Source organism: Streptomyces sp. NPDC046887 (genome assembly GCF_040644755.1).
GTDB classification, from domain to species: domain Bacteria; phylum Actinomycetota; class Actinomycetes; order Streptomycetales; family Streptomycetaceae; genus Streptomyces; species Streptomyces lichenis.
In genome coordinates, this window is sequence record NZ_JBEYXH010000038.1 from 1 (window position 1) to 56,108 (window position 56,108).

Sequence of the window (56,108 nt, forward strand, 5' to 3'; positions counted from 1 at the left end):
TGGAGCAGCTGCGCGGCTTCGCCCAGGACTCCGGCGAGGGCCGGTGGACGGTCGAGGCCGCCATCGGGGGAGGGCCCCCCAAAGGTCGGGGCTGAGGTTAGGGGTGTTGAGGTGGGTGCAGGCGTGGGGCGCCGATGGGCAGGCCCGGTCCAAGCTCAGGGGCGGTGTCGCCGGGGCGGTGTGGCGGAGGCGGGGCGGCGAGTGTGGGGCAGGCACATGCGGAAGCCTGCGCGCGCACCGGCAGGCGGGCGGGGCCTGGGTTGCTTTGGTGGGGCAGGGCGGGGTGGGCTAGCCGGGGTGGCGGCTTACGCCGTGGAGGGCTAGGGCGACGGCGGAGTCGGCGATGGCGGCGGGGACCTCCGCAGCGCCCAGTTCGACGCGGCGGGCGGCGGCGTCCACGATGCCCTGGAGGAGCATCGCGGCGAGGCGGGGCTGTTCGTGGCCCAGTTCGGCCAGGGCTTCGACGATCATCGCGACCAGCCCGCCGTGGGCGGCGCGGATCTTCTCGCGGGCGCCCGCGTCCAGTTCGCTCGCGGAGATGGCGACGACGGCCCGGTGGCGGCGGTCGCCGACCAGTTCGAGCTGGCGGCGGATGTACGCCTCGATCTTGCCCTCGGGGCCGGCGGAGCGTTCCATCGCGGCCTCGACCTCGGCGGCCCATACGGGGAAGTCGACGGCGCACAGCTCCTCGACCACGGCGGCGCGCGAGCGGAAGTACTCGTAGACGGACGACCGGGCGAGGCCGGTGCGCTCGGCGAGGGCGGGGAAGGTCAGCGCCTCCGTCCCGCCTTCGGACAGCAGGGAACGCGCGGCGTCCAGCAGGGCGCCGCGCTGCATGGTCCGGTGCTCGGCCACGGAGGCCGCTCGAATCCTTGGCACCCCACCACTCTACGGCGGGCCCTTCGCCGTCAGCGTCCTACGTCGGCCAGCTTCGCCCGCAGCTGGAGGACGGATTTGGTGTGGATCTGGCTGACGCGGCTCTCGGTGACCCCGAGGACATTGCCGATCTCGGCGAGGGTGAGGCCCTCGTAGTAGTAGAGCGTGACCACGGTCTTCTCCCGCTCCGGGAGGGTGTTGATGGCACGGGCGAGCAGCCTGCGCAGTTCGCGGTCCTCGGCGACCTCGACCGGGTTGTCGGCGGCGGTGTCCTCCAGGGTGTCCATCAGGCTGAGCCGGTCGCCGCCCTCGCCGCCGACGTGCAGCAGCTCTTCCAGGGCGACCACGTTCGCCAGGGAGAGCTGGCTGAAAACGGCGTGCAGGTCCTCCAGTGCGATGCCCATCTCGGTGGCGACCTCGGTTTCCGAGGGGGTGCGCCGCAGACGGGCTTCCAGGGTCGCGTAGGCGCGTTCGACGGCGCGTGCCTTCTGCCGTACGGATCGCGGGATCCAGTCCAGGGCGCGCAGTTCGTCGATCATCGCGCCGCGGATACGGGTGATGGCGTAGGTCTCGAACTTGATGGCCCGTTCGATGTCGAACTTCTCGATCGCGTCGATGAGCCCGAAGACCCCGGACGAGACGAAGTCGGCCTGCTCGACGTTGGACGGCAGTCCGACGCTGACCCGGCCGGCCACGTATTTCACCAGCGGGGAGTAGTGCAGGATCAGCTGCTCCCGGAGCCGCTCGTCACCCGTGTCCTTGTACGACCGCCACAGCTGGTCGAGCGAGGTGGGGGGTGGGGGTGGAGGGGCGGGCGGGGAGGGGGGAGCGGGCGGATGCACGGCGCGCCGGGAGGAGGTGCCCCGGGCAGCGGGGGGCACTGCCGCGCGGTCTGACCCGGAGGTGTGCTGGGGCATGCGTCGCTGTGAGCCGTTCTGCTGGAGCGGGTGGGCGGAGCCGGTGTGCGGGGAGGGAGGATTTCGCGGGGGTGGGGGTGGTCGGCCTCGGGGGCCGACCTTGTGAGCGTAGCGTGACTGCGGGATCGCTTTGCGCGAAGGACGTCGGCTCGGTGGCCCGGGCGGGTATGGCGTCGGCCGCATCTTCGAATGGGGCCCCGCGGGTGGTCCGCGCGGGGACCACCCGGCCAGGGGCCTCCGGGGCGGGTACGGAGGTCATCACGGGCAGCCTGTCACCCGAATGCCCCTGGTCAAGCACCGCCTCGCCGGGTGTCGGCGTGGCGCGCGGGGCGTGCGGTGAGCCGCCAGCGGTCGTCGTGCCGTTCGACGAACCCGAGGGAGTGAAGCTCGTACAGCCGGGCGAGTGCGGCGTCAACCGGCGTACCCAGGGCGTGCGCGAGGTCTCGGGCGGTGGTGTCGGTGGCTCTGCCGGGCATGGCTTCCAGCAGCTGGGCGCACTCCGGGTCGAGGAGGTCCCGGGGCAGCACCGGTCCGCGCCGGTCGGGGGCGAGGTCGTCGCCGATGGTGCCCACGAGTTCGATGACGTCCGGGGCGTCGGTGACCAGTACGGCGCCGCCGCGCAGCAGTTGGTGGACGCCTCCCGAGTAGGCGCTGGTGACCGGTCCGGGGACACCCATGGTGTGGCGGCCCATGCGCTGTGCGGCGCGGGCGGTGACCAGTGAGCCGCTGCGGTGGGCGGCCTCGATCACCACGGTGCCTCGGGTGAGGGCGGCGATGACCCGGTTGCGCAGGACGAAGCGGCTGCGGGTGGGGTGTGCGCCGGGTGGCAGTTCGCCGATGACCAGGCCTTGGCGGACGATGCGGCCGAGCAGTTCGGCGTGGCCGCGGGGGTAGGCGACGTCGGTGCCGCAGGCGAGTACGGCGATGGTCGCACCGCCGGCGGCGAGGGCGCCGCGGTGGGCGGCGCCGTCGATGCCGTAGGCGGCTCCGGAGACGACGACCCAGCCGTGTTCGGCGAGCCCGGCCGCGAGGGTGGTGGCGGTGTGGGCTCCGTAGGGGGTGCAGCTGCGTGCTCCGACCAGGGCGACGGAGCGCAGCGCCCAGCGGCGCAGGTCCGGTCCGCCGCGGACCCAGAGGCCGATGGGGCGGGCGGGGCCGAGGTCGTCGAGCTGGCTGGGCCATTCGGGGTCTCCGGGGATGACGAACCGCCCGCCGTGGGACGCCACGGTGGCGAGGTCGTGCGCGGGGTCGGCCCGGGCGGCCAGGGCGCGCAGTGCTCTGGTCCGTTGGTCGCCGGCTCCGGGGAGGGTGTCGTGGCGGTACGCGGGGCTGGTGAGCCGTCGCAGGAGTTCCACCGGCCCGAGGTCGGCGAGCCACTGCCCGGCTCGTTCGTCGCCGGGTTCGAGGACCCGGGTGAGGGCGGCGCGGGCCCGGCGCTCGTGCCGGCGGGGGTCGTGGGTGGCGGCGTCGGGGCTTTCGCTCCCCGCTCCCCCGCTCGCCGCTCCCCCGGTCGGCAGGCCGGTCATCGGAACTCTCCGGTCGCCGGGACGCCCCGGGGGACGCCGGTACGTAGCTCCAGGGCCTGGTTCACCTCGGCGGGGCCGGGGCGGTCGCGGCCGGCGAGATCGGCGAGGGTCCAGGCGACACGGAGGATCCGGTCCAGTCCGCGGGCGGTGAGCAGACCCCGTTCGAGGTCGCGTTCGGCGCCGGCGAGGGCGCCGGGGGCGGGCTGCCAGCGGGTGCGCAGCTCATGGCCGGGGACCTCGGCGTTGAGCTGCCAGGGGGTGCCGGTGAGGCGGGCGGCCGCTCGCTCGCGGGCTTCCTGGACGCGGGCGGCGACGACGGTGGTGGGTTCTCCGCGGCCGCCCTGGCCGAGCAGGTCGGCACGGTCGACGGGCTCTACGGTCACCCGGAGGTCGACCCGGTCGAGCAGGGGGCCGGACAGCCGGGCCTGGTAGCGGCGGACCAGGGTGGCCGGGCATTCGCAGGCGGCGCCGACCAGGGTGTGCCGGCCGCAGGGGCACGGGTTGGCGGCGAGCACCATCAGAAACCGGGCGGGCAGCCGGACCACGCCGGCGCTGCGGGCGACGACGACATGGCCGGACTCCAGCGGCTGGCGCAGCGCGTCCAGGGCCTTTCCGGAAAATTCGGGCGCTTCGTCGAGGAAGAGCACGCCGCGGTGGGCGAGGGAGACGGCGCCGGGCCTGGGGGTGCCGTTCCCGCCGCCGACCAGGGACTGCATGGTGGCCGAGTGGTGCGGGGCGCAGTAGGGCGGGCGGCGTACCAGGGGTTCGCCGGGCGGCAGGATGCCGGCGACGGAGTGGACGGCGGTGACCTCCAGGGCTTCGGCCCGGGTGAGGGGCGGCAGGACGGCGGGGAGCCGTTCAGCGAGCATGGTCTTGCCGGCGCCGGGTGGGCCGGTCAGCAGGAGGTGGTGGCCGCCGGCGGCGGCGGTCTCCAGGGCGCGCCTGGCGGTGTGCTGCCCGGCCACGTCGGCGAGGTCGGGGCCTTCGCCCGGCGCGGGGGCGATCCCGGTGCCGATGCCCGCGCCGGGGACGAGCAGCCCGGCGAGCATGGCGTCGGGCCGGCCTGGTTGGTCGGGTTCCTCGTCGGGCACGGGTTCGTCGGCGAGCACGGCGATGAGCTGGCGCAGGGTGCGGACGCCGAGGACGGAGACGCCGGGGACGAGCGCGGCCTCTCCGGCGGTCTGCTCGGGCACGACGACGTGCTGGTAGCCGGCTTCGGCGGCGGCGAGTACGGCGGGGAGGATTCCGCGTACGGGTCGGACGCGGCCGTCGAGGCCGAGCTCGCCGATGAGGACGAGGTCGGCGATGGCGCGGGGGTCGACACGTTCGGCGGCACCGAGCACCGCGGCGGCGACGGCGAGGTCGAAGCCGGAGCCGCTCTTGGGTACGGAGGCGGGGCTGAGGCCGACGGTCAGCTTCTTCTGCGGCCACTCCGCGCCGGAGTTGACCACGGCGGCGCGGACTCGGTCGCGGCTCTCCACCAGGCTCTTGTCGGGCAGTCCGACCAGGGTGAACGCGGGGACACCTGGTTCCAGGTCGGCCTGGACCTCGACGACCACGCCTTCGACGCCGACCAGGGCGACGGAGCAGGCTCGGGCGAAGCCCATGTCAGATCACCCCGCGGACATGGTCGACGACGGGGGTGCCGCGGCGGGGCAGCAGGACGCCGATGGCGTCGATGCGGACGCCGCCGGGCGGTGGGCCGCCGTGCCGGTCGAGCCAGCAGGCCGCGAGCCGTCGCAGCCGGTCCGCCTTGGTGGCCGTGAGGGCGGCGAGCGGGTGTTCGTACCGTGCGCTTCTGCGGGTCTTGACCTCGCAGACGACGAGGGTGTCGCCGTCCCGGGCCACGATGTCGATCTCGCCGGTCCGTCCGCACCGCCAGTTGCGGGCGAGCGTGGTCATGCCCGACTCGGTGAGTCGGCGGACGGCCAGCTCTTCGCCGTACCGTCCCAGTGCCCCCGTCGTGTTCATTGCGGCACCACCTCCGCCACCGACTGTGACGGGTCGGTGGCGGATTGTTGGATCTTGGCGGATGACGGTGGACAACCGGCGGAATGTGGATCACCGCGCCACTCGGAGGGGCGATTCCGGGGGCGCGGTGTTGACGGCCGGGGGGCACGGCAGGTGGGCGTGGCGGTGGCTCGCCGCCCGGGGGCGTGAGGTGCGGGATCAGCCGCCCGGCAGTTCGAGGTCGCTCTTGTTGAGCTCCTCGATGTTCACGTCCTTGAAGGTCAGTACGCGCACCTGCTTGACGAACCGGGCCGGCCGGTACATGTCCCAGACCCAGGCGTCCGCCATGGACACCTCGAAGAAGACCTCGCCCTGCACCGAGTGCACCTGCATCTCGTAGTCGTTGGTGAGGTAGAAGCGGCGCTCGGTCTCGATCACGTACTTGAACAGACCGACGACGTCTCGGTACTCCCGGTAGAGCTTCAGCTCCATCTCGGTCTCGTACTTTTCGAGGTCCTCGGCGCTCATGGCATGTTCCCCTTCAGCCGTGCGTGCCCCCATTGTGCGCCAGTGCCCCGGGCCCCTAGACGTTTTCCGGGGGCAGGACCACCGGTTGCTCGGGGGGTCCCTCGTCGAGCAGCGCGCGCAGCAGCCCGGCGAGTCGTGTCGGGTACACCGTCTCACGCGTCGAGGACAGTTCGGCGGAGGTCCACCATCTCAGCCCCGCGACACTGCGGGTCTCCAGCTCGGTGAGGTCGCCGAGCGCCACCTCGGTGCGGTCGGTGCGGGCCAGGTAGTACCACTCGTCCTGGTCCCAGCGACGGCCGGCGAACGGGAAGGAGCAGACCCTGCGCCACACCACCGGGCCCAGCCGCACCCCGGCGAGGCCGGTCTCCTCGGCCAGCTCCCGTACGGCGGCCTGCTCCCGGGTCTCGTCGCCCTCCACTCCCCCACCGGGGGTGAACCACCAGGTCGTGGCCGGGTCGTCCGGCTCATGGCCGTGCAGCAGCAGGACCCGGTCGTCGGGGTCGAGCAGCACGACCCGGGCCACCTGGCGCAGGGCGGCGGGCTCGGACGGCTCGGACGGCTCGGACTCCGACGTCGATTCGGGCCTCGGCGCCTCAGGCATCGGCGGGGGCCTTTCCGCGCGCCGGGCGTTTCCGGTCGGCGCCCCGCCCACCGCCGGAGAGGGCGCGTGCCAGTGACGGTCCCGCGGCACCGGCCAGGACGAGCACCGCGCCGACGGCCACCGCGGCCACCACCGGCTTCACCGGTCCCGGCTCGGAGATCCCGCCAGGCAGGGCGGCGAACTCCTGCGGGCGCTCCACCATGGAGCCGAGCGGCCAGGCCACGGCGTCCACCCGGGCGGTCACCGCGGACCGGGGCACCGAGCCGTGGCTGGCGTCCTGGAGGTGGACCCGCGAGTCCTGGGAGCCGTTGCGCTCGTCGCCGAGGAGGAAGAGCCTCCCCTCGGGGACGGCGGCGGAGAACTCGGTCAGCGAGGCCGCCTCACCCGCCCGCAGATACGGTTCGTCGACCGGCTTGCCGTTGATGGTGAGCCGGCCGTCGGCGCCGCAGCAGGCCACCGTGTCGCCGCCCACTCCGACGACCCGCTTGACCATCGGCAGGTCGCCCCAGTTCGGGTCGTTGAAGACGACCACGTCGCCGCGGCGGACATCGGTGCCGTCGATGCGCTGGGCCAGCACCCGGTCCCCGGCGGCGACGGTCGGCGACATGGAATCGGTGGGGACGGTGTACGGCCGGTACAGGACCGCGCCCCAGGCGAAGCCGCCGAGGAAGAGCACGCAGCCGAGGGCCACGACCAGCCCCGACAGGGCGCTCGCGAGACGGCCGGGACCGCGATCCGTCCGTACGGTCTTTCCGCTCATCCGGAGCTCCCCTGCCTCACGACACCGACACCCTCCGCCCTCGGTGGGACGGACAGCCGCCGAGCCGGGCCGGTCACCCGCGGGCAACCGCGCGGCCGGCGCCGGACGGCGGACGATCTGGGACGGCACCCTACCCGCGTACCCCTACCGAGCGGTACGCCATGGGCCCGCCGACTGCCCCGAAGCCCCGCCCGTCCACACACGCCCCGGGGCCCGCCCACGCACGGTGGACGGGCCCCGGGGGAGCGAGCAGGGACGTCAGTGCTCGGCGGTGCGGCGGGTGCGGCGGCGCCAGAGGACGAGCGGGATGGCGCCGGCCAGTCCGAGGGCGCCGGGGGCGGCGGCGGTGGCCGCCGCGGCGAGGCCCTGCTGCTCGAAGGTGCCGGGCACCGGGAGGGTCGCCCAGCGGGTGACCGGCCAGGCGACGACGATGGCGCGGCCGACGACCTTGTCGTTGGCGACCGTGCCGTTGCCCGGGAGCTCCTGGTGGTAGCGGGAGTCCAGCGAGTTCTGCCGGTTGTCGCCCATCACCCAGATCCGGCCCTCGGGCACCTTGATCGGCCCGAACGGCTGGTCGTCGCAGGGGGTGGAGCCGGGGTAGATGTACGACTCCTCGTTCAGCGGCTTGCCGTTGACGATCACCTTGCCGCCCCGCTTGCAGCTGACCGTGTCGCCGCCGACCGCGATGACCCGCTTGATCAGGTCCTGCTCCTTGGCGGACGGCATCAGGCCGATGGCGCTGAGGACCGTCTGCAGGGCGTTGGGCTCGGGCACGGACTGGCTCTCCAGCCAGCCGCCCGGGTCGTTGAAGACGACGACCTCGCCGCGCTCGGGCTCGGAGCCGAACCAGGGGGTGAGTTTGTCGACCAGCACCCGGTCGCCGCGCTGCAGGGTGTTCATCATCGAGTCCGAGGGGATCGAGAACGCCTGCACCAGGAAGGTCTTGATCAGCAGCGCCAGGACCAGCGCGATACCGATGAGCAGCGGCAGCTCCTTCCAGAAGGAGCGCTGCCGCTTCTTGCCGCCGCTGCGGCCCTCGTCGCCGGACTCGCCGTCCTCCTCCGGCGTACCGCCGTGTCCGGAGCCGCCGCCGGCGGCGTGGCCGCCGTCAGCGGGCGGGACCTCCGGAGGGAGGCCGCCCACCGGACGCCCCGGGCGTCCCGGGTGTCCGGAGTCGACCGGCCCGGTGCCGGACGAGCCGGGCCCGGACGGCCCGGAACCGGGCGGGAAGGACCCTCCGGACCGCTGCGGCCGCTCCTCGGGCTCGTCGTGTCCGGAACGTGCGCCTACCGCCAAGTCCCCCACATCCACTCCTCAATCCGTGCAACCGCCCACCCCGTAGCAGGGGCAGGCCCACCACTCCCATAACGAGCGGGAGTTCCGCAGGGGTCGGGAGTCCGGTCAATCCGTTCACATTCAGCGGGGACACACTATGCGACGCGCCGGGCGCCGCCGCCGTCCCGGTCGGCGGGGCCGGCACCGTGGCGAAGGTGTCCGGTTCCTCCAGTCTGCGCCAGTGGGAGAACGGCCACGCGATGACCACGGCCCGGCCGACCACGTCGTCCTCCGAGACGGTCCCCTGGAACGGCTCGTCCAGGTGGAACCGCGAGTCCGCGGAGGCGGACCGGTGGTCGCCGAGCACGAAGATCCGCCCGGCCGGCACCTTGACCTCGAACGGGATGGTCGAGGGGGCGTCCCCGGCGTTGATGTACGGCTCGGCGAGCGGCTTGCCGTTGACCGTGACCCGCCCGTCCTTGCCGCAGCAGGCGACGGTGTCGCCGCCGACCGCGACCACCCGCTTGATCAGGTCCTGCTCGTCGTCCGAGGGCAGCAGCCCGATCAGGCCGAGGCCGTCCTTGATCTTGGCGATGACCACCGGGTCGTTCTCGGCCGGGGTCCGCTCCTGGGCGAGCCAGCCGCCGGGGTCGCGGAAGACCACCACGTCCCCGCGCTCCGGCCGGGAGCCGAACCAGGGGGTGAGCTTGTCCACCAGCACCCGGTCGTCGATCCGGATGGTCTGCTCCATGGAGCCGGAGGGGATGACGAAGGCCTGCACCAGGAAGGTCTTCAGCACGAAGGCGATCACCAGCGCCGCGGTGATCAGCAGCGGGATCTCCTTGACCGCCGAGCGCCGGCGGCGCCGCTTCACCTTCCGGGCGAGCTTGCGGCGTTCGGCCCGTCCCGGCATCGGCCGTCCGCCGCCGGCCTGCTGGGAGCCGTCGGTGGGGCGGGAGCCGGTGGGCAGCCGGTTGTCGGCCCGGTGGCTGCCCGGCCTGCCTCGGCCGCGGCTACCCATGTCCCCCTCCCGCCGGCGCGGACGGTACGCCGCTGAAGGCGTCCGTGGGCCGCAGGGCGGACCAGCGGCCCAGCGGCCAGCCGATCCAGTCCGCGCGCCCGATGACCTTCTCCACCCGTACGGTGCCGCCGCCGGGGTCGCCGAGGTGGTCGCGGGAGTCCCGGGACTGGCTGCGGTGGTCGCCCATCACCCAGAGGGAGCCCTCGGGTACCACGATGTCGAACGGCACCCGGGACGGGTCGTCCCCGGGGAAGAGGTAGTCCTCCGGTACGGGCACGCCGTTCACCTTCAGCCGTCCCCCCGGGTCGCAGCAGGTCACCCGGTCGCCGCCGGTGCCCACCACCCGCTTGACGAAGTGGGTGTCGGGCGGTTCGGCAAGGCCGAGGGCGGCCGCGGTCCCGTGCAGCAGACCGGTGACCGGGTTCTCCGGCGGGGGCTCGCGGAGGAAGGAGCCGGTGCCGTCGAAGACGACGACGTCCCCGCGGCGGGGCGCCGTACCGCCGCCGTACGCCAGCTTGTCGACCAGCACCCGGTCGCCGACCTGGAGCGTCGGCCGCATCGAGCCGCTGGGGATCTGGAACGGCTGGACGAGGAAGTGGCTCACCCCCAGCAGTACGGCGGCGAAGGCCGCGGCGATCAGCAGGGGCCGGCGCCATCCGCGGAGGACCGCCCCCCGCCCGTCGGCCGTCCCGCCCTCCTCGTCACCCTCGGCATCGCCTGCCTCGGCGGGTGCGGACGGCCCGGAACACGCCGAGCGCGACCGCTCCTCCCTGCCGGAGGGGCGATCGCGCTCGGGGTGCTGTGCTTCGGTGTCCATCGGGGCCAGATGCTATCCGGCCCCGCCGTAACGCCGCCGTGAGGACCGCGCGGCGCGCGGCCGTCCCGGGCCGGAGTACGGAACCGAGCCGGTGGCTCAGTTGTCGCGCTTCTCCTTGATCTTCGCGGCCTTGCCGCGCAGCTCACGGAGGTAGTACAGCTTGGCGCGGCGGACGTCACCGCGGGTCACGAGCTCGATCTTCTCGAAGATCGGGCTGTGCACCGGGAAGGTGCGCTCGACGCCGACGGAGAAGGAGACCTTGCGGACCGTGAAGGTCTCGCGGACGCCCGCGCCCTGGCGGCGGATGACGACACCCTTGAACTGCTGGATACGGGAGCGGTTGCCCTCGATCACGCGGACGTGCACGTTGACGGTGTCACCGGGGCGGAACGCGGGGACGTCCGAGCGCAGCGACGCGGCGTCGACGGAGTCGAGCAGGTGGGACATGTGTGTCTGCTTCCTCGCTGATGCCACAGGTCATCAGCGGTACATCGTGATCGCACGGCGATCATCGTCAGGGGAGTTGTCCGCGTCGGACGGGCGTCGTGTCCCCCTGTGGCAGGGGCGCACGCCGGACGCACAACAGCCGCCTATTCTTCCACGGCCTTCGGCCTGCGCCAAAATCGGCCGCCCGGTTCCGGGGACCAGCCCAGGATGGAGAGCGTCTCGCGGTCCTTCTTGTCGAACGCGGACGCCTCGCAGCGCTCCAGCAGCTCGGGGCGGTGGGCGGCGGTACGGGCCAGGGCCTCGTCGCGCCGCCAGCGGGCGATCTTGCCGTGGTGGCCGCTGAGCAGCACCTCGGGGATACCGCGGCCGCGCCACCGCGGCGGCTTGGTGTAGACGGGGCCTTCGAGCAGGTTGGCCATGGCGCCGGGGGCGAAGGAGTCGTCGCGGTGGGACTCGGCGTTGCCGAGCACCCCGGGCAGCAGCCGGGCCACGGCCTCGGTGACGACCAGTACGGCGGCCTCGCCGCCGGCGAGGACGTAGTCGCCGATGGACACCTCGTAGACCGGGATCCGGGTGGCGTACTCCTCGGTGACCCGGCGGTCGATGCCCTCGTAGCGGGCCGGGGTGAAGACCAGCCAGGCCCGGGTGGACAGCTCCACGGCCAGTTCCTGGGTGAAGGGTCGGCCGCTGGGCGTGGGCACGACCAGGGCGGGGCCGTGGGCGCCGGCCTCGTAGCCGTCCGCCAGCACGTCGTCCAGGGCGTCCCCCCAGGGCTCGGTCTTCATGACCATGCCGGGGCCGCCGCCGTAGGGGGTGTCGTCGACCGTGTTGTGCCGGTCGTAGGTCCACTGCCGCAGGTCGTGCACCCGGACGTCGAGGCTGCCGCGGGCGCGGGCCTTGCCGACGAGCGAGACGTTCAGCGGTTCCAGGTACTCGGGGAAGATCGTGACGACGTCGAGCCTCATCGGGTCCCGTCCTCGGCACCCTCGCCGCCGTCGTCCCCGCGGGCGGTGGCGATCTCGGCGCGGTCGTCGATCAGTCCGGGCGGTGGGGTGATCACGGCCCGCTGCCCGTCCAGGTCGATCTCGCTGACGATCTCCTCCACGAACGGGATCATCACCTCGGTGCCGTCCGGCCGTTCGACCACGAACAGGTCCTGGGAGGGCAGATGGGAGATCTCGGTGATCCGGCCGATCGCGGTGCCGTCGGCGAGCACCACGTCCAGGTCGATCAGCTGGTGGTCGTAGAACTCCTCGTCGTCCTCGGGACGTTCGTCGGGGTCGACGTCGGCGATCAGCAGGGTGTTGCGCAGCGCCTCGGCGCCGGTGCGGTCGCTGACCCCGGCGAAGCGCAGCAGCAGCCGGCCGCTGTGCACCCGGCCGGTCTCGATGGTGAGCGGGCCGGTGGCGGCCGGGTCGGTGGCGAGTACGGCCCCGGGGGCGAGCCGCAGCTCCGGCTCGTCGGTCCGCACCTCGACGGTGACCTCGCCCTTGATCCCGTGGGCGCGGCCGATCCGCGCGACTACGAGCTGCACTCCTGTTGCCTTTCCTTCGTTTCCCGAGGTTTCCTGTGCGCCGTTTCCCGAGTGTCCCGGGAAACGGCTGCGGGCCGGGGCGGGCCGTAGCCCTCCCCGGCCCGCGCCGGTGTTCAACTGCTCAGCGGACGTGGTCCACGTCGACCAGGTCGACCCGGATCCCGCGGCCGCCGATGGCACCCACGACGGTCCGCAGGGCGCGAGCGGTGCGGCCGTTGCGGCCGATCACCTTGCCGAGGTCGTCGGGGTGGACCCGGACCTCCAGCACACGCCCCCGGCGCAGGTTGCGGGAGGCCACCTGCACGTCGTCGGGGTTGTCGACGATGCCCTTCACGAGGTGCTCGAGAGCCTCCTCGAGCATGCTCAGGCCTCGGTCGACTCGGTGGACGCGGCGTCGGCCTCGTCCGCCTTCTTGTCGGCCTTCTTGGCCTTCGGGGTGATGGCCTCACCCTTGTTCTCGTCGCCCTCGATCGCCTTGGCGAAGGCCTCGAAGGACGCGCGCTTGTCCTCCTTGGTCGCCGGGGCGAGCAGCGGCTTCTCCGGGGCGGGCAGGCCCTTGGCCTTCTGCCAGTCACCGGTGAGCTTCAGGATGGCGAGGACCGGCTCGGTCGGCTGGGCGCCGACGGACAGCCAGTACTGGGCGCGCTCCGAGTCGACCTCGATGCGCGACGGGTTCTGCACCGGGTGGTACAGGCCGATCTCCTCGATGGCCCGGCCGTCACGGCGGGTACGGGAGTCGGCGACGACGATGCGGTAGTGAGGCGAACGGATCTTGCCCAGACGCTTCAGCTTGATCTTGACTGCCACGGGTGTGGTGTCTCCTGGTCTTGACGTGGGTGGGCACAACGAGATGCCACGTGGGGTTGCGGTACCCGAGTGCCCGACGGACGCGTCAGCCGGAGGAGAGAGGGGTCCTGTTCGACTGTCGAGTACAGCTGGCCATTGTGCCACACCACGCGAGGTCAGCTCGCCGCGCCCACCGCTTCCGGGATGCGGAAGGGCTTGCCGCAGCCGCCGCAGACGATGGGCGCCTGGGCGAGCACCGAGGGGACGACCCGGACGTTGCGTCCGCAGTCGCAGACGGCCTTGACCCGCACTCCCCCGCCGGAGGAGCCGTGCCGGGCGGCCGGCCCCCGGAAGGAGCGCTTGGTGTCGCCCGCGGTGGCGGCGGTGTGCGCCTTGAGGGCGCGCTGCAGCCGCTCCATGGTGGGGCGGTAGCGGCGTTTGGCCTCGGGGCTGAGCGTGACCAGCGAGAAACCGCTGCTGGCGTGCGGCTCCTCGGGGTGGTCCAGGCCCATCTCCTCGGCGATCGCCAGGAATCTGCGGTTGTGGTAGCGGCCGGCGCGGGAGGTGTCTCGGACCCCTCGGGCGGCGGCGATGCCGTGGACTGCCTCGTGCAGCAGCCGTTCGAAGGAGAGCTCGGACCCGCAGGCCGACGAGGACTCTCCGATCAGTGATTCGGGCGCGGCGAGGTCGGGCAGCTCGGGGTGGTGCCGCTGAATGTCGGCCCACGCCTGTGCCAGCTCGGCGGCGAGAACAGGTGGTGTCGTGCTCACGTCGTGTACAACGAGCCGGGCAGCCGCTGGGTTCCATTCCGGGGCATCCCAAATAATTTGCACGTACCAGTCAGTTGCCGTTGATGCGGTCTGACGATGCCGAGAGCGCGGAACTCCGCAGGAAGCCGCCCAGCCCGCCGCAAGACGGTACGTAGCGGAGCGGAACGATACGAGGACCGCCCGCGGGAGCGTGATAGCCGCCTGATGCCGCGGGGGGACCTGAGGGACCCTACCCGGGCGTTCCCGGCGGCCGGACGGCGCCCTCGGCCCCACCCACGGATTTCGGACATCCGCTCCGCTCCGTCCCGCCGGGCGCGCGCCCCGGGCGCGGGGAGGCGGCCGGGGAGCGCCCGGCGCCGCGGCGTCCGTGCCGACCTGCGGCGCGGTGCCGGCGTGGCGGGATTCACGGAGGCACCCCACTATGGGAGGTGGTTCGCGCCGGGTCCGGGGGCGCACGACCGGGGCACGAAGCAATGCCCACCGACCCCTGGACTTGGGGGCGGAAGCGCAGTTCCCTGGCATACGGGGAGTGCGGGCGCACGCACACGGGGGGACTGGCTGTCCGACCGCTGTCCGGTGAGGACAGGAGGGCAGTCGAGGCAGTAACGGACCTTCGGCGGATTGGGGCGCTTTCGATGACACCTATGCTCGTCCAGCACCACCCCCACCCGGCTTCGGCTCCCCCCGTGGCGGACGGCCCCGGCCGTGCCCGCGACTGGGCGGAGATCCAGGAGCGGATGCTCGTACCGCTGTACGAAGCGGTCTACCAGCACCTGGAGGTCGGCACCCGGACGCGGCTGCTGGGTCTCGGCTGCGGCTCAGGGCTGGCGCTGCTGATGGCGGCGGCGCGCGGTGCGCAGGTGACCGGCGTGGACACCGACCAGCCCCGGATGGACCTGGCGCGGGAGCGGCTGCTGCCGGACTCCGGCGGCGCCTCCCCGGCGACCGGTATCGAGGTGGGGGCCCACCGGCACGGCGGGACGCGGCTGCTGTACGGCCGGCCCGCGGAGGCCGGGGACGCCACCCGTCCGGCGTACAACCTCATCACGGCGTTCCAGCCGATCGGCGGCTGTGTGGTGGACGACGAGGAGGACGCCGACTCGCTGGCGGCGGCGCTGGCCGCGGCGGTGCCGATGGCGGAGCGGGGCAGCGCGGTGGTGCTGGCCGGCTGGGGTCCGCCGGAGCGGTGCGCGACCTCGGCGGTGCTGCGGGTGGCAGGCCGGCTGACCGAGCGGCTGCGCACGGCGAAGTCCTGGCAGCCGGCGCTGCGGGACGACCTGGAGGAGGTGGCCGGGCGGGCCGGGCTGCGGCCGGACGGTTCGGGCCGGGTGGCCTGCCCGTTCGGGTACGCGGACATGGACAGCGCGGTGCGCGGGCTGATGTCGACCGGGCTGTTCGACGCGGCGGTGGCCGCGGCCGACCAGGCGACGGTCGAGAAGGAGGTCATCGAGGCGCTGCACCCGCACGTCCGCCCGGACGGCACGGTGTGGATGGCCAATGTCTTCCGCTATCTGGTGGCCCGTACGCCGTAAGGCACGGAGCCGTACGGGAAGGGGCGCCCCACCGCCGGTGGGGCGCCCCTTCCACGTCGCAGGTCTCAGCCCATGAACTTCTTGAACTCGTCGGGGAGCTGGAAGTCCTTGGGAACCTCGCCGGCCGGCAGGCCGAAGGCGCCGCCCTGCTGGGCGGCCTCCTCGCGGCGGGCCTGGGCGGCGGCCTCGTCGGCCTTCCGCTTCATCGGGTTGCCGCTCTTGCGCTTGCCCTTGGCCTGCTTCTGCTGCTTCTTCTGCCGGCCGGGGCCGCCGCCCATGCCGGGGATGCCGGGCATCCCGGGCATGCCGCCGCCGGCGGCCATCTTGGACATCATCTTGCGGGCGTCGAAGAACCGCTCGACCAGGCTCTTGACCATGCTGACGTCGACGCCGGAGCCGCGGGCGATACGGGCCCGGCGGGAGCCGTTGATGATCGTCGGGTCCTGGCGCTCGCCGGGGGTCATCGACTTGATGATGGCGGCGGTGCGGTCCACGTCCCGCTCGTCGATGTTGTTGATCTGGTCCTTGATCTGGGCCATGCCCGGCAGCATCCCGAGGAGCTTGCTGATGCTGCCCATCTTGCGGACCTGCTCCATCTGGGCGAGGAAGTCGTCCAGGGTGAAGTCCTTGCCCTTACTGCTCGCCAGCTTGGAGGCCATCTTGGCGGCCTCTTCCTGGCTGAAGGTCTGCTCGGCCTTCTCGATCAGCGAGAGCACATCGCCCATGCCGAGGATGCGGGACGCCATGCGGTCCGGGTGGAACGCGTCGAACTCGTCCAGCTTCTCGCCGTTGGAGGCGAACATGATGTTCTTGCCGGTGACATGCGCGATGGAGAGCGCGGCACCGCCGCGGGCGTCGCCGTCGAGCTTGGAGAGCACCACACCGTCGAAGCCGACGCCGTCGCGGAAGGCCTCGGCGGTGTTGACCGCGTCCTGACCGATCATGGCGTCCACGACGAACAGCACCTCGTCGGGGCTGACCGCGTCGCGGATGTCGGCGGCCTGCCGCATCAGCTCCTGGTCGATGCCGAGGCGGCCGGCGGTGTCGACGATGACCACGTCGTGCTGCTTGGTCCTGGCGTACTCGATGGAGTCCTTGGCGACCTGGACCGGGTCGCCGACGCCGTTGCCGGGCTGGGGCGCGTAGACGCCGACGCCGGCGCGCTCGGCGACCACCGCGAGCTGGTTGACCGCGTTGGGGCGCTGGAGGTCGCAGGCGACCAGCAGCGGGGCGTGGCCCTGGCCCTTGAGCCAGAGGCCGAGCTTTCCGGCGAGGGTGGTCTTACCGGCGCCCTGGAGGCCGGCGAGCATGATCACGGTCGGCGGGTTCTTGGCGAACCGCAGCCGGCGGGTCTCGCCGCCGAGGATGCCGATGAGCTCCTCGTTGACGATCTTGATGAACTGTTGGCTGGGATTCAGGGCCTTGGAGACATCAGCCCCAAGGGCACGTTCCTTGACCTGCTTGATGAACCCGCGAACGACCGGAAGGGCGACGTCCGCTTCCAGCAGCGCGATGCGGATCTCCCGGGCCGCGCCGTCGATGTCGGCTTCGGAAAGGCGACCTTTGCCCCTGAGGGTCTTGAAGGTAGTCGCCAAGCGGTCGGAGAGAGTATCGAACACGGCGCTCGTCGGTCCTTGGGGTCGGGGGCAGAGAATCGCCCTCAAGAGTATCCGGCCCCGACACCTGACCACCCTCGCCTGTCGGAATCAACTGGCGAGGGCGTAACCCCGCGGAGGCGGGGACCACGCTTTGCCCATCTTCATGACGTGCTGAGCGGGTGGGCCACCCCCGCAGTCGCAGGGAGCACTCCGTGCTCAACGACCGGTGCGGCGCCCGGTCACGCCTCACCCCAGCGCCTTCTCCACCCCCCGGGCCACCTCCGCCGCCCGGTCGGGGTGCAGCGGGCCGCCGTCCTCCCCTGTCACGTAGACGGTGTCCACCGCGTTGGAGCCGAGCGTGGAGACATGGGCGCTGCGCACCCGTACCCCGGCCTCCTCCAGGGCGCGGCCGATGCGGTGCAGCAGGCCGGGGGCGTCCTGGGCGCGGACCTCGATGACGGTGGCGTGGCGGGAGGCGGCGGGGGCGACGGTGACCCGGGGCGGCGGGGCCTTGACGCCGCGGCGGCGCGGGTAGGCGGCCTCCCGTTCGGCGAGGCGGGCGCGGATGTCGAGGCTGCCGTCGAGGGCGCGGACCAGGTCGGCGCGGAGCCGGGCGGCCTCGGGCAGGGAGCCGTACTCGGCGGCGACCCGCCAGCTGAGCAGCAGCACCGCGCCGCCGGGGCCGGGGAGGTCGACGGCGCGCAGGTCGGCGGCGCGGACGGTGAGCCGGTGCAGGGCGAGCACCCCGGCGGTGGCGGGCAGCACGCCGGGCCGGTCGGGCAGGGCGAGGTGCAGCCGCACGCCGACGGGTTCGGTGCCGTCCTCGGCCGGCTCGGCTGCGTCGGTGCGCAGGGTGAGGACGGGTTCGCCGGTGCGCAGGGCTTCCACGGCGAGGCGTTCCTGTTCGGCGCTGGGGGCGGCCGGTTCGGGGGCGGCGGGGGGTTGTCCGGCGAGGACGGCGGCGACGCGTTCGACCAGGTCGGCGACGAGGGAGGCGCGCCAGGCGGACCAGGCGGCGGGGCCGGTGGCGAGGGCGTCGGCCTCGGTGAGGGCGTGCAGGAGTTCCAGGGTGGCGGTGGTGCGGACGGCGTCGGCGACGGTCCGTACGGTGGCGGGGTCGTCCAGGTCGCGGCGGGTGGCGGTCTCGACGAGCAGCAGGTGGTGGCGTACGAGGGTGGCGAGGGTGTCGGTGTCGGCGCGGTCGAAGCCGGTGCGGGCGGCGACGTCGCGGGTGATGGTCTCGCCGGAGAGGGCGTGGTCGCCGGGCCAGCCCTTGCCGAGGTCGTGCAGCAGGGCGGCGACCAGCAGCAGGTCGGGGCGGCTGACGCGGCGGGTGAGGGCGGCGGCGCGGACGGCGGTCTCGACCAGGTGGCGGTCGACGGTCCAGGTGTGGACGGGGTTGCGCTGGGGACGGCAGCGGACGCGTTCCCAGTCGGGCAGCAGCCGGGTGACCAGTCCTTCGGCTTCCAGGGCCTCCCAGACGGGGACGGCGGAGGGGCCGGCGCCGAGCAGGGTGATCAGGCTCTCGCGGGCTTCGGCGGGCCAGGGCACCGGGAGCGGTGGGGCGGTGGCGGCGAGGTGGCGTACGGCGTGCGGGGAGAGCGGCAGGTCGGCCTGGGCGGCCGCGGCGGCGGCCCGCAGCGGCAGCACCGGGTCGCGTTCGGGGCGGGCGGTGCGGGCGAGGACGGCCTCGCCGTCCATCTCGACCACGCCGTCGGCGAGTGGGGCGCGGGCGGCGGGCTGGGGGCGGCCGCCGATGAGGCGGCGCAGCCGGGGCCGGGCGGAGCGGGCCCGTAGCACCCGGTCGACCTCGCGCCAGGTGGTGTCCTGGGCGTACGCGATGGTGCGGGCGGCCTCGTAGACCTCGCGGAGCAGCGCGTCGGCGTCCAAGAGGCCGAGGGCGGCGGCGACCTCGTCCTGTTCCTGGAGGGCGAGCCGGTCGGTGGCGCGGCCGGTGGTGAGGTGGAGGGCGTCGCGGGTGTCGAGGAGGCGGCGGCGGGCGTCGGCGAGTCCGGCGCGGGGGGCGTCGGCGAGCCAGGAGGCGGCGACGGCGCGCAGCGCGGTGGCGTCGCGCAGTCCGCCGCGGGCCTCCTTGAGGTCGCCTTCGAGGAGGTACGGGAGTTCGCCGTGGCGTTCGGCGCGTTCGCGGCAGAGTTCGCCGAGGGCGGGCAGGCGCTTGGGGGCCTGGTTGCGCCAGTCGGCGAGGATCGTGGTGCGCAGCGCGGTGGTGAGGCCGAGGTCGCCGGCGAGGTGGCGGGCGTCGAGCAGCCCGAGGTGGACCTTGAGGTCGTCGGCGGCGGTGGTGCGGGCCTCGGCGGGGGTGCGTACGGAGTGGTCGAGGGCGAGGCCGAGGTCCCAGATCGGGTACCAGACGCGGTCGGCGACGGCGGCGATCTCCTCGGGGCGGGCGCTGCCGTCGTGGAGGAGGAGCAGGTCGAGGTCGCTGCGGGGGGAGAGTTCGGCGCGGCCGTAGCCGCCGACGGCGACCAGTGCGGTGCCGCGGGGCGGCCGAGCGGCGGTGAACAGGGCGGTGAGCCACTCGTCGGTGAGGCGGGCGAGGGCGGCGCGCCGGGGCGGCCCGGTCCGCGTCTCCTCGCGAAGGAGGCGCAGCCGGGCCGCGGGGTAGCCGCCGGGCTCCGATCCGCCCGATCCGCCCGATTCATCCGTGGGTTCGGTCGTGTCAGCGCTCGTCACCCGGCGTCTCCCTTGGTCGGCTGGTCTTTACAGGGCGTCGGGGCCGCGTTCGCCGGTGCGGACGCGCACGGCGGTGTCGACGGGGACGCTCCACACCTTGCCGTCTCCGATCTTGCCGGTGCGGGCGGCCTTGACGACGAGTTCGATGAGCTGTTCGGCGTCCTCGTCCTCGACCAGCACCTCGATGCGGATCTTGGGGACGAGGTCGACGGTGTACTCGGCGCCGCGGTAGACCTCGGTGTGGCCGCGCTGCCGTCCGTAGCCGCTGGCCTCGGTGACGGTCAGGCCCTGGACCCCGAAGGCCTGCAGGGCCTCCTTGATCTCGTCCAGGCGGTGCGGCTTGACGACCGCGGTGATGAGCTTCATGCGTCCACCTTCGTGTTCTTCGTCTCGGCCGCGGCGGGGCCGGCCGCGGTGTGGGCGGCCGCGGCGGCGGGCTGGGCCTTGCGGGAGCCGGTTCCGCCGCCGGCCCCGCTGAAGTCGTACGCGGTCTCGGCGTGCTCGACCTGGTCGATGCCGGAGACCTCGTCGTCCTCGGGGACCCGCATACCCATGGTCTTGTCGAGGGCGAAGGCGAGGACGGCGGAGACGATCAGCGAGTAGGCGAGGACGGCGAAGACGCCGGTGGCCTGCTTGCCGAGCTGGTCCAGGCCGCCGCCGTAGAAGAGGCCCTTGGCGTCGGACTGGACGCCGCCGGTGGCGAAGAAGCCGACGAGCAGGGAGCCGACGACGCCGCCGACCAGGTGGACGCCGACGACGTCGAGGGAGTCGTCGTAGCCGAACTTGTACTTCAGGCCGACGGCCAAGGCGCAGAGCAGTCCGGCGACGGCGCCGATGGCGATGGCGCCCAGCGGGGAGCAGGAGCCGCCGGCCGGGGTGATGGCGACGAGGCCGGCGACCGCGCCGGAGGCGGCGCCGAGGGTGGTGAAGGCGCCGTGGCGGATCTTCTCGTACGCGAGCCAGGCGACCATGGCGGCGGCGGTGGCGACCTGGGTGTTGAGGAACATCACCGCGCCGACGCCGTCGTCGTTGCCCAGCCAGGAGCCGGCGTTGAAGCCGAACCAGCCGAACCACAGCAGTCCGGCGCCGAGCATGACCAGCGGGAGGCTGTGCGGGCGCATCGGGTCCTTCTTGAAGCCGACGCGCTTGCCGATGACGAGGATCACGCCGAGCGCGGCGGCGCCCGCGTTGATGTGGACGGCGGTGCCGCCGGCGAAGTCGATGACGCCCATCTCGAACAGCCAGCCGCCGGCTCCCCACACCCAGTGGGCGACGGGGAAGTACACGATCGTCACCCACAGGGCGATGAACAGGGCCCAGGCGGTGAACTTGACGCGGTCGGCGAGGGCGCCGCTGATGAGCGCGGGGGTGAGGACGGCGAACATCAGCTGGAAGGCGGCGAAGACGTATACCGGGATGGTGTAGCCGTCCCAGAGTTCCGTGATGCCGATGCCGCTGAGGCCGACGTAGTCGCTCGACCATCCGATGACGCCGCCGCTGTCGGTGCCGAAGGCGATGCTGAAGCCGTAGAGCACCCAGAGGATCGTGACGATCCCGAGGCTGATGAAGCTCATCATCAGCATGTTGAGGGTGGACTTCACCCGGACCATGCCTCCGTAGAAGAAGGCGAGCGCCGGGGTCATCAGCATCACCAGGGCGGTGCAGATGAGCATGAACCCGGTGTTGGCGGCGGACAGCGTGGGCGTGTCCGCGGCAAGCGTCGTGATGCCTGGGGGCATCGGCGTCTCCTCGTCGTCGTGCGGCCGGTGCGGGGCGGGGCCGCGTTCCGGGCGGGGCCGGTCGGCGTACGGGGCCGGGCGGCGTTCCGGGGTGGCGCGGCCGGTGAGGGGTGGCCGGTTATGGGTCCCGAGATTGGCGCAGCGCGGTTTCGGTCGATGCCGCCGGGTGTTTCACGGCCGTGACAAGGGGGTCCGCCGTGTTACGCCGCCGTGAACCCCAGGGTCACGGGCAGGTAACGGAAGTATCCTCCGGTCGGCGTCACGGAGGGCGAGGACACGCGTACGGGAGAGAGCCGCGCACAGGGGGCTGCCCGCGCACGCGAACCGGCCGCGGCCGCTGCCCGGTGACCTGGCGGGGGAGCCGAGTCGGGCGGTAGGGGCGGCGGTCGCGGCCGGGGTCTGGGGGGTGTCGGGCCTCTCGCAGGCGGGGCGCCCTTCGCACGCGGGGCGGCACCGGTCTCAGACGGCTTCGGCGGTCTCCGGGAGCTGGGCGGTGAGCTTGTCGGTGAGGCGGACGACTTCGGGGACGTCGCCGAAGTCGCGGGCGGCGGTGTCCACGGTCTTGCGCAGCCGGTTGGTCACCCGCTCGGAGCGGACCCGGCGGGCGACGGTGAGCGCGGTCTCGGCGAGCGCGGTGGCCTGCTCGGGCTCGCGCTGGAGCAGGTGCACGGTGGCCATGCCGACCAGGTTGAGGGCGTAGGAGCGCTGGTGGTCGGCGTCCTGGGCGAACAGCTCCACGGCCTTGGCCATGACCGGTTCGGCGAGTGAGGCGTAGGTGGGGCTGCGGCCGGCCACATAGGCGAGGTCGCGGTAGGAGTGGGCGTTCTCGGCGTTGAGCTCGGCCTCGGAGAAGAAGCGGATCCAGTCGGGGTCCGGCTCGCCGTCGAGTCCGGCGTCGGAGTAGGTGTCCTCGGCCATCCGCACGGCCCGCTTGCACTTGCCGGGCTGGCCCATGTTGGCGTAGGCGCGGGCCTCCACCGCATACAGCATGGCCTGGGTGCGGGCGGTGGCGCTCTCCCGGCTGCCGTACTGGGCGAGGTGGATGAGCTCCAGGGCGTCCTCGGGGCGGCCGAGGTGGATCATCTGCCGGCTCATCGCGGACAGGATGTAGGAGCCGAGCGGCTTGTCCCCGGCTTCCTTGGCGGCGTGCAGGGCGAGCACGAAGTACTTCTGGGCGGTGGGCTGGAGGCCCACGTCGTAGCTCATCCAGCCGGCCAGCTGGGCCAGTTCGGCGGCGCAGGTGAACAGCCGCTTGGAGGTGGCGGCCGGGTGCGGCTCCTGGAGCAGGTCGGTGACCTCGTGCAGCTGGCCGACGACCGCCTTGCGGCGCAGTCCGCCGCCGCACTGGGCGTCCCACTGGCGGAACATCACGGTGGCCGACTCCAGCTGCTCCAGCTCAGGGTCGGAGAGCCGGGCGCGGCGCCGGGTGTCCGGTTCGGCGCGGGCCGGGTCGGCGGCGGGGGCGGGGACCAGCCACCGCTGCATGGGCTCGATCAGGGCGGGCCCGGCGGAGAGGGCGAGGGAGGTGCCGAGGAAGCCGCGGCGGGCGAGCATCAGGTCGCTGCGGGAGAACTCGCCGAGCAGGGCCACGGTCTGCGGCCCGGCCCAGGGCAGGTCGACCCCGGAGACGGACGGGGACTGGTGGGCGCTGCGCAGTCCCAGGTCCTCGATGGCGACGACGTTGCCGAAGCGCTCGGTGAACAGCTCGGAGAGGATCCGCGGGATGGGTTCGCGGGGCTGCTCCCCGTCGAGCCAGCGGCGCACCCGGGAGGTGTCGGTGCTGATGTGGTGGGCGCCGAGCTGGCGGGCCCGGCGGTTGACCTGCCGGGCGAGCTCGCCCTTGGACCAGCCGCTGCGTAGGAACCACGAGGTGAGGCGTTCGTTCGGCCGCTTCCCCGCGCCCGTGCCGTCCGCGCCGCTGCCGTCCACTCGGTAACGCCCCCATCCGCTGTGTCGCCGCCGCCCGCGTCCGTCGCGCGCGAACGTGTATCAGAATGCCGCCGCCGGGGGCCGCCTGTCCGGGAGTTGCACCCTTCGCACAGGAACCCGACGTGCCTCCGGCATACCCATGAGACCGGTCGTTACCCCGGGTTCGTACACCGAAAGTAATCCTACGATCACCCGTCCGGCGAGGGCCTTTCGGGAAACGCCACCATTCGCCACCCCTTCGAATGAACTCCCCCGCGCTCGGGCGCGATTCACTTGACACCTGGACGACCAGGCACAGGCGGCCGGTGGCGCGAGGGGGAGTGCGCCGCGGACCGCACCACCCCGGCCCTTCCCGGCGCCCCGCCGCGCCACCCCGGGCCGCGACGGAGCGTCACCGCACCGTTCCCGGTCGTAACCACCGGCGAGTTCCACCCGTTGGAGGGGGCATGGGCTTCACGATCGGCGCCACCCGCATCCTGTCCGGCTCACGGCGACGCACCGGCCGCACCACCGCCGAGTGCACCGCCGTCGCGGAGTACACCGGCCTGTGGGGCTGGGACGTCGTCCCCGGCGCCCGCGCCGCCGCCGGCCGCTGCTCCTGCGGCGACGGCTCCTGTACGGCGCCGGGCGCGCATCCGCTCTCCTTCGCGCCCGAGGTGCCGGCCGGGGCGACGCTGGACGACGCGGCCCGGGCCTGGGCCCGCTTTCCCGGGGCGTCGATGATGCTCCCGGTGGGGCGGGCCTTCGACGTGCTGGAGGTCGCCGAGGCGGCGGGCCGCCGGGCGCTGGTGCGGCTGGAGCGGATGGGCCTGCCGCTGGGCCCGGTCTGCGTCACGCCCACCGGCCGGGCCCGCTTCTTCGTCGCCCCCGGCGCCGCCGCGCAGCTCCCCCAGCTGCTGTACCGGATGGGCTGGGACGACGCCGACCTCGACCTGCTCTGCCTGGGCGCCGGTACGCACATCACGGCGCCGCCCTCGGACCTGGGCGGCCGCGGCCCGGTCCGCTGGCTGCGCGCCCCCGCCCCCGACACCTGCGCCCCGCCCCAGGCCCGCCTGCTGCTCGGCACCCTCGCCTACATCTGCCACCGCTCGGCCGCCCACGCCGCGTAGACCGGCGGGGGCGGCAGGAAACGAGGAGGGCGGCACCCGATCCCGGGTGCCGCCCTCATCACGTATCCGCGTACGTACCCCCGGTCCCCCGGGGTGGTCTCAGCCCTCGCCGATGAGCGCGTCCACGAACGCGCCCGGCTCGAAGGGGGCCAGGTCGTCGGGGCCCTCGCCGAGGCCGATGAGCTTGACCGGGACGCCCAGCTCGCGCTGGACGGCGACGACGATGCCGCCCTTGGCGGTGCCGTCCAGCTTGGTGAGGACGATGCCGGTGATGTTGACCACCTCGGCGAAGACCCGGGCCTGGATCAGCCCGTTCTGGCCGGTGGTGGCGTCCAGCACCAGCAGCACCTCGTCCAGCGGGCCGTGCTTCTCCACGACCCGCTTGACCTTGCCCAGCTCGTCCATCAGACCGGTCTTGGTGTGCAGCCGGCCGGCGGTGTCGATGAGGACGACGTCGGCGCCCTCGGCGATGCCCTCCTTGACCGCGTCGTACGCGATGGAGGCCGGGTCACCGCCCTCGGGGCCGCGCACGGTGCGGGCGCCGACCCGCTCGCCCCAGGTCTGGAGCTGGTCGGCGGCGGCGGCCCGGAAGGTGTCGGCGGCGCCCAGCACGACGGAGCGGCCGTCGGCGACCAGCACCCGGGCGAGCTTGCCGGTGGTGGTGGTCTTGCCGGTGCCGTTGACGCCCACCACCATCACCACGCCCGGGGTGTCGGTCCCGGACTCGGTGCGGACCTCGCGCGGGAGGTCGGGGCCGACCAGGGTGAGCAGCTCCTCGCGGAGCAGGGTGCGCAGCTCGGCGGGGGTGCGGGTGCCGAGCACCTTCACCCGCTCGCGCAGCCGCTCGACCAGTTCCTGGGTGGGGGCGACACCGACGTCCGCGGTGAGCAGGGTGTCCTCCACCTCCTCCCAGGTGTCCTCGTCGAGGTGCTCGCGGGAGAGCAGGGTGAGCAGCCCCTTGCCCAGGGTGTTCTGCGAGCGGGCGAGCCGGGCGCGCAGCCGTACCAGCCGGCCTGCGGTGGGCTCGGGGACCTCGATCTCGGGTGCGGGCGGCGCGGCGACGACCGGGTCCTCGACGGCCGGCGGGGCCTCGACGGCCTCCTCGGCCGTCGGCAGATCCACCTCCTCGATGGTCCGGCGCGGTTCCTCGCGCGGGGTCTCCGCCTCCTCGCCGACGCGGGGTTCGGTGGGCGGAGCGGTGATGGTCGGCGGTGCCGGCGGGGCCTCCGGCGGCGGCAGCCGCTTCTTGCGGCGGGTGCCGACGACGAGGCCGCTGATCGCGCCGATCGCGACCACGGCGATGACTACAGCAAGGATGAGGATTTCCATAACCCGTCCAGTATCGGCCACGGCGGCCGTGGCGGAAGGTCACCCGGCACCGGTGGCGGTGCGTTCCCGCGCGGCCGGACTCCGGTGCCCGGCAGAGGACCAAAGACCTGTTTGGGGCTCTATGCGAAAGAACGTACGATGCCGTGAATCCCCCGTTTCCCCGTTCGGAGCTGATCCATGCCCCACGCCTCCGAAGGCACCGCCGCGCCCTCCGCGCCCGCGGCCTCCGCCGCGACGAGCGCCGAGTCCGCGGTCGAGACCCGCGGTCTGGAACCCGTCCCCGACGCCGAGCGCACCGGCCGGGTACGTGAGCTGCTGCCCACCTGGGTGGCCGCCAACATCAGTGTGCTGCTGCTCACCATGGGCGCCGGCCTGGTGGTCTTCAACGGCCTGAACTTCTGGCAGGTCCTGGTGGTGGCGATCGCCGCACCGCTGCTCTCCTACGGGCTGGTCGGGCTGATCTCGATCGCCGGCAAGCGCGGCGGTTCGCCGGGCATGGCGCTGTCCCGGGCGGTGTTCGGGCAGCGCGGCAACCTCTTCCCCGGGACGCTGATCTGGGTGGCCCGCTGGGGCTGGGAGACCATCAACGCGGTGACCGGCGCGTACGCGGTGCTGACCGTGCTGGACCTGCTGTTCGGGGTGGAGTCGAGCACCGCCCTGATCGTGGTGGTGCTGCTGCTGTTCGTGGCGGCGACCTTCCTGGTCTCCGGCCTCGGGATCAACGCGCTACGGGTGTGCAGCACCTGGTCGACGTACCTCTTCGGGGCCTTCTCGGTGCTGGTGCTGGTCTATCTGGTGGCGAACACCGACTGGAGCGCGGTCTTCGCCAAGCCCGCCGGATCGACCGCGATGATGGTCGCCGGGATCGGCACCATCGCGGCCGGCGGCATCAGCTGGGTGCCCTCCGGCCCGGACTTCACCCGCTATCTGCCGCGTACCGCCTCGGGCCGCGCGGTGGTCGGGACGACGGTCGGCGGCGCGGGGATCGTGGTGCTGCCGATGGTGCTGATGGGCGCGGTGATGGCGGTCGGTACGCCGGACCTGGCGTCCGCGCAGGACCCGGTGTCGTTCATCGGGGCGCTGCTGCCGGCCTGGATCTCGGTGCCGTATCTGCTGATCGCGCTGATCGGCATGCTGCTGATCAACTCCATGTCGATGTACTCGGCCGGCTTCACCGCGCAGACCCTCGGCATCCGGGTCGGCCGGGCCTGGGCGGTCAGCGTCAACGCGGTGATCTCGCTGGTCTTCGGCTTCCTGCTGATGGTGGTGGCGACCAGCTTCATCGGCTCGTTCATCTCCTTCCTGACGCTGCTGGCGGTCGCCTTCTCGGCGTGGATCGGCGTCTTCGGCGTGGACATGCTCCGCCGGACCTCCTATGACGGGGCGGCGCTGATGGACACCGGGCGCACCAGCGCCTACTGGTACCGCGGCGGTTTCGCCTGGCCGGCGATGGCGGCCTGGGCGATCGCGCTGGTGGTGGGCCTGCTCTTCACCAAGGTGGACTGGTTCGCCGGGCCGCTCGCCGGTTCCTGGATCGGCGCCAACGGCCTGGGCTGGCTGGTGACGGCCGCGGTGGCCGCCGCGCTGTACGCGGTGCTGCCGGGCACCCGGCCCACCCCGGGCGCCCCGGTTCCGGCCGACGGCGAGCGGGAGCCCGAGCGCGTCTGAGCTTGAGAGGGACCACGCACGGCCGCCCCGGACCTCGTTCTGCCTGAGGTCCGGGGCGGCCGCCGTTTCGAGGAGTGGGCGCAGCGGGGTCGGTCAGCCCATCTCCTCCAACGCCTTGCCCTTGGTCTCCTTCACGAACTTGAGCACGAAGGGGATGGAGAGCACGGCGAAGACCGCGTAGATCACATAGGTACCGGAGAGGTTCCAGTCGGAGAGCGACGGGAAGCTCGCGGTGATGGCCCAGTTGGCGATCCACTGGGCGGAGGCGGCGACGCCGAGGGCGGCGGCGCGGATCTTGTTGGGGAACATCTCGCCGAGGAAGACCCAGACCACCACGCCCCAGGAGAGGGCGAAGAAGAGTACGAAGACATGGGCGGCGATCAGCGCGGTGACGCCCTGCGCCTGCGGCAGCTTGCCGTCGACCAGGTCGGCGGAGAAGGCCCAGGCCTCCAGGGCGAGGGCGAGCGCCATGCCGACGGAGCCGACGAGGGCGAGCGGCTTGCGGCCGACCCGGTCGACCAGGACCATCGCGATCACGGTGCCGATGATGTTGATGATCGACGTGGTGAACGAGTAGAAGAACGAGCCGGCCGGGTCGATGCCGACGGACTGCCACAGGGTCGCCGAGTAGTAGAAGGCGACGTTGATGCCGACCAGCTGCTGGAAGACGGAGAGGCCGATGCCGACCCAGACGATCGGCAGGAAGCCGAAGCGGCTGCCGAGCAGGTCCTTGAAGGAGGACTTGTGCTCGCGGTGCATCGCGGTCTCGATCTCGGCGACCCGGGCGTCCAGGTCGACGCCCTTGCTCTCGACCTCGGAGAGCACCTTGCGGGCCTTGTCCTTGCGGCCGACCGAGATGAGGAAGCGCGGGGACTCGGGGATGGCGAAGGACAGCAGTCCGTAGAGCAGGGCGGGGACGACCATCACGCCGAGCATCCACTGCCAGGCTTCCAGGCCGCCGATCTCGCCGCGCTGGTCGCCGCCGGCCATGTTGAGGATGGCCCAGTTGACCAGCTGGGAGACGGCGATGCCGATGACGATGGCGGCCTGCTGGAAGGAGCCGAGGCGGCCGCGGTAGGCGGCGGGCGCGACCTCGGCGATGTAGGCGGGGCCGATCACCGAGGCCATGCCGATGGCGAAGCCGCCGATGATCCGCCACATGGCCAGGTCCCACAGGGCGAACGGCAGGGCGGAGCCGACGGCGCTGATGGTGAACAGCACGGCGGCGATCCGCATACAGGCGATCCGGCCGATGCGGTCGGCGATGCGGCCCGCGGTGGCGGCACCGATGGCGCAGCCGATCAGGGCGATGGCGATGACCTGGGCGAGGGTGGCGGAGCCGATGTCGTACCGGTCGCGGATGGCCTCGACGGCGCCGTTGATGACGGAGCTGTCGTAGCCGAAGAGGAAGCCGCCCATCGCGGCCGAGGCCGTGATGAAGATGACGTGCCCGAGGTGGTCGGGGTGGGCCGTCCTGGCCCCCGACGACGGTGGCTGCGCGGTGCTGGTCACGTGAACTCCTGGAGCCCGGCGCCGTCGCCGGGCATGGGGGGCGAGCCCTTCCAGTGGGGCACAACATGCCGCTGCCCACCACTTGAAGGTAAACACAACGTTGCCGACCTTATGCCTTCAAGTTTCGAAGTCAATAGTCGGAAAGTCCCAAGAACGAGGGATACCGATCACGAGTCAACTTCAGAATGTGAAGGGATGGCGCATGCTCAGCGCAGGCGCTGGCTGATCACCTTGGAGACCCCGTCGCCCTGCATGGACACCCCGTACAGGGCGTCCGCGACCTCCATGGTCCGCTTCTGGTGGGTGATCACGATCAGCTGGGAGCTCTCCTGGAGTTCCCGCATGATCCGGATCAGCCGCTGGAGGTTGGTGTCGTCCAGCGCCGCCTCGACCTCGTCCATCACATAGAACGGACTGGGCCGGGCCTTGAAGATCGACACCAGCAGGGCGACCGCCGTCAGCGAGCGCTCCCCGCCGGACAGCAGCGACAGCCGCTTGACCTTCTTGCCCGGCGGGCGGGCCTCGACGTCCACGCCCGTGGCGAGCATGTCGTCGGGGTCGGTGAGCACCAGCCGCCCCTCGCCGCCCGGGAAGAGCCGCGAGAAGACGCCCTCGAACTCCCGGGCCGTGTCCCGGTACGCCTCCGTGAAGACCTGCTCGACCCGTTCGTCCACCTCCTTCACCACCTGAAGGAGATCGGCCCGCGTCTTCTTCAGGTCGGCGAGCTGCTCCGACAGGAACTGATGGCGCTCCTCCAGCGCGGCGAACTCCTCCAGCGCCAGCGGATTCACCTTCCCGAGCTGCTGGTACGCCCGTTCGGCCGACTTCAGCCGTTTCTCCTGTTCCGCCCGGTCGAAACGCCTGGGCTGGTTGCGCGGGTGCTCCGGGTCCTCCGGCAGCTCCTCGCCCTCGGCCGGCGGGGACGGCGGTACGGGCTGGTCGGGGCCGTACTCGGCGACCAGCACCGCCGGCTCCACGCCCAGCTCCTCCAGCGCCCGGCCCTCCAGCTGCTCGATCCGCAGCCGCTTCTCGGCGCCCAGCACCTCGCCGCGGTGCACCGAGTCGGTCAGCTTGTCCAGCTCGGCCTTGAGGTCCCGGCCGCGGGCCCGGGCGGCGGTCAGATCGGTCTCCCGGGCCGCCTTCGCCGCCTCGGCGGCCGTACGCTCCCGCTCGGCGCGGTCCACCGAGACCCGCACATGGTCCAGCAGCTGCCGGGCGCCGGCCGCCACCGCGGCGGCCACCTCGGCCTCGTGGCGCAGCCGGGCGCGGCGCCGCTCGGCCCGGGCGCGGGCCTCCCGTTCGGCCCTGGCGCCCCGGTCCAGCGCGTCGGCCCGTCCGGCCAGACCCTTGACCCGCTCCTCATGGGTACGGGTCTGGAGCCGGGCCTCCATCTCGGTCTGCCGGGCGTTGGCCCCGTCGGCGGCCAGCCGGTCGCGTACCGAGGTGTCGGGGTCGTCCTCGATGGGCGCCTCCTCGGCGACGAGCAGCCGTTCGGCCAGCTCCTCGGCCTCGGCGGTGGCCTGCTCCAGGGCGTCCTGGGCGCGGGCGGCGGCGGCTTCGCTCCGTTCGGCCTCCCCGGCGGCGCCGCGGGCCTGCCCGGCGAGCCGGCCGAGCGCGGCGGCGGTGCCGGAGCGCTCCCGGTCGGCGGCCCGGCGCCGCTCGCCCACCTCCTCGACCAGCGCGGCCGCCTGGGCCCGCCGCTCGGTGGCGGACCGCTGGGCGGCGGCCAGTTCTCCGCACCGTACGGCGAGGGTGTCGGCCTCGGCGGCGGCCTCGTCCACCGAGGCCTGGACCTCCAGCAGGCTGGGGGCGCCGGCCGAACCGCCGTGCGCGTGCCCGGCGGAGAGCAGGTCGCCGTCGGCGGTCACCGCGGTCAGCGCGGGCCGGGTGCGTACGAGTTCCTCGGCGCGCTCCAGGGTGGCGGCCACCACCACCCCGTCGAGCAGCCGGCGGACCGCGGGCAGCAGGGCCTCGGGGCCGGAGACCAGGTCGGCGGCGTAGGTCAGTCCGGGCTCGCGCCCACCGGCGCCGGCCGGGCCGGGGGCGCCGCCCAGCAGCAGGGCGGCCCGGCCGGCGTCCTGCTCGCGCAGCATCCGCAGGGCCTCCACGGCGGCGGAGGGCCCGTCGACGGCGACCGCGTCGGCGACCGCGCCCAGGGCGGCGGCCACCGGCACCTCGTACCCCGGTTCGACGCTCAGCAGCTCGGCGGCGGGCCCGAGCAGTCCGGGCAGCCGGTCGGCCGCGCCGAGCAGGGCGCCGGTGCCGTCCTTGCGGCGCAGCCCGAGGGCGAGCGCGTCCCGGCGGGCCAGGGCGGCGGCCCGGGAGCGTTCGGCTCCGGCCGCCTCCTCGCGGGCGGTACCGAGCGCGGTCTCGGCGGCGTCGAGGGCGGCCCGGGCCCGCTGGTACTCCTCGCCGAGCGCGTTCTCCCCGGCGTCCAGCCCGTCGACCTCGGCCTTCAGCTCCTCGTACTCCTCCTGGGCGGCGACCGCCCGCTCCCGCGCCTCGTCGCGGGCGGCGGCCAACCGGTCGATCTCGGACTGGGCCGCGGCGGCCCGCGAACGGGCGGCGCCCACCTGCCCGTTCAGCCGGGCCAGGCCTTCGCGGCGGTCGGCGATGGCGCGGGCGGCGTCCTTGAGGCGGCGCTCCTCGGCGGCGAGTTCGCGTTCCAGTTCGTGCCGGTGGGCGACGGTGTCCTCCAGCGCCGACCGGGCCGCCTCCAGGGCGGCCTCCAGCTCGGCCTCCTGCTCCCGGATCCGGGCCGCCTCCCGCTCCATGCTTTCAGGGTCCCTGAATCCCGGGCCTCGCCGCTCCTCGGGCGGCTGGTTGCGGGCGGCGCGCTCGCGGGCCTCGGCGAGCGAGACGGTGCCGCCGACCCGCTCGGCGAACCGGGACAGCTCGTGGAAGGTGGACTGGGCCCGGCCCAGCCTCGGCGCCAGCCGCCGTACCTCCTCCTCCAGCTCCGCCTCCCGGGCGAGGGCCGCGGTCAGCTCGGCCTCGGCCCTCTCCCGGCGCTCCTTCAGCGCGGCCTCGTCGGCCAGTTCCGCCGCCAGCGCCTCGGTGAGCCGGACCAGGTCGTGGGCGAGCAGCCGAAGCCGGGCGTCCCGCAGATCGGCCTGGATGACGGCGGCCCGGCGGGCGACGGCGGCCTGCCGGCCGAGCGGCTTGAGCTGGCGGCGCAGCTCCTCGGTGAGGTCCTGGACACGGGCCAGATTGGCCTGCATGGCGTCCAGTTTCCGCAGCGCCTTCTCCTTGCGCTTGCGGTGCTTGAGGACCCCGGCCGCCTCCTCGATGAAGGCCCGGCGGCCGGTGGGGTCGGCGTGCAGGACGGAGTCGAGCTGCCCCTGTCCGACGATGACGTGCATCTCGCGGCCGATACCGGAGTCGGAGAGCAGTTCCTGGATGTCCAGCAGCCGGCAGGTGTCGCCGTTGATCTGGTACTCGCTGCTGCCTCCGCGGAACATGATCCGGGTGATGGTCACCTCGGCGTAGTCGATGGGCAGCGCGCCGTCGGAGTTGTCGATGGTGAGGGCGACCTCGGCCCGGCCGAGCGGCGGGCGGCCGGTGGTGCCGGCGAAGATGACGTCTTCCATCTTGCCGCCGCGCAGCGACTTGGCGCCCTGCTCCCCCATCACCCAGGACAGCGCGTCCACCACATTGGACTTGCCCGAGCCGTTCGGCCCCACGACGCAGGTGATGCCCGGTTCGAACCGCAGGGTGGTGGCGGAGGCGAACGACTTGAAGCCGCGCAGGGTCAGGGCCTTGAGGTGCACGCCCCCGGACTCTACCCGCCGGTGTCCGTTTGACCGGTGAGGGCGCTGGGCAGATCAGTCCGTACAACGCGGGGTACGGAGGGTGAACGGGGGCGCAGAGCATCGGACGGCGGCCGAGAGGCCCCGTGCAGCAGCTGGAGGCGGGGGAAAGACAGAAGGGACGCCGAAGCGTCCCTTGCATATCTCGCGAGAGTGTTTCTCACCCTGCCCGCGGCCTGGGGGCCGGTGGGCCGAAGCCGTCGAGCGGGATCAGGTGAGCGCAGGCTCCGCTGTGGGTACGTCGATGTCCAGCCCGTCGAAGGGGGACTCGCTGTGAGCGGCGGCAGCGTTCAGCGCGTCGTTCTCGGACTGGATGCGGACGAGTTCCGATTCCAGGTCCTGGACGCGCTGCTGGAGCCGTCGCATCTCGGCGAGGAGTCGCGGGTCGGTGCCGCCGACGTAACCGAGAAGCGCCTTTGCCATGACTTTTGGTCCTCCACAATGAGTGACCGACCGTAACGGTGTGGGTCGTGGGTTCGTGTGGGAAACCCGCACCGGCGGTGCTCGCAGGTCCGTACATACCGTCGTGCTCTGCCTGCCGAACAGCCAAGGTGCGCGGGGCTTTCAGCGTCTCACCAAAAAGTTTGACGGTCAACACGATCACACCCCGCAACGGCGGGCGACCGGGGGGCTGCGGCCGCTTCAGTGGCGGCGGCGCCTCGCGCGCGGTGCCCGGGGGCGTCGGACGGTGCTTCGCCCATCCTTGACCGCGCAGCCTGCCATGACAAGCCGTGATCTGGCAACCAGCAGGTCACGGCGGCCCCCGGCATATGCCAGGCGCCCCCGGCGCACGCCCCTGCTCCCCCGCGCGGCCCCGGCCCTCAGCGGATGTCGAAGCCCTGATAGCCGCCACGGGGTGTGTCCCAGATCTCGGTGACGCCGTCGACCCGACCGGGCGTGTCGGTCGAGTTCAGCCAGGCCAGCAGACGGTGGCAATTCTCACGCGGGCCCTCGGCCACCACCTGCACCCGGCCGTCGTCGGTGTTCCGGGCGAAGCCGCTGAGGCCTCCGATCTCCAGCGCGTTCGCCCTGGTGAACCAGCGGAATCCCACTCCCTGTACCCGTCCGCGTACCCAGGCCGTCAACCGCGCTTCCTCGTTCATGGCAGCACGCTAACCGGTCCTCGCATGGCCCCGCCGCCCGCCGAATCCGTCACGATCCCCGTCCGCCCCACCGGTCATGGCGTACAGTCCCGACGCAATGGCCTCACCCGTTCGGGGGAGCGAGGAGCGGCCAGCCTGACGTCGACCAGGAGGGCTCAGCAGATGGGACGCCACCGCAAGAAGCGCGCCGTGGTGCCGGTGCGCACCGGACTCCTCGGTGCCTCCGCCGCGATGGCGGTCGGCGCGGTCGCCGTCGCCTCGGGCCTGCTGCCCGGCGGGGACATCGTCACCGTCGGCGGCCCCTCCGGGGACAGCGTCCAGGTGGAGGGCTCCTCCAGTCTCGACCCGCAGGGCGGCACGAGCGCCCGCGCCGAGGACCGCTCACAGCAGACCCCGGCCAGCCGCGGCGCCGACCGCTCGGCGCCTCCCACCCCCTCGGCCAAGGCCGCCTCCGCCACTCCGTCGAAGACTCCGTCGGCCTCCCCGTCCAAGACCCCCGCCAAGGCGGCCCCCTCCTCCAAGGCCCCCCAGCACGCGAAGCCCTCCGCGCCCGCCGCGAAGAAGGCCGCGGCGAAGAAGGCCCCCGAGAAGAAGGCCGCCCCGGAGCGGACCGCCACCCCCTCCCGCAGCCAGGCCCCGGCGCCGGAGAAGACCCGGGAGCGGGCCCCCGCGCGCCCGACCCAGGCAGCGCCGAGCACCTCCGACCCGGCGGGCGGCCGTGAGCAGGCCGCCGCGGCCGCCGTGCTGAAGCTGGTCAACGCCGAGCGCGCCAAGGCGGGCCTCAACCCGCTGACCGCCTCCGCCAAGCTGGACTCGCTGGCCGGGGCGCACAGCCGGGACATGGCCGCCCGCGGCTACTTCTCGCACACCGACCCCGACGGCCGCACCCCTTGGGACCGGGCCGCCGCGGCCGGTGTCTCCGGGCTGTCCGCCGAGAACATAGCCCGCGGCCAGGCGGACGCCGAGGCGGTCATGGCCTCCTGGATGACCAGCGAGGGCCACCGCGCCAACATCCTCAACCCCGACTACACGACCCTGGGCGTCGGAGTGCACTTCGGCTCCGGCGGCCCCTGGTGGACGCAGAACTTCGGCTTCTAGCCGCGGTACGCGACAGGGCGGCCCCGACCGGAACGTTCCGGTCGGGGCCGCCTTGTCTTCCGCGTCTTCCGTGGGGGCCTCAGACCACCGGCGGCCGGGGCGGGCGCTGGCAGCGGGGGCAGTAGTAGCTGGAGCGGTTCATCCAGGGGCGGCGGCGGATCGGGGTGGCGCAGCGGGCGCAGGGCAGGCCCTCGCGGCCGTAGGCGTCCAGCGACCGGTCGAAGTAGCCGGACTGGCCGTTGACGTTGACGTACAGGCTGTCGAAGCTGGTGCCGCCGACGTCCAGGGCGGCGGTCATCACCTCGCGGATGTGGCCGAGGAGCTCGGCGGAGCGCGGCCGGGTGAGGGTGGCGGTGGGGCGGTCGTAGTGCAGCCGGGAGCGCCAGAGCGCCTCGTCGGCGTAGATGTTGCCGACGCCGCTGATCAGGGTCTGGTCGAGCAGGGCGCGCTTGAGGGTGGTGCGGCGCAGCCGGAGCGCCCGGTGGTAGGCGTCGTCGTCGAAGGCGGGGTCGAGCGGGTCGCGGGCGATGTGCGCGATGGGTATCGGCAGCCCGTCGGGGGTGTTGTCGTGCAGCGACAGCCCGCCGAAGGTGCGCTGGTCGACGAAGCGCAGTTCGGTGCCGAGCGAGTCGGCGAAGCGGACCCGGACCCGCAGGTGCTTCTCGTCGGCGGCGGTGTCCGGCTGGACGAGGAGCTGGCCGCTCATCCCGAGGTGGCCGAGGACCGAGGCGTCGGTGTCGGCGAGTGGCAGCCAGAGGTACTTGCCCCGCCGCCTGGGCACCCCGAGGCGGTGGCCGGTGAGCCGGGCGGCGAAGTCGTCGCCGCCGGCCAGATGGCGGCGGACCGCGCGCGGGTGCAGCACCTCGACGGCGGCGACCACCCGGCCGCTGACCCAGCGTTCCAGTCCGCGCCGGACGACTTCGACCTCGGGCAGCTCGGGCAACGCGACTCCTCGGGCGGGAAACGAACGGGAAACCGGCGGAAACCGACGGGAACGGGCGGGAAACCCCGGGGCCACCTGGGAAACCCCCGGGGCCACCTGGGCAACCGCCCGGACCACCGGGGAAACACCCCGTGACGCATGGGAAACCCCGCCGCCCCGGAATGATTCCCGGTGCGGCGGGGTGGTGGCGGTGCTCAGCGGGTGGCCGAGTCCGCCGGGGTCGGGGAGCCCGGTGCCACGGAAGAGGTGTCGGCGGCCTCTTCCCGGGCAGTGGGCGCCTCGGCGGAAGCGGGAGCACCGTTCGCGGCGGGCGATTCCGGTGCCGGGGTGGCGCCGGTGCCGTCGGCCGCGGCCTTGGCCGCTGCCTCCCGCTCGTCCGCGGCGGCCTTGATGGACCGCCAGGCGGACTCCGCCGCCTGCTGCTCCGCTTCCTTCTTGCTGCGGCCGGTGCCGGTGCCGTACGAGACACCACCGACGCGGGCGGCAGCAGTGAAGGTCTTCTCGTGGTCCGGTCCGGTCTCGCTGACCAGGTACTCCGGAACCCCGAGGCCCTCGGCCGCGGTGAGTTCCTGAAGGCTGGTCTTCCAGTCCAGGCCGGCGCCGAGGTTGGAGGACTTCTCGATCAGCGGGTCGAAGAGCCGGTGCACCAGCTCGGACGCCGCGTCGAGGCCCTGGTCGAGGTAGACCGCGCCGATCACCGCTTCAAGGGTGTCGGCGAGGATGGACGCCTTGTCCCGGCCGCCGGTGCCTTCCTCGCCCCGGCCGAGCCGGATGAAGGCTCCCAGGTCGAGGCCGCGACCGACCTCCGCCAACGCACGGGAGTTGACCACCGCGGCCCGCAACTTGGCCAGCTGGCCTTCGGGCAGGTCGGGGTGGGTGTTGTACAGCGTGTCCGTGACCACCAGGCCGAGCACGGAGTCCCCGAGGAACTCCAGCCGCTCGTTGGTGGGCAGACCGCCGTTCTCGTACGCGTAGGAACGGTGGGTCAGCGCACGCACCAGAAGGGCGGACTCAAGGGTGTACCCGAGCCGCCCTTCCAGAAGCGTGTGGGACGAGGCCGTGTTCTCCGCCTGCTTCTTGGCGTCTTCCGCCGTCTTCTGGCCAGACACGGTGCCTCTCACCAGCCCGCTCAGACCGAGAGGACCTGGCGCTTGTTGTACGTGCCGCAGCTGGGGCACGCGATGTGCTGCAGCTTCGGCTCCTGGCAGCGCTCGCACGACACCAGGGTGGGGACCGCAGCCTTCCACTGCGACCGGCGGTGGCGCGTGTTGCTGCGCGACATCTTCCGCTTCGGAACAGCCACGGCTACTTCTCCTGCTTCTCGTCGACGCCAGGTTCGGCGCCGCTCATGTTGTCCTTCTCATCGGTTCCGAGTGAACCGGCGAGTCCCTGCAGTGCCGCCCAACGGATGTCGACGGCGTCATGGTGGTGGTCGGGGTCCTGGTTCAGGTCGAGCCCGCAGTCGGGGCACAACCCGGCGCAGTCCTCCCGGCACACCGGCTGCATGGGCAGTGCGAGCACCACCGCATCGCGCAGCACGGGTTCGAGGTCGAACATGCCGTCCTCAAGGGGGACGATGTCCTCGCCTTCCCCGTCCTCGTCGTCCGCGGGCTTGTGCCGTCCGCGGTCGTCGGTGTCGGGGTACGAGTACATCTCCTGGAAGTCCGCGGCGACCTCGCGGTGCAGCGGCTCCAGACACCTTACGCACTCGCCTGCGGCCGACGCACGGGCGGTGCCTGTGACAAGCACACCTTCCATGACCGACTCCAGGCGCAGCTCCAGCTCCACGGGCGATCCCTCGGGAACGGCGATGACGCCGTCCAGGCCGAGGTCGACCGGTGCCGGTACCGAGCGGTCGAGACGCTGCAGGGCACCGGGACGCCGGCCCAGCTCGTGTGTGTCGAACACGAGGGGGTTGCGGTGGTCGAGGCGCGTACTCAGGGCTCTTCCTGCTTTCGGTTTCGTCTGGGGGCCGCCCGCGGTCGCGCAGAGCGCCGACGCGGGCAGGCTGGATCGCGGACGTACTCGCGACCGAAGAGCCAGGATACCTCCCCGGCTCGCTCCGTCCCAATCGGGGCCGGAGGCTCAGCGCCCCTGCTCGTAGCGGCGCAGCTGCTCCAGGTCGATCATGCCGGTGTCAAAGAAGCTGGTCTCGTCCAGCGCGGCCGGCTGCGCCTGCTGCGGGTGCCCTTGCTGGGGGTGCCCCTGCTGCGGGACCGGCTGCTGCTGCTCGTAGCCGTAGGACTGCTGCTGCCCGTACGCCTGCTGCTGGTCGTAGCCCTGGTACGCGTAGGGGTCCTGCGGATAGCCGTAGGCGTCGGTGGCCTGGGGGTACGCGTAGGGGTCGGCCTGCGCGGGCACGGCGGGCGCCGCCGGCTGCGGGGGTACGGCGGGGGCGGGCGGGGCCTGCGCGGCGGCGGGGGCGGGGTCGGCGAGGGCGGCCAGCCCGGCCAGGTAGTCGGCGTCGCTGGTGTGCAGCGGGTTCCCGGCGGCGTCCTGGGCGGCCATATGCGCCCCCAGCTCGTCGCTGGCGATCCGCCCGTGCAGCTTCTGCCGTCCTCGGCCGACGGCCTCCAGGGTCTTGCTGAGCACCGCCTCGAAGGCGCCGAGCTTGGTGTCCACATAGGCGTCGGCGCGGCCGATCAGGGTGGCCGGGTCGGCGCTGTACTCGGGGGCGTCCGCGTCGCCGTAGCCCTGCTCGTCAAGGCCGGGGCCGCGGCCGAGCAGCTTCTCCCGGCCCCGGTCGACGGAGCCGATGGTCTTGGTGAGGACCACCTCGAAGTTGGCCAGCTTGGAGTCCACGTACTCGTCGGCCTCGGCGCGGATCTCCTCGGCCTCCTGGCGGGCCTCGGCGAGGATGCGGTCGGCCTCGGCCTGGGAGCTCTGGGCGACCTGGGTGCCGGAGATCAGCGAGCCGCGTTCGGCGTGCGCCTGCTCGATGATCCGCCCGGCCTCGGCGCGGGCCTGCTCGACCAGCTGGTCCCGGCCGCCGATCAGCTCCTGGGCCTGCGCCAGCGAGCCGGGCAGGGCGTCCCGCACTTCGTTGAGCAGGGCGAGCAGCTCGGCGCGGTTGACCACGCAGGAGGCCGACATGGGCATGGACCGGGCGCCCTGGACCGTCTCGACGATCTCGTCGAGCTTCTTGTGCACGTCCACCGTGTGCTCTTCCACTTCGTGCGGCCGGGATGGAGAGGTTCGAAGGACGACTGTACGGCCCGCCGGGCGGCCCCGGACAGCGGATGACGGGCCGTCAGGCCTTCCTGCGCTCCGCCAGCCGCTCGACCAGCGCCTCGTGCACGGCGGCCGGCAGCAGATGGGAGACGTCCCCGCCCCAGGCGGCGACCTCCTTGACGAGCGAGGAGGACAGGAAGCTGTAGGTGGGGTTGGTCGGCACGAACAGCGTCTCGACCCCGGACAGCCCGTTGTTCATCTGGGCCATCTGCAGCTCGTAGTCGAAGTCGCTGACCGCGCGCAGCCCCTTGACGATGGCCGGGATCTCCCGCTCCTTGCAGAAGTCGACCAGCAGCCCGTGGTGGGACTCCACCACCACGTTGCCGTACTCGCCGGTGACCCGGCGGATCAGCTCCATCCGCTCCTCGACGGTGAACAGGCCCTGCTTGGAAGCGTTGATCATCACCGCGACGTGCACCACGTCGTAGAGCCGGGCGGCCCGGGCGATGATGTCGAGGTGGCCGTTGGTGATGGGGTCGAACGACCCCGGGCAGACTGCGCGGCGCAACTGAAGTCCCTCGCTCTCGGATCCGGTCATCCTGCGCCCTCCTCGGGAAGGGATGCCTCGGACAAGGCAGCCTCGGGGAAGGCGGCGCGACCGTACCAGAGCGTGCCCTCGCCGTAACGCCGTGAGCGCAGCGGTACGAACCCCTCCGGCCAGCCGAACTCGCCGCCCCTGGTGCCGCGCTCCACGGTGACCAGCGCGTCCTCGGCCAGCCAGCCGCCTGCGGCCAGTGTGAGCAGGATCTCGCCGAGTTCGGCGTCCGGGACCGCGTACGGAGGGTCGAGGAAGACCACGTCATACGGCTCGGCCGGGGCCGCGCCGGCCACCACCTGCTCGGCCTTGCCGGTACGCACCTCGGCGCCGGGCAGCCCCAGCGTGCGGACGTTCTCCCTGAGCGTGCGGGCGGCCCGCTGGTCGGCCTCCACCAGCAGCGCGTGGGCGGCGCCCCGGGACAGCGCCTCCAGCCCGACCGCCCCCGACCCGGCGTACAGATCGGCGACCCGCGCCCCGTCCAGGGTGCCGAGGAACGCCACCCAGCTGGAGAACAGCCCCTCGCGGGCCCGGTCGGAGGTGGGGCGGGTGCCGTTGCCGGGCGGTACGGCGAGGCGGCGTCCGCCGGCCGTCCCGGCGATCACGCGGGTCATCTGCTGTTCTTCCGTCCACGTCGTTCGGCGTCTACCGGGCCGCGCACGGCCCCCGTCCCACGATACGGGCCCAGCGCCACGGCCCCACCGGGTCGGCCCTCGTCAGCCCTTGTCCAGGTACTCGGCGCGCTCCTTGTCCAGCAGGGCGTCCAGCGCGATCCGCAGCTCCGGCAGCCGCTCCAGCTCCGGATCGGCGGCGACCACCGCGGCGGCCTCCTCCCGGGCGGCGGCGATGACCTCCTCGTCCTCGATGACCGCGAGCACCCGCAGGCTGGAGCGGACCCCGGACTGGGCCTGCCCCAGCACATCGCCCTCCCGGCGCTGCTCCAGGTCGATCCGCGACAGCTCGAACCCGTCCAGGGTGCTCGCCACCGCCGACAGCCGCCCCCGCGCCGGACTCGCTTCCGGCGCATCCGTCACCAGCAGGCACAGTCCGGCCGCGGACCCACGGCCCACCCGCCCCCGCAACTGGTGCAGCTGCGAGACCCCGAACCGGTCCGCGTCCATGATCACCATGGCGGTGGCGTTGGGGACGTTCACCCCCACCTCGATCACCGTGGTGGCCACCAGCACGTCCGCCTCCCCCGCGGCGAACCGGCGCATCACCGCGTCCTTGTCATCGGGCGCCATCCGCCCGTGCAGCACCTCCACCCGCAACCCGGCCAGCGGCCCCTTGGCCAGCTGCTCGGCCACCTCCAGCACCGCCAGCGGCGGCCGCTTGTCCCCGTCCTCCCCCGCCGCAGCGCCCTTCTTCCCGTTCTTCTTCTCGTCCTCGTCGTCCCCGATCCGGGGGCAGACCACATACGCCTGGTGGCCGTTCTCCACCTCCTCCCGCACCCGCTCCCAGGCGCGGGCCAGGAAGTGCGGCTTGTCGGCGGCTGGCACCACATGGCTGGCGATCGGCGAACGCCCGGCCGGCAACTGGTCCAGCACCGAGGTCTCCAGATCACCGAAGACCGTCATGGCCACCGTCCGCGGGATCGGGGTGGCGGTCATCACCAGCAGATGCGGCGGCTGCTTGCCCTTGCCCCGCAGCGCGTCCCGCTGCTCCACCCCGAACCGATGCTGCTCGTCCACCACCACCAGCCCCAGGTCGTGGAACTTCACCTTGTCCTCGATGAGGGCGTGGGTGCCGATGACGATCCCCGCCTCCCCGGTCACCAGGTCCAGCAGCGCCTGCCGCCGCCCCGCGGCCCCCATCGACCCGGTCAGCAGCACCACCTTCGTACCCTGCTCGGCGCCCCCCAGCATTCCGCCCTGCGCGAGCTCCCCCATCATCTCCACCACCGAACGGTGGTGCTGCTGGGCCAGCACCTCGGTGGGCGCCAGCATCGCGGCCTGCCCCCCGGCGTCCACCACCGCGAGCATGGCCCGCAGCGCCACCATGGTCTTGCCCGAGCCGACCTCGCCCTGGAGCAGCCGGTGCATCGGGTGCTCCAGCGCCAGATCCCCGAAGATCTCCGCGGACACCTTGTTCTGCCCCTCGGTGAGGGTGAACGGCAGCGTAGCGTCGAAGGCGTCCAACAGGCCGCCCGTGGTGGCCACCCGGGGCACCGCGGCCAGCTGGGTGTCGGCGTGGCGCCGCCGGGCCAGCGCGACCTGGAGCACGAACGCCTCGTCCCACTTGAGCCGTTCCCGCGCGTCCAGGATGTCCGCCTTGGTGGTGGGCCGGTGGATCATGCGCAGCGCGTCCGGCAGCTCCGCCAGCCCCCGCCCCTCCCGCAAGGAGCCCGGCAGCGGATCCACCGCGTCCGACACCCGGGGCAGCACCGCGTCCACCGCGCGGGCGATCTTCCAGGACTCCAGCTTCACGGTGGCCGGGTAGATCGGGATGAGCGCCCCGGCCCAGGAGTCCACCGCCTGCTCCCCGTCCCCCTCCTCGCCCCGCAGCAGCTCATACGCCGGGTGCGCCAGCTGCGTACGCCGGTTGAACACCGACACCTTCCCGGCGAACATCGCCCGGGTGCCCGGCAGCAGCTCCTGGTGCGGCTTGTGCACGCCCTTGCCGAAGAACACCAGCTGCAACCGCCCGCTGCCGTCGGTGATCGTCACCTCCAGCCGCTGCCCGCGCCCCTTCGCCCCGTTGAAGGTGTGCACCCGGGCGTCGGCGACCCGAGCGACCACCGTCACATGCTCGTCCAGCGGCAGATCGGCCAGCGTGGTCAGCTCACCGCGCTCGGCGTACCTGCGCGGATAGTGGTGCAGCAGGTCGCCGACCGTGTGCAGCTCCAGCGCCTCGGCCATCACCTTCGCGGTGGCGGGCCCCAGCGACTTCTTCAGTGGTTCGTCGAGTCCGGACACGTCACCCATCGTCCACCACCCCACCGACAACCGCCGTCTACTCCACCCCGATCAGCAGCAGCGGAGCCTGCGACCCACCCGCGTACACCACCGTGTCCACCGCCAGCCGGGTCTCCCGGACATACGCCTGAAGCCCGTCCGCCAGCCCCTGCGGAGCGTCGTCCGCCACCACCAGAGTGACCAGCTCTCCCCCACCCGACAGCATCCGGTCCACCAACTCCCGCGCCGTCCCCTCCACCCCCTCCCCGATGACCGCCACATCCCCGTCGATCAACCCGAGCACATCGCCCGCCTGGCACACCCCCGCCGAGGTGAACGACTGCCGCTCCGCCAGCGCCAGTTCCCCGTACCGGGTGGCCCCGGCCGCCGCCGTCATGGCGACCACGTCCTCGTCGAACCGCCGCTCCGGCTCATGCACCGCGAGCGCGGCGATGCCCTGCACCGCCGACCGGGTCGGGATCAGCGCCACCCGCACCCCCTCCACCCGTACCTGCTCGGCGGCGGCAGCGGCCGTGTGCCGCAGCTCCACCGCGTTCGGCAGCAGCACCACCTCATGCGCGTGCGCCCGCCGAATGGCCTCCGCCAGCTCCGCACTGGCCGGCGACTCCCCCGCCTTGACCAGCACCGTCGTCGCCCCCGCCGCCTCGCAGAGCGCGGCCAGCCCCTCGCCCGGCAGCACCGCCACCACGGCCCGCTGCACCCGCTCCACCACCGGGGCCGCCCCCTCGAAGTGGGTGATCCGGATCCGGTACGGCCGCCCGGCCTCCACCCCGGCCTCCACCGCCGCGCCCGCGTCGTCCACATGCACATGGACGTTCCACAGCCCGTCCCCGCCGACCACCACCAGCGAGTCCCCGAGCCCGTCCAGCCGCTCACGCAGCCGGTCCACCGCGGCGTCCTCGGCCTCCAGCAGATAGATCACCTCGAACGCGGGCCCACCCGTCGCGCACTCCTCCACCACCGGCACCGGCCGGGCCGCCCGCACCGGCCGCGCCGGGGCCGCCCCCGACAGCGCCTCCACCAGCGCCCCCAGCACCGCGACCAGCCCTCGCCCACCGGCGTCCACCACCCCGGCCCGCTCCAGCGCGCCCAACTGCCCCGGCGTCGCCTCCAACGCCACCCGCGCCCCCTCGTACGCCCTCCGCGCCACCTCGGCCGCGTCCGCCCCACCCGCACCGTCACACGCCTCGGCCGCCGCCGAGGCCACCGTCAGGATCGTCCCCTCCACCGGATGCGCCACCGCCCGCCGCGCCTCCGAGGCGGCCTCCGCCAGCCCCCGGGCCAGCAGCTCACCGGAGCACTCCGCGCCCTCGGCGGCGGCCAGCACCCCGGCCATCCCCCGCAGCAGCTGCGCCAGGATGGTCCCGGAGTTGCCCCGCGCCCCGAGCAACGCCCCGTGCGCCATGGCCCGTACGGCCTCCCCGACCCCGACCCCGACCCCGACCCCGGCCCCCTCCAGCGCCTCCACCGCCTCCCGAGCGGACTCGGCGGTCAAGTACAGATTCGTCCCCGTGTCCCCGTCGGCCACCGGGTAGACGTTGATCGCGTCGATCTCCTCGCGCTCCCGCCCCAGCGCCTCCAACGCCAGTGAGCACCAGAGGCGGACCGCGGCGGAGTCGAGCGGGTGCGGCACCGGGAGGTCCTCCTTGGGCGGAACGGGCTGCACGGCAGCGTAGACCTGCGACGATCCCGGCCCCGGGGCGGGGCGGGAGCGAGCCATGGTAGTTTCGTTCTACCGAAGCGGTCGTTGTATGCTGCTCCGGTTGCCCGATGAGAATCGGGCCATTCCCCCGGCAACGCCACTCGGTCACCGAACTGATCCGGCTCGCCGGATTTCACCGTACGTGCATCTGAAGTCTTTGGAGTGACCCGTGGCTGCCAACTGCGACGTCTGCGGCAAGGGGCCGGGCTTCGGCAACAACATCTCGCACTCGCACCGCCGTACGTCCCGTCGCTGGAACCCGAACATCCAGCGCGTGCGTGCCGTGGTCAGTGGGACGCCGAAGCGCCTCAACGCCTGCACCTCGTGCATCAAGGCCGGCAAGGTCGCGCGCTGACGCCTACGTCGTAGCGCAGCCTGTCCGGTTGCCAGAAGAGCCGGTCCACCTCGGTGGACCGGCTTTTTGCCGTACCCGGACACCGGCCGGGTGGGCGGCCGGCGGCCACGGGCCCGCCGCCGTCCGCCCCAGGGCTACCTCAGCCGCCAGCCGTGGTCCACCGGCCCGATCCCCCCGCCCAGGGCGAACCCGGCCGCGATCGCCCCCGTCACGTACTCCTTCGCCGCCCGTACCGCCTGCGGGACCGTGAGCCCCTTGGCGAGCCCCGCGGCGACCGCCGAGGCGAGGGTGCAACCGGTGCCGTGGGTATGCCGGTTGTCGTGCCGGGGGGCCCGCAGCCAGTGCTCCTCGGTGCCGTCGGTGAGCAGGTCCACCGCGTCGCCCGCGAGGTGCCCGCCCTTGATCAGCGCCCACCGGGGCCCGAAGGCGAGCAGCGCCTCGGCGGCCTCCCGCAGGTCGTCCTCCTTCTCCACCCGCACCCCGGTGATCTGGGCGACCTCGTCCAGGTTGGGGGTGGCCACGGTGGCGACCGGCAGCAGCGCGCCCCGTACCGAGTCCAGCGCGGACGCGGCCAGCAGCGAGTCCCCGTGCTTGGAGACGCCCACCGGGTCGACCACCACCGGCGCCTCGGTACCGGCCAGCAACTCCGCCACCGCCTCCACCAGCGGGGCGGTCGCCAGCATCCCGGTCTTCACGGCCTGGACGCCGATGTCGTCCACCACGCTGCGGTACTGGGCGCGCACCGCCTCCGGGGGCAGCTCCCAGGCGCCCTGCACACCGAGCGAGTTCTGCGCGGTGACGGCGGTGACCACGCTCATCCCGTGCACCCCGAGCGCCAGCATGGTCTTCAGGTCGGCCTGGATCCCGGCGCCGCCGCCCGAGTCGGACCCGGCGACGGTCAGTACGTTGGGCAGCACACCCGGACCACCGTTCACGAAACTCACTGCTGCGGCTCCTCTCCGAAGTGGTCCCAGCCGCTGCTGGCGTGCCAGGGCGCCCCGTCCACGGTGACCTGGGGCAGGGCCGAGGGGTTGACCACCTCGCCGATCACCTTCCAGCGGGCGGGCAGCTTCACGTCCGGCGGGAAGGTGGCGACGATGGCGTGGTCCTCGCCGCCGGTGAGCACCCACTGCATGGGGTCCACACCGACGGCCTGGCCGATGTCGTTCATCTGGGTGGGGATGTCGATGGACCCGGAGCGCAGGTCGATGCGGACCTTGCTGGCCTCGGCGATATGCCCGAGGTCGGCGATCAGCCCGTCGCTGACGTCGCACATCGCGGTGGCGCCGAGTCCGGCGGCGGCGGGGCCGGCGTGGTACGGGGGCTCGGGGCGCCGGTGTGCCTCGACGAAGGCGCGCGGGGAGCGGAAGCCGCGGGAGAGCACCGCGTATCCGGCGGCGGACCAGCCGAGCCAGCCGGTGTAGGCGACGACGTCCCCGGGCTGAGCGCCGGCCCGGGTGACGGGCTCGTGGTTGCGCAGGTCGCCGAGGGCGGTGATGGAGACGGTGATGGTCTCGCCGCGCACCACGTCGCCGCCGACCACCGAGGCACCGGCCACCTGGCACTCGTCGCGCAGGCCGTCCATCAGCTCGGTGGGCCAGGCGGCCGGGAGTTCGGCGGGGACGACGAGGCCCAGCAGCAGGGCCGTCGGGACCGCGCCCATCGCGGCGATGTCGGCGAGGTTCTGCGCGGCGGCCTTGCGGCCCACGTCATAGGCGGTGGACCAGTCGCGCCGGAAGTGCCGTCCCTCCAGCAGGATGTCCGTGCTGGCCACGACGCGCCGGTCGGGCGCGGCCACGACCGCGGCGTCGTCGCCCGGCCCGACCCGTACCGCCGGGGTGGTGGTGAGCCGGGAGGTGAGCTCCCTGATGAGCCCGAACTCCCCCAACTCGCCCACAGTGCCCTTCACCGAGGTTCACCTCTCCATATGCTCGTGAGTCGAAGCGGCCGCCACCGTACGACCGCGCCCCCGTGCCGGGCCCGGAACCCGGCCCCGTACCGCTCCCGGATCCCGGCCCCGTACCGTTCCCCGAACCCGGCCCCGTACCGCCCCGGGATTCCCGTCCCGTACCGCTGCCCGAACCCGGCCCCGTACCGCCCCCGCGACCGGGGGTCGTCAACTCCCCGCCCACCGGTCCACCGCCCGGGCGCCGCGTGGACCGCGCGGGTCTCCCGCTCGCCCACGGCGACGCGGTACCGTGGCGTCCCTTTCTTTGACCTGCCGTTCTCCCCGCCGAGGGCGGGGACCAAGATCCTCATGGCCGCCCTGGAGGTTCCGTGGTACAGGCGTACATCCTGATTCAGACCGAGGTGGGGAAGGCGTCGACGGTCGCCGAGACCATCGCCAAGATGCCGGGGGTGGTCCAGGCCGAGGACGTCACCGGCCCCTACGACGTGATCGTCCGCGCCCAGGCGGACACGGTCGACGAGCTCGGCCGCATGGTGGTCGCCAAGGTGCAGCAGGTGGACGGGATCACCCGCACGCTGACCTGCCCGGTCGTCCACCTCTAGCCCCCGTATCCGGCCGCTCGCCCTGTCCCGGGCGGCGGCCCGGGGGACGGGGCGATCGTACTGCGCGGTCACCCGCCCGGCCTACCAGCAGCCTCCCGTACCGGCCCCCGGTACACCACGAGGGGCGGCCGCCCACCAGGCGGCCGCCCCTCGAAGGCGTTCGGTCAGCGCAGCCCCGTCGGGCGGCGCAGCGCGGCCTGGATGAGCCGGTCGATCAGCTCCGGGTAGTCCACACCGCTCTCCTGCCACATCCGCGGGTACATGGAGATCGGGGTGAAGCCCGGCATGGTGTTGATCTCGTTGATCACGAACTCGCCCTCGTCGGTGAGGAAGAAGTCCGCGCGGACCAGCCCCTCGCAGGCGGCCGCCTCGAACGCGGCGATGGCGAGGCGCTGCACCTCGGCGGTCTGCTCGGGGGTGATCGGGGCGGGCACGACGCCGGAGGCCGACTCGGCGCCGTACTTGGCCTCGAAGTCGTAGAAGTCGTGCGCGGTGACGGGCGGGATCCAGGCCGGGACGGAGGCGCGCGGCCCGTCCTCGAACTCCAGCACACCGCACTCGATCTCGCGGCCGGTGAGCAGCGACTCCACGATGACCTTGGGGTCGTGGCGGCGGGCCTCCTCGACGGCCTCGTCCAGGTCCTCGAAGCCCTCGACCTTGCTGATGCCCATGGAGGAGCCGGCCCGGGCGGGCTTCACGAACAGCGGCCAGCCGTGCTCGGCGGCGAAGTCGGCGATCCGCTTCCGGGCGGCGGAGGGGTCCTGCTCCCACTCGCGGGGGCGGATCACCTCGTAGGGGCCGACCGGCAGCCCGAACGAGGTGAAGATCCGCTTCATGTACTCCTTGTCCTGGCCGACGGCCGAGGAGAGCACTCCGGCGCCCACATAGGGCACCCCGGACAGCTCCAGCAGGCCCTGGAGGGTGCCGTCCTCTCCGTACGGCCCGTGCAGCACGGGGAAGACCACGTCCACGTCGCCCAGCGCCTTGGGCACCGAGCCGGGTTCGCTGTAGACGACCTCGCGGTTGGCGGGGTCGACGGAGAGCACCACGCTGCCCTCGGTGGACTCGGCGAGGTCGCCGACGCTGGGCAGGGTGCCGCCGGCGATGGCCATCCGCTCCGGTTCGTCGGCGGTGAGCGCCCAGCGGCCGTCGGTGGTGATGCCGATCGGCAGCACGTCGTAGACGTCCCGGTCGATGGCGCGGAGCACGGCGCCGGCGGTGACGACGGAGATGGCGTGCTCGGAGCTGCGCCCGCCGAAGACGACGGCCACGCGCGGCTTGTGCTCGGGGCTGGTGGGGAGGTTCTCGCTGCTCATATCGCGTTGAGGGTACCCGCTCGCCCCGGGCTCGTCAGTGACCCGCCCCGCCGGGCGTCAGCGCCGCTCGGGCTTGGCGGCGCGGGACATCAGCTCCTTGAGCGCGACCATCGGCGGCTTGCCCTCGTGGACGATGCCGACGACCGTCTCGGTGATCGGCATGTCGACGCCGTGCCGGCGGGCCAGGTCGAGCACCGACTCGCAGGACTTGACGCCCTCCGCGGTCTGCTTGGTGACGGCGATGGTCTCGGCGAGGGTCATGCCCCGGCCGAGGTTGGTGCCGAAGGTGTGGTTGCGGGAGAGCGGGGAGGAGCAGGTGGCCACCAGGTCGCCGAGGCCGGCGAGCCCGGAGAAGGTCAGCGGGTCGGCGCCCATGGCCAGCCCCAGCCGGGTGGTCTCGGCGAGGCCGCGGGTGATCAGCGAGCCCTTGGCGTTGTCCCCGAGGCCCATGCCGTCCGCGATGCCGACCGCCAGACCGATGACGTTCTTCACCGCGCCGCCCAGTTCGCAGCCGACCACGTCGGTGTTGGTGTACGGGCGGAAGTACGGGGTGTGGCAGGCCGCCTGGAGGCGGCGGGCGTTCTCCTCGTCGCGGCAGGCGACCACCGCGGCGGCGGGCATGCGGGCGACGATCTCCTTGGCCAGGTTGGGCCCGGTGACCACGGCGACCCGCTCTTCGAGGACGCCGGCGACCTCCCCGATGACCTCGCTCATCCGCTTGGCGCTGCCGAGTTCGATGCCCTTCATCAGGGAGACCAGCAGGGTGTCCGGGGCGAGGTGCGGGGTCCAGGCGGCGAGGTTGTCGCGCAGCGTCTGGGAGGGGACGGAGAGCACGGTGAAGTCGGCGCCGTGCGCGGCCTCGGCGGGGTCGGTGGTGGCCCGGACGGAGGCGGGCAGTTCGGCGCCGGGGAAGTAGTCGGGGTTGGTGCGGCCGGTGTTGATCGCGTCCACGACCTCCTTGCGGCGGGCCCAGGTGACCACCTCGCAGCCGGCGTCGGCGAGCACGATGGCGAAGGCCGTGCCCCAGGAACCGGAGCCGAAGACCGCGGCCTTCGGGGGCTTGGCGTCCCCTGCGGCGTATCCCGCCTGTTCGGGCTGTGTCACGTGACTTCCTCCCCTGCCGCCCGGCGCCGCTGCGCGAGACGGGCCTTGCGGTGGTCGTACGGTTCGGGCGGCGCCTGCTCGCCGCGCACCTCCTCCAGCAGCGCGGTGATCGCGACCATGATGGCCTCGGTCGCCTCGCGCAGCACCTCGCCGGTGGGCTCCTTGTCGTAGAAGCGGTCCAGGTCCACGGGCGGTCCGGCGCGCACGATCAGGGTCTTGCGCGGCAGCAGGTTGAGCTTGTTCTCCTTGGCGTACGGCGGCATCGCCAGGTTGGCGCCCCACTGGGCGACCGGGATGACGGGCGCCCGGGTCATCAGGGCGACCCGGGCGGCGCCGGTCTTGCCGGCCATCGGCCACATCTCCGGGTCCCGGGTGAGGGTGCCCTCGGGGTAGAAGGCGACGCACTCGCCGCGCTCGATGGCGGCGACGGCGGCGCGGAAGGCGTCCAGGGCGTCGGTGGTCTCCCGGTAGACCGGGATCTGGCCGGTGCCGCGCAGGATGGCGCCGACGAACGAGCCCCGGAACAGCGCGGCCTTGGCCAGGAAGCGCGGCACCCGTCCGGTGTTGTACTGGTAGTGCGCGTACGACAGCGGGTCGAGATAGGAGTTGTGGTTGACGGCGGTGATGAAACCGCCCTCGTCGGGAATGTGCTCCGTTCCCTGCCAGTCCCGCTTGAACAGAACCACCAGCGGCGGTTTTGCGATGACCGCCGCCAGGCGGTACCAGAAGCCGATTCTGCGGCGGGACACGCGTACACCTTCCTTAAGGGACTTGGCTCGACCGGGGGTCAAGTGTGGCCCCGGGCCCCTGGTCTGTCGAGGACACGGTACGCCCCGCCTCGGACACCGGACGGCCGGACGGTCCCGGGGCCGGGCCACAATGGGCGCGGTGCGCACGGCACGCCCTGAGGAAGGAGAGCCCGCCACGAACCCCGATCCGACCGGCGCCTGGTCGCTGGTCGTTCCGCTGAAACCCCTTGTACGGGCCAAGAGCAGGCTGAGCGGTGCCGCCGGCCCGCTGCTGCGGCGCCGGCTGGCGCTGGCGTTCGCCGAGGACACCGTGGCCGCGGCGCTGGCCAGCGCGGTGGTACGGGATGTGTTCGTCGTCACGGACGACCGTACGGCCTCGCTCGCCCTGACCGCGCTCGGCGCCCGGGTGGTGCCGGACGCCCCGGCCGCCGGGCTGAACGCGGCGCTGGCGTACGGGGCGGGGGCGGCCCGGGCGGTGCGGCCCGGGGCCCCGGTGGCGGCCCTCAACGCGGACCTGCCGGCGCTGCGGCCGGTGGAGCTGGCGCGGGTGCTGGCGGTGGCCGGGGAATTCCCGCGCGCTTTTCTCTGCGACGCGGCGGAAATCGGTACGACTTTGCTGTCGGCGGCGCCCGGGGTGGAATTGCGCCCCGCTTTCGGCGGCCCCTCGCGGCACCGCCATTCGGTGTCGGGCGCGGTGGAAATCCTGCTGCCGGACGTGGTCTCGGTACGGCAGGACGTGGACACCCCCGACGATCTGCGGGCCGCCGTGGAACTCGGCACCGGCCCCCGCACCAGCGCCCTCTGGGCCGCCCGCGAGCCGGTACGCGACCGGGGTTGAGGGGGCCCGCGCGAGGCGGCCGGTCTCGCGGGGCGGGCGCAGGTTGGCGCGGCGCGGCAGCGGCGGGCCCCGCGGGGCGGACGCCCGGCATGGGCGAGCAGGGCGGCGGCTAGGCTTTGGCGCATGCAGGCCACCGCGTACACCTACGATCCCGGCACCCGCAGCGGCAGTGTGCTGCTCGACGACGGCACCCCGGTGGACTTCCCCGCCTCGGCGTTCGACGCGGGCGGGCTGCGGCTGCTGCGGCCCGGGCAGCGGGTGCGGATCGAGACGGAGGGCGAGGGCGAGGCCCGCCGGATCACCCTCGTCACCCTGCAGACCTTCTAGCCGCCCGCAGGACGACAGCCCGCCGGGCCGGGCCTTCCTCGCGGAGGGCCCGGCCCGGCGGTGCGGCTTTCGATCCGGTACGGCGTGCGGCGGAGCTCCGCCCCCGCGGGGCGGGGAAGCGTGCGCGCCGGCGGCCTACTTGCTGCTGGTGGCCTTCTTCGCGGCGGTGGTCTTGCGCGCCGTGGTCTTCTTGGCCGGGGCCTTCTTGGCGGTGGTCTTCTTCGCCGGGGCGGTCTTCTTGGCGGCGGCGGAGGTCTTCTTCGCCGTCGTGGTCTTGGCCGCGCCGGTCTTCTTGGCGGCGGCCGCGGCCCCGGTGGTCTTCTTCGCCGTGGTCTTCTTGGCGGTGGCCGTCGTCTTCTTGGCCGGAGTGGCCTTCTTGGCGGCGGCCTTCTTGGCCGCGGCGGCCGTGGTCTTCTTGGCGGCGGCCTTCTTGCCGGCGGCCTTGGCGATGGTGGGGGGCGGGCCGGAGAGGCTGCCCTTGGGGGCCTTCTTCACCGAGACCTCGCCGCCCTTGGGGAGCTTCTTGGAGCCGCTCACCAGGTCCTTGAAGCCCTGACCGGCACGGAAGCGCGGAACCGAGGTCTTCTTGACCCGGACGCGCTCGCCCGTCTGCGGGTTGCGGGCGTAGCGGGCCGGGCGGTCGACCTTCTCGAAAGAGCCGAAGCCGGTGACGGAGACCCGGTCACCGGCGACCACGGCACGGACGATGGCGTCCAGCACCGCGTCGACGGCGTCGGCGGCCTGCTGGCGGCCACCCATCTTGTCGGCAATCGCTTCTACGAGCTGCGCCTTGTTCACGTCTTCCCCTTCGGAGACATTGCCGGAACGAAAGTGTTCAAGCTTTTCGCACGTTAGGCAGATATATACCGCAAATCAAACACGAAACGGGCTAATCACCCTAGTGCCGCAACGGAGTCGGTCGTCCGTCACGGAAATCGGATGTCAGTCCCCTTCGGGGAATCGACCCTCGTCCAGGTCCTTCATCAACCGGTCCAGCCGCCTTGCAGCGCCTGCGAGATCGTGCTTCGCCGCAGCCGTGATGGTCAGCAGCTTCCGGGACAGCGCCATCCTCACGCCCTCCGGGACTTGCAGTTCGCGCACTCGGGTGTGCGCTTCTTTCAGTCGGGCTGCGACGGCCTGATAGAGCTGGAGTTGGCTGTCGCGTTCCATGCACCGATTGTGCCATCTGGGGCGAGTTGTCGCCCGCTTAGGGGGCAACTACCGTGCTGCGTCCGGCCGTAGGGACCGGTCGCACCACCCCCGTATGACCCCCTCGCCAACCTCCAACTAGCCACTGAAAAAAGGCAGTTGACGCCTGACAGCAGGGCCGGATCCGGGGTCCGGGACCTCGGCGGAAATCTCCGGGCGAGGGTCAGCCGGATGGCTCTCTCCGGCTGTTCCGCTACCCCGCAGGGTCGGTTTCAGGCCACCGTCCCCCTCGCACGTCGAGCGGAGTTGGAGCCGCCGTCCGGGAGGGCGGTGGAGACGCCGATGCCCCCGGCCGGGGTCGGCCGGGGGCATCGGGGGTGCGGGGCGCGGGCCCCGGGGGCTCAGCCCTGGAGGGTGCGCGGCTTGTGGGACGGCCGGGACACCTCGTACGCGGCGATGTGCTCCTCCTCGCGCAGGGTGATGCTGATGTCGTCCAGCCCGTTCAGCAGCCGCCAGCGGGCGTTCTCGTCCAGCTCGAAGGGGGCGGTGACGCCGGGGGCGCGCACCTCGCGCCGCTGGAGGTCGACGGTCACCTCCACCGTCGGGTCGGCCTCGGTCAGCTCCCAGAGCGCGTCCACCGTCTGCTGCTCCAGCACCACCGTGAGCAGGCCGTTCTTCAGCGAGTTGCCGCGGAAGATATCGGCGAAGCGGGAGGAGATGACCGTCTTGAAGCCGAAGTTCTGCAGCGCCCAGACGGCGTGCTCGCGCGAGGAGCCGGTACCGAAGTCGGGGCCGGCGACCAGCACGGTGGCGCCCTGGCGCTCGGGGCGGTTGAGGACGAACTCCGGGTCCTTGCGCCAGGCCTCGAACAGCCCGTCCTCGAACCCGTCGCGGGTGACCTTCTTCAGCCAGTGCGCGGGGATGATCTGGTCGGTGTCCACATTGCTGCGGCGCAGCGGGACGGCCCGGCCGGTGTGGGTGGTGAAGGCTTCCATGGCGGTTCAGACTCCGGCGGTGGCGGGGGCGGCGGCTTCGGTCAGGTCGGCGGGCGAGGCCAGATGGCCGAGGACCGCGGTGGCGGCGGCGACCTGCGGGGAGACCAGATGGGTGCGGCCGCCCTTGCCCTGCCGCCCCTCGAAGTTGCGGTTGGAGGTGGAGGCGGAGCGCTCGCCGGGCGCGAGTTGGTCGGGGTTCATGCCCAGGCACATCGAGCAGCCGGCGTGCCGCCATTCGGCCCCAGCGCCGGTGAAGACCTTGTCCAGGCCCTCCTCGACGGCCTGCAGGGCGACCCGGACGGAGCCGGGGACGACGAGCATCCGCACCCCGTCGGCGACTTTGCGGCCGTCCAGCACCTCGGCGGCGGAGCGCAGGTCCTCGATCCGGCCGTTGGTGCAGGAGCCGACGAACACGGTGTCCACGGCGATCTCGCGCAGCGGCTGCCCGGCGGTCAGGCCCATGTAGGTCAGGGCGTTCTCGGCGGCCAGGCGCTCCGAAGCGTCCTCGTACGAAGCGGGATCGGGGACGGAGGCCGAAAGCGGTGCGCCCTGGCCCGGGTTGGTGCCCCAGGTGACGAAGGGGGCCAGTCGGGCGGCGTCGATGACGACCTCGGCGTCGAAGACGGCGTCCTCGTCGGTGCGCAGGGTCTGCCAGTAGGCGACCGCGGCGTCCCAGTCCTCGCCCTCGGGGGCGTGCGGGCGGCCCTTGAGGTAGTCGAAGGTGGTCTGGTCCGGGGCGATCATGCCCGCCCGGGCACCGGCCTCGATGGACATGTTGCAGATGGTCATCCGGGCCTCCATCGACAGCTTCTCGATGGCGGAGCCGCGGTACTCCAGGACATAGCCCTGGCCGCCGCCGGTGCCGATCCTGGCGATGATCGCCAGGATGAGGTCCTTGGCGGTGACGCCGTCGGGCAGCTCGCCGTCGACGGTGATCGCCATGGTCTTGGGGCGGGTCATCGGCAGCGTCTGGGTGGCGAGCACATGCTCGACCTGGGAGGTGCCGATACCGAAGGCCAGCGCGCCGAAGGCGCCGTGGGTGGAGGTGTGCGAGTCGCCGCAGACCACGGTGGTGCCGGGCTGGGTCAGTCCCAGCTGCGGTCCCACCACATGGACGACGCCCTGCTCGACGTCGCCCAGCGGGTGCAGCCGGACGCCGAACTCGGCGCAGTTCTTGCGCAGGGTCTCCAACTGGGCGCGGGAGACCGGGTCGGCGATGGGCTTGTCGATGTCGAGGGTGGGGGTGTTGTGGTCCTCGGTCGCGATGGTGAGGTCGAGGCGGCGGACGGGACGGCCTGCCTTGCGCAGCCCGTCGAAGGCCTGCGGGCTGGTCACCTCGTGCAGCAGGTGCAGATCGATGAAGAGGAGGTCGGGCTCGCCCTCGGCTCGCCGGACGACATGGTCGTCCCAGACCTTCTCCGCGAGTGTCCTACCCATCGCTTTCCCTCCGGCCGGCAGGTCGCGCCGGCACTTCTCAGAGATACGGGGCCGCGTCCGCTCCCCTGGGTGACCGCACGCGTCTGCTGCGCGCTTCTCACCTGGCGGACGCCGCTGCGGACCCGATTGGTCCGCGGGCCGCCCCTACAGCCTGGCGTGTTCTCGGGAAAATTGAACTTGCGTTTCACAGAGTGAGACGAGAGTATCGTTGCATGGACAACTCTAGCGGCGTCGGCGTTCTCGACAAGGCGGCTCTGGTACTGAGCGCCCTGGAGTCCGGTCCGGCCACCCTCGCCGGGCTGGTCGCGGCGACCGGGCTCGCACGACCCACGGCCCATCGCCTGGCCGTGGCACTGGAACACCACCGGATGGTGGCGAGGGACATGCAGGGCCGGTTCATCCTGGGCCCGCGGCTGGCGGAGCTCGCCGCCGCGGCCGGTGAGGACCGTCTGCTGGCCACGGCCGGACCGGTCCTCACGCATCTGCGCGATGTGACCGGGGAGAGCGCGCAGCTCTACCGGCGCCAGGGCGATATGCGCATATGCGTGGCGGCGGCGGAGCGGCTGTCCGGACTGCGGGACACCGTGCCGGTCGGCTCCACGCTGACCATGAAGGCCGGCTCCTCGGCGCAGATCCTCATGGCCTGGGAGGAGCCGGAGCGGCTGCACCGCGGCCTCCAGGGCGCCCGCTTCACGGCGACGGCGCTGTCCGGCGTACGGCGCCGGGGCTGGGCGCAGTCGCTGGGCGAGCGCGAGCCGGGGGTGGCCTCGGTCTCCGCCCCGGTGCGCGGGCCCTCCAACCGCGTGGTCGCCGCGGTGTCGGTCTCCGGGCCGATCGAGCGGCTGACCCGCCACCCGGGCCGGATGCACGCCCAGGCGGTCATCGACGCGGCCGCCCGGCTCAGCGACGCCCTGCGCCGCTCCGGCTGAGCCGCGCCCCGCTCCCCCCTCTCTCACACCTCCCCCGCCTCCGGCCGGGCCCCTGGCGACGCCCTGGGGGCCCGGCCGGAGGTGTTCGGGCCGGGCCCCGGGTGCACCATGGAAGGAAGTGGCTGCCGAGCCCTGGAGGTGCAG

General features: G+C 73.0%; 53 protein-coding genes and 1 pseudogene. 9 read left to right on the forward strand and 45 right to left on the reverse strand.

Going from position 1 to position 56,108, the window contains the following annotated elements; all coding sequences use genetic code 11:
* Window positions 1-288: 288 nt before the first annotated feature.
* From ABZ945_RS26985 to ABZ945_RS27065, 17 genes and pseudogenes are all read right to left on the reverse strand, one after another.
* Window positions 289-855 (reverse strand): helix-turn-helix domain-containing protein, encoded by a 567-nt coding sequence (locus ABZ945_RS26985; protein ID WP_361274647.1) that lies wholly within the window; start codon window positions 853-855, stop codon window positions 289-291.
* A 53-nt stretch (window positions 856-908) separates the two neighbouring features.
* Window positions 909-1,793 (reverse strand): RNA polymerase sigma factor WhiG, encoded by an 885-nt coding sequence (gene whiG / locus ABZ945_RS26990; protein WP_361274505.1) that lies wholly within the window; start codon window positions 1,791-1,793, stop codon window positions 909-911.
* 290 nt (window positions 1,794-2,083) lie between these two features.
* The gene (gene dprA, locus ABZ945_RS26995) at window positions 2,084-3,319 is read right to left on the reverse strand and encodes a DNA-processing protein DprA (protein WP_361274508.1); all 1,236 of its coding nucleotides are present in this window, start codon (window positions 3,317-3,319) and stop codon (window positions 2,084-2,086) included.
* Window positions 3,316-4,926, reverse strand: a complete 1,611-nt coding sequence (locus ABZ945_RS27000) for a YifB family Mg chelatase-like AAA ATPase (protein ID WP_361274510.1) — start codon at window positions 4,924-4,926, stop codon at window positions 3,316-3,318. The genes dprA and ABZ945_RS27000 overlap by 4 nt, the downstream gene beginning before the upstream one ends.
* 1 nt (window position 4,927) lies before the next feature.
* Window positions 4,928-5,290, reverse strand: a complete 363-nt coding sequence (locus tag ABZ945_RS27005) for a YraN family protein (protein ID WP_361274513.1) — start codon at window positions 5,288-5,290, stop codon at window positions 4,928-4,930.
* A gap of 198 nt (window positions 5,291-5,488) precedes the next feature.
* Window positions 5,489-5,797, reverse strand: a complete 309-nt coding sequence (locus ABZ945_RS27010; protein ID WP_003965949.1) for a DUF2469 domain-containing protein — start codon at window positions 5,795-5,797, stop codon at window positions 5,489-5,491.
* A 55-nt stretch (window positions 5,798-5,852) separates the two neighbouring features.
* Window positions 5,853-6,398: an NUDIX hydrolase gene (locus ABZ945_RS27015; RefSeq protein WP_361274515.1), complete on the reverse strand. Its 546-nt coding sequence runs from the start codon at window positions 6,396-6,398 to the stop codon at window positions 5,853-5,855.
* The gene (gene lepB, locus ABZ945_RS27020) at window positions 6,391-7,158 is read right to left on the reverse strand and encodes a signal peptidase I (protein WP_361274518.1); all 768 of its coding nucleotides are present in this window, start codon (window positions 7,156-7,158) and stop codon (window positions 6,391-6,393) included. Before lepB (ABZ945_RS27020) ends, ABZ945_RS27015 begins: the two co-directional genes overlap by 8 nt.
* 258 nt (window positions 7,159-7,416) lie before the next feature.
* Window positions 7,417-8,454: a signal peptidase I gene (lepB, locus tag ABZ945_RS27025; RefSeq protein WP_361274520.1), complete on the reverse strand. Its 1,038-nt coding sequence runs from the start codon at window positions 8,452-8,454 to the stop codon at window positions 7,417-7,419.
* A pseudogene (gene lepB / locus ABZ945_RS27030) lies at window positions 8,402-9,454 on the reverse strand (signal peptidase I); the annotation flags it as partial. The gene lepB (ABZ945_RS27025) and the pseudogene lepB (ABZ945_RS27030), both read right to left, overlap by 53 nt.
* Window positions 9,447-10,271, reverse strand: a complete 825-nt coding sequence (gene lepB, locus ABZ945_RS27035; RefSeq protein WP_361274523.1) for a signal peptidase I — start codon at window positions 10,269-10,271, stop codon at window positions 9,447-9,449. The pseudogene lepB (ABZ945_RS27030) and the gene lepB (ABZ945_RS27035), both read right to left, overlap by 8 nt.
* Before the next feature lie 96 nt (window positions 10,272-10,367).
* Complete coding sequence (gene rplS, locus ABZ945_RS27040; protein WP_105869103.1) at window positions 10,368-10,718, reverse strand: 50S ribosomal protein L19; 351 nt, start codon at window positions 10,716-10,718, stop codon at window positions 10,368-10,370.
* Between the two features lie 143 nt (window positions 10,719-10,861).
* On the reverse strand, window positions 10,862-11,683 hold the full coding sequence (gene trmD / locus ABZ945_RS27045; RefSeq protein ID WP_361274527.1) for a tRNA (guanosine(37)-N1)-methyltransferase TrmD: 822 nt from the start codon (window positions 11,681-11,683) through the stop codon (window positions 10,862-10,864).
* On the reverse strand, window positions 11,680-12,252 hold the full coding sequence (gene rimM, locus ABZ945_RS27050; RefSeq protein WP_361274530.1) for a ribosome maturation factor RimM: 573 nt from the start codon (window positions 12,250-12,252) through the stop codon (window positions 11,680-11,682). The genes trmD and rimM overlap by 4 nt, the downstream gene beginning before the upstream one ends.
* 121 nt (window positions 12,253-12,373) lie before the next feature.
* On the reverse strand, window positions 12,374-12,613 hold the full coding sequence (locus tag ABZ945_RS27055) for an RNA-binding protein (RefSeq protein ID WP_004924853.1): 240 nt from the start codon (window positions 12,611-12,613) through the stop codon (window positions 12,374-12,376).
* A 2-nt stretch (window positions 12,614-12,615) separates the two neighbouring features.
* Window positions 12,616-13,059: a 30S ribosomal protein S16 gene (gene rpsP / locus ABZ945_RS27060; RefSeq protein ID WP_248632317.1), complete on the reverse strand. Its 444-nt coding sequence runs from the start codon at window positions 13,057-13,059 to the stop codon at window positions 12,616-12,618.
* Between the two features lie 155 nt (window positions 13,060-13,214).
* Window positions 13,215-13,808, reverse strand: a complete 594-nt coding sequence (locus ABZ945_RS27065; RefSeq protein ID WP_248632316.1) for a hypothetical protein — start codon at window positions 13,806-13,808, stop codon at window positions 13,215-13,217.
* 635 nt (window positions 13,809-14,443) lie between these two features.
* On the opposite strand from ABZ945_RS27065, the gene ABZ945_RS27070 reads away from it, so the two are divergent.
* On the forward strand, window positions 14,444-15,340 hold the full coding sequence (locus ABZ945_RS27070; protein WP_361274535.1) for a methyltransferase domain-containing protein: 897 nt from the start codon (window positions 14,444-14,446) through the stop codon (window positions 15,338-15,340).
* A 65-nt stretch (window positions 15,341-15,405) separates the two neighbouring features.
* Here the strand turns inward: ABZ945_RS27070 and ffh are convergent, their stop codons facing one another.
* The 5 genes from ffh to ABZ945_RS27095 form a co-directional block, all read right to left on the reverse strand.
* Window positions 15,406-16,959, reverse strand: coding sequence for a signal recognition particle protein (gene ffh, locus ABZ945_RS27075; protein ID WP_361274537.1), 1,554 nt, complete (start codon window positions 16,957-16,959; stop codon window positions 15,406-15,408).
* Between the two features lie 225 nt (window positions 16,960-17,184).
* On the reverse strand, window positions 17,185-19,632 hold the full coding sequence (locus ABZ945_RS27080) for a [protein-PII] uridylyltransferase (protein ID WP_361274540.1): 2,448 nt from the start codon (window positions 19,630-19,632) through the stop codon (window positions 17,185-17,187).
* Between the two features lie 27 nt (window positions 19,633-19,659).
* Window positions 19,660-19,998 (reverse strand): P-II family nitrogen regulator, encoded by a 339-nt coding sequence (locus tag ABZ945_RS27085; RefSeq protein WP_248632312.1) that lies wholly within the window; start codon window positions 19,996-19,998, stop codon window positions 19,660-19,662.
* Window positions 19,995-21,371 (reverse strand): ammonium transporter, encoded by a 1,377-nt coding sequence (locus ABZ945_RS27090; protein WP_361274544.1) that lies wholly within the window; start codon window positions 21,369-21,371, stop codon window positions 19,995-19,997. Before ABZ945_RS27090 ends, ABZ945_RS27085 begins: the two co-directional genes overlap by 4 nt.
* Before the next feature lie 459 nt (window positions 21,372-21,830).
* A complete protein-coding gene (locus ABZ945_RS27095) occupies window positions 21,831-23,300 on the reverse strand; it encodes a hypothetical protein (protein ID WP_361274547.1) in 1,470 nt (489 codons plus the stop codon).
* 446 nt (window positions 23,301-23,746) lie between these two features.
* Here ABZ945_RS27095 and ABZ945_RS27100 point away from each other — a divergent pair, with 446 nt between their 5' ends.
* Entirely contained in the window at window positions 23,747-24,409 is a 663-nt protein-coding gene (locus ABZ945_RS27100; RefSeq protein WP_361274549.1) for a bifunctional DNA primase/polymerase, read from the forward strand.
* Window positions 24,410-24,508: 99 nt separating this feature from the next.
* Here ABZ945_RS27100 and ftsY read toward each other — a convergent pair whose 3' ends face one another.
* Window positions 24,509-25,738, reverse strand: coding sequence for a signal recognition particle-docking protein FtsY (ftsY, locus tag ABZ945_RS27105; RefSeq protein WP_361274552.1), 1,230 nt, complete (start codon window positions 25,736-25,738; stop codon window positions 24,509-24,511).
* 177 nt (window positions 25,739-25,915) lie between these two features.
* On the opposite strand from ftsY, the gene ABZ945_RS27110 reads away from it, so the two are divergent.
* Entirely contained in the window at window positions 25,916-27,406 is a 1,491-nt protein-coding gene (locus tag ABZ945_RS27110) for a cytosine permease (protein ID WP_361274555.1), read from the forward strand.
* A gap of 93 nt (window positions 27,407-27,499) precedes the next feature.
* On the opposite strand, the gene ABZ945_RS27115 is transcribed toward ABZ945_RS27110, so the two are convergent.
* From ABZ945_RS27115 to ABZ945_RS27130, 4 genes are all read right to left on the reverse strand, one after another.
* A complete protein-coding gene (locus tag ABZ945_RS27115) occupies window positions 27,500-28,918 on the reverse strand; it encodes a sugar porter family MFS transporter (protein ID WP_361274558.1) in 1,419 nt (472 codons plus the stop codon).
* A gap of 206 nt (window positions 28,919-29,124) precedes the next feature.
* Window positions 29,125-32,688, reverse strand: coding sequence for a chromosome segregation protein SMC (smc, locus tag ABZ945_RS27120; RefSeq protein ID WP_361274561.1), 3,564 nt, complete (start codon window positions 32,686-32,688; stop codon window positions 29,125-29,127).
* A 249-nt stretch (window positions 32,689-32,937) separates the two neighbouring features.
* A complete protein-coding gene (locus ABZ945_RS27125; protein WP_248632304.1) occupies window positions 32,938-33,150 on the reverse strand; it encodes a hypothetical protein in 213 nt (70 codons plus the stop codon).
* A gap of 398 nt (window positions 33,151-33,548) precedes the next feature.
* Complete coding sequence (locus ABZ945_RS27130) at window positions 33,549-33,830, reverse strand: acylphosphatase (RefSeq protein WP_361274565.1); 282 nt, start codon at window positions 33,828-33,830, stop codon at window positions 33,549-33,551.
* Window positions 33,831-33,992: 162 nt separating this feature from the next.
* Between ABZ945_RS27130 and ABZ945_RS27135 the strand changes: the two genes are divergently transcribed.
* Window positions 33,993-34,928, forward strand: a complete 936-nt coding sequence (locus tag ABZ945_RS27135; RefSeq protein WP_361274568.1) for a CAP domain-containing protein — start codon at window positions 33,993-33,995, stop codon at window positions 34,926-34,928.
* A gap of 79 nt (window positions 34,929-35,007) precedes the next feature.
* Here ABZ945_RS27135 and mutM read toward each other — a convergent pair whose 3' ends face one another.
* The 9 genes from mutM to ABZ945_RS27180 form a co-directional block, all read right to left on the reverse strand.
* A complete protein-coding gene (gene mutM, locus ABZ945_RS27140; protein WP_361274570.1) occupies window positions 35,008-35,871 on the reverse strand; it encodes a bifunctional DNA-formamidopyrimidine glycosylase/DNA-(apurinic or apyrimidinic site) lyase in 864 nt (287 codons plus the stop codon).
* A 194-nt stretch (window positions 35,872-36,065) separates the two neighbouring features.
* Entirely contained in the window at window positions 36,066-36,992 is a 927-nt protein-coding gene (rnc, locus tag ABZ945_RS27145) for a ribonuclease III (RefSeq protein WP_361274572.1), read from the reverse strand.
* Window positions 36,993-37,000: 8 nt separating this feature from the next.
* Entirely contained in the window at window positions 37,001-37,174 is a 174-nt protein-coding gene (rpmF, locus tag ABZ945_RS27150) for a 50S ribosomal protein L32 (RefSeq protein ID WP_015036448.1), read from the reverse strand.
* A gap of 2 nt (window positions 37,175-37,176) precedes the next feature.
* A complete protein-coding gene (locus tag ABZ945_RS27155) occupies window positions 37,177-37,779 on the reverse strand; it encodes a DUF177 domain-containing protein (protein ID WP_361274575.1) in 603 nt (200 codons plus the stop codon).
* Between the two features lie 177 nt (window positions 37,780-37,956).
* The gene (locus tag ABZ945_RS27160) at window positions 37,957-39,027 is read right to left on the reverse strand and encodes a cell division initiation protein (RefSeq protein ID WP_361274577.1); all 1,071 of its coding nucleotides are present in this window, start codon (window positions 39,025-39,027) and stop codon (window positions 37,957-37,959) included.
* A 94-nt stretch (window positions 39,028-39,121) separates the two neighbouring features.
* On the reverse strand, window positions 39,122-39,610 hold the full coding sequence (gene coaD, locus ABZ945_RS27165; protein WP_361274650.1) for a pantetheine-phosphate adenylyltransferase: 489 nt from the start codon (window positions 39,608-39,610) through the stop codon (window positions 39,122-39,124).
* Between the two features lie 26 nt (window positions 39,611-39,636).
* Window positions 39,637-40,251 carry a 16S rRNA (guanine(966)-N(2))-methyltransferase RsmD gene (gene rsmD, locus ABZ945_RS27170; RefSeq protein ID WP_361274579.1) on the reverse strand — a complete coding sequence of 205 codons (615 nt, stop codon included), beginning with the start codon at window positions 40,249-40,251 and terminating at the stop codon, window positions 39,637-39,639.
* Window positions 40,252-40,353: 102 nt separating this feature from the next.
* A complete protein-coding gene (gene recG / locus ABZ945_RS27175) occupies window positions 40,354-42,561 on the reverse strand; it encodes an ATP-dependent DNA helicase RecG (RefSeq protein ID WP_361274582.1) in 2,208 nt (735 codons plus the stop codon).
* A 28-nt stretch (window positions 42,562-42,589) separates the two neighbouring features.
* Entirely contained in the window at window positions 42,590-44,185 is a 1,596-nt protein-coding gene (locus tag ABZ945_RS27180) for a DAK2 domain-containing protein (protein ID WP_361274585.1), read from the reverse strand.
* A 238-nt stretch (window positions 44,186-44,423) separates the two neighbouring features.
* On the opposite strand from ABZ945_RS27180, the gene rpmB reads away from it, so the two are divergent.
* The gene (gene rpmB / locus ABZ945_RS27185) at window positions 44,424-44,609 is read left to right on the forward strand and encodes a 50S ribosomal protein L28 (protein WP_105867062.1); all 186 of its coding nucleotides are present in this window, start codon (window positions 44,424-44,426) and stop codon (window positions 44,607-44,609) included.
* 134 nt (window positions 44,610-44,743) lie between these two features.
* Here rpmB and thiD read toward each other — a convergent pair whose 3' ends face one another.
* Both thiD and ABZ945_RS27195 read right to left on the reverse strand, forming a co-directional pair.
* Window positions 44,744-45,526: a bifunctional hydroxymethylpyrimidine kinase/phosphomethylpyrimidine kinase gene (gene thiD / locus ABZ945_RS27190; RefSeq protein WP_361274653.1), complete on the reverse strand. Its 783-nt coding sequence runs from the start codon at window positions 45,524-45,526 to the stop codon at window positions 44,744-44,746.
* A gap of 23 nt (window positions 45,527-45,549) precedes the next feature.
* The gene (locus tag ABZ945_RS27195) at window positions 45,550-46,518 is read right to left on the reverse strand and encodes a thiamine-phosphate kinase (RefSeq protein WP_361274588.1); all 969 of its coding nucleotides are present in this window, start codon (window positions 46,516-46,518) and stop codon (window positions 45,550-45,552) included.
* Between the two features lie 368 nt (window positions 46,519-46,886).
* On the opposite strand from ABZ945_RS27195, the gene ABZ945_RS27200 reads away from it, so the two are divergent.
* The gene (locus tag ABZ945_RS27200; protein ID WP_248632295.1) at window positions 46,887-47,120 is read left to right on the forward strand and encodes an Lrp/AsnC ligand binding domain-containing protein; all 234 of its coding nucleotides are present in this window, start codon (window positions 46,887-46,889) and stop codon (window positions 47,118-47,120) included.
* Window positions 47,121-47,284: 164 nt separating this feature from the next.
* Here the strand turns inward: ABZ945_RS27200 and ABZ945_RS27205 are convergent, their stop codons facing one another.
* From ABZ945_RS27205 to ABZ945_RS27215, 3 genes are read right to left on the reverse strand one after another with little or no spacing between them, the layout of a single operon-like run.
* The gene (locus ABZ945_RS27205; RefSeq protein ID WP_361274590.1) at window positions 47,285-48,436 is read right to left on the reverse strand and encodes a D-alanine--D-alanine ligase family protein; all 1,152 of its coding nucleotides are present in this window, start codon (window positions 48,434-48,436) and stop codon (window positions 47,285-47,287) included.
* A 57-nt stretch (window positions 48,437-48,493) separates the two neighbouring features.
* Entirely contained in the window at window positions 48,494-49,540 is a 1,047-nt protein-coding gene (locus tag ABZ945_RS27210) for an NAD(P)H-dependent glycerol-3-phosphate dehydrogenase (RefSeq protein WP_361274593.1), read from the reverse strand.
* Entirely contained in the window at window positions 49,537-50,289 is a 753-nt protein-coding gene (locus ABZ945_RS27215) for a lysophospholipid acyltransferase family protein (protein ID WP_361274595.1), read from the reverse strand. Before ABZ945_RS27215 ends, ABZ945_RS27210 begins: the two co-directional genes overlap by 4 nt.
* A 139-nt stretch (window positions 50,290-50,428) precedes the next feature.
* On the opposite strand from ABZ945_RS27215, the gene cofC reads away from it, so the two are divergent.
* Together cofC and ABZ945_RS27225 are read left to right on the forward strand one after the other, a co-directional pair.
* Window positions 50,429-51,127, forward strand: a complete 699-nt coding sequence (gene cofC / locus ABZ945_RS27220) for a 2-phospho-L-lactate guanylyltransferase (protein WP_361274597.1) — start codon at window positions 50,429-50,431, stop codon at window positions 51,125-51,127.
* 123 nt (window positions 51,128-51,250) lie between these two features.
* A complete protein-coding gene (locus tag ABZ945_RS27225; RefSeq protein ID WP_248632290.1) occupies window positions 51,251-51,454 on the forward strand; it encodes a hypothetical protein in 204 nt (67 codons plus the stop codon).
* A gap of 135 nt (window positions 51,455-51,589) precedes the next feature.
* Here ABZ945_RS27225 and ABZ945_RS27230 read toward each other — a convergent pair whose 3' ends face one another.
* From ABZ945_RS27230 to leuC, 4 genes are all read right to left on the reverse strand, one after another.
* Window positions 51,590-52,252, reverse strand: coding sequence for an HU family DNA-binding protein (locus tag ABZ945_RS27230; RefSeq protein WP_361274600.1), 663 nt, complete (start codon window positions 52,250-52,252; stop codon window positions 51,590-51,592).
* Window positions 52,253-52,396: 144 nt separating this feature from the next.
* Window positions 52,397-52,624: a hypothetical protein gene (locus ABZ945_RS27235; RefSeq protein ID WP_248632288.1), complete on the reverse strand. Its 228-nt coding sequence runs from the start codon at window positions 52,622-52,624 to the stop codon at window positions 52,397-52,399.
* A gap of 380 nt (window positions 52,625-53,004) precedes the next feature.
* A complete protein-coding gene (gene leuD / locus ABZ945_RS27240) occupies window positions 53,005-53,598 on the reverse strand; it encodes a 3-isopropylmalate dehydratase small subunit (RefSeq protein ID WP_361274603.1) in 594 nt (197 codons plus the stop codon).
* Between the two features lie 6 nt (window positions 53,599-53,604).
* The gene (gene leuC / locus ABZ945_RS27245) at window positions 53,605-55,035 is read right to left on the reverse strand and encodes a 3-isopropylmalate dehydratase large subunit (RefSeq protein WP_361274606.1); all 1,431 of its coding nucleotides are present in this window, start codon (window positions 55,033-55,035) and stop codon (window positions 53,605-53,607) included.
* A gap of 212 nt (window positions 55,036-55,247) precedes the next feature.
* Between leuC and ndgR the strand changes: the two genes are divergently transcribed.
* Window positions 55,248-55,964 carry an IclR family transcriptional regulator NdgR gene (ndgR, locus tag ABZ945_RS27250; RefSeq protein ID WP_248632285.1) on the forward strand — a complete coding sequence of 239 codons (717 nt, stop codon included), beginning with the start codon at window positions 55,248-55,250 and terminating at the stop codon, window positions 55,962-55,964.
* The last annotated feature ends 144 nt before the right edge of the window (window positions 55,965-56,108 follow it).

Excerpts from the sequence above, each read along its gene's own strand:
- lepB (WP_361274523.1), bottom strand. The coding sequence starts at position 10,271 with ATGGACACCGAAGCACAGCACCCCGAGCGCGATCGCCCCTCCGGCAGG.
- ABZ945_RS27225 (WP_248632290.1), top strand. The coding sequence starts at position 51,251 with ATGCAGGCCACCGCGTACACCTACGATCCCGGCACCCGCAGCGGCAGT.
- leuD (WP_361274603.1), bottom strand. The coding sequence starts at position 53,598 with ATGGAAGCCTTCACCACCCACACCGGCCGGGCCGTCCCGCTGCGCCGC.
- trmD (WP_361274527.1), bottom strand. The coding sequence starts at position 11,683 with ATGAGGCTCGACGTCGTCACGATCTTCCCCGAGTACCTGGAACCGCTG.
- ABZ945_RS27015 (WP_361274515.1), bottom strand. The coding sequence starts at position 6,398 with ATGCCTGAGGCGCCGAGGCCCGAATCGACGTCGGAGTCCGAGCCGTCC.
- ABZ945_RS27005 (WP_361274513.1), bottom strand. The coding sequence starts at position 5,290 with ATGAACACGACGGGGGCACTGGGACGGTACGGCGAAGAGCTGGCCGTC.
- ABZ945_RS27070 (WP_361274535.1), top strand. The coding sequence starts at position 14,444 with ATGACACCTATGCTCGTCCAGCACCACCCCCACCCGGCTTCGGCTCCC.
- ABZ945_RS27205 (WP_361274590.1), bottom strand. The coding sequence starts at position 48,436 with ATGAGCAGCGAGAACCTCCCCACCAGCCCCGAGCACAAGCCGCGCGTG.
- recG (WP_361274582.1), bottom strand. The coding sequence starts at position 42,561 with ATGGGTGACGTGTCCGGACTCGACGAACCACTGAAGAAGTCGCTGGGG.
- ABZ945_RS27125 (WP_248632304.1), bottom strand. The coding sequence starts at position 33,150 with ATGGCAAAGGCGCTTCTCGGTTACGTCGGCGGCACCGACCCGCGACTC.
- whiG (WP_361274505.1), bottom strand. The coding sequence starts at position 1,793 with ATGCCCCAGCACACCTCCGGGTCAGACCGCGCGGCAGTGCCCCCCGCT.
- lepB (WP_361274518.1), bottom strand. The coding sequence starts at position 7,158 with ATGAGCGGAAAGACCGTACGGACGGATCGCGGTCCCGGCCGTCTCGCG.
- ABZ945_RS27090 (WP_361274544.1), bottom strand. The coding sequence starts at position 21,371 with ATGCCCCCAGGCATCACGACGCTTGCCGCGGACACGCCCACGCTGTCC.
- rplS (WP_105869103.1), bottom strand. The coding sequence starts at position 10,718 with ATGTCCCACCTGCTCGACTCCGTCGACGCCGCGTCGCTGCGCTCGGAC.
- ABZ945_RS27055 (WP_004924853.1), bottom strand. The coding sequence starts at position 12,613 with ATGCTCGAGGAGGCTCTCGAGCACCTCGTGAAGGGCATCGTCGACAAC.
- ABZ945_RS27135 (WP_361274568.1), top strand. The coding sequence starts at position 33,993 with ATGGGACGCCACCGCAAGAAGCGCGCCGTGGTGCCGGTGCGCACCGGA.
- ABZ945_RS27000 (WP_361274510.1), bottom strand. The coding sequence starts at position 4,926 with ATGGGCTTCGCCCGAGCCTGCTCCGTCGCCCTGGTCGGCGTCGAAGGC.
- leuC (WP_361274606.1), bottom strand. The coding sequence starts at position 55,035 with ATGGGTAGGACACTCGCGGAGAAGGTCTGGGACGACCATGTCGTCCGG.
- rsmD (WP_361274579.1), bottom strand. The coding sequence starts at position 40,251 with ATGACCCGCGTGATCGCCGGGACGGCCGGCGGACGCCGCCTCGCCGTA.
- ABZ945_RS27235 (WP_248632288.1), bottom strand. The coding sequence starts at position 52,624 with ATGGAACGCGACAGCCAACTCCAGCTCTATCAGGCCGTCGCAGCCCGA.
- ABZ945_RS27085 (WP_248632312.1), bottom strand. The coding sequence starts at position 19,998 with ATGAAGCTCATCACCGCGGTCGTCAAGCCGCACCGCCTGGACGAGATC.
- ABZ945_RS27100 (WP_361274549.1), top strand. The coding sequence starts at position 23,747 with ATGGGCTTCACGATCGGCGCCACCCGCATCCTGTCCGGCTCACGGCGA.
- ABZ945_RS27110 (WP_361274555.1), top strand. The coding sequence starts at position 25,916 with ATGCCCCACGCCTCCGAAGGCACCGCCGCGCCCTCCGCGCCCGCGGCC.
- ABZ945_RS27010 (WP_003965949.1), bottom strand. The coding sequence starts at position 5,797 with ATGAGCGCCGAGGACCTCGAAAAGTACGAGACCGAGATGGAGCTGAAG.
- ftsY (WP_361274552.1), bottom strand. The coding sequence starts at position 25,738 with ATGGAAATCCTCATCCTTGCTGTAGTCATCGCCGTGGTCGCGATCGGC.
- ABZ945_RS27130 (WP_361274565.1), bottom strand. The coding sequence starts at position 33,830 with ATGAACGAGGAAGCGCGGTTGACGGCCTGGGTACGCGGACGGGTACAG.
- ndgR (WP_248632285.1), top strand. The coding sequence starts at position 55,248 with ATGGACAACTCTAGCGGCGTCGGCGTTCTCGACAAGGCGGCTCTGGTA.
- dprA (WP_361274508.1), bottom strand. The coding sequence starts at position 3,319 with ATGACCGGCCTGCCGACCGGGGGAGCGGCGAGCGGGGGAGCGGGGAGC.